The 57,671-nt window shown below is 46.2% G+C and carries 48 protein-coding genes (2 of these 48 cut by a window edge); 26 read left to right on the plus strand and 22 right to left on the minus strand.

The window, feature by feature from the left end:
* Nucleotides 1-1,323: the 5' portion of a diguanylate cyclase gene (locus NC994_RS13965; RefSeq protein ID WP_190435659.1), read on the minus strand. The gene continues 1,188 nt to the left of window position 1, outside the view; the window shows 1,323 of its 2,511 coding nt (coding positions 1-1,323); it begins with the start codon at nucleotides 1,321-1,323; its stop codon lies off the left edge, out of view.
* 118 nt (nucleotides 1,324-1,441) lie between these two features.
* Nucleotides 1,442-1,606: a hypothetical protein gene (locus NC994_RS13970; RefSeq protein WP_190435662.1), complete on the minus strand. Its 165-nt coding sequence runs from the start codon at nucleotides 1,604-1,606 to the stop codon at nucleotides 1,442-1,444.
* A 325-nt stretch (nucleotides 1,607-1,931) separates the two neighbouring features.
* Between NC994_RS13970 and NC994_RS13975 the strand changes: the two genes are divergently transcribed.
* From NC994_RS13975 to NC994_RS13985, 3 genes are all read left to right on the plus strand, one after another.
* A complete protein-coding gene (locus NC994_RS13975; protein ID WP_190435665.1) occupies nucleotides 1,932-3,344 on the plus strand; it encodes an adenylate/guanylate cyclase domain-containing protein in 1,413 nt (470 codons plus the stop codon).
* 15 nt (nucleotides 3,345-3,359) lie between these two features.
* A complete protein-coding gene (locus NC994_RS13980) occupies nucleotides 3,360-3,746 on the plus strand; it encodes a response regulator (protein WP_190435667.1) in 387 nt (128 codons plus the stop codon).
* A 289-nt stretch (nucleotides 3,747-4,035) separates the two neighbouring features.
* A complete protein-coding gene (locus NC994_RS13985) occupies nucleotides 4,036-6,849 on the plus strand; it encodes a response regulator (protein ID WP_190435670.1) in 2,814 nt (937 codons plus the stop codon).
* A gap of 3 nt (nucleotides 6,850-6,852) precedes the next feature.
* On the opposite strand, the gene NC994_RS13990 is transcribed toward NC994_RS13985, so the two are convergent.
* Nucleotides 6,853-7,332 (minus strand): GNAT family N-acetyltransferase, encoded by a 480-nt coding sequence (locus NC994_RS13990; RefSeq protein ID WP_190435673.1) that lies wholly within the window; start codon nucleotides 7,330-7,332, stop codon nucleotides 6,853-6,855.
* A gap of 13 nt (nucleotides 7,333-7,345) precedes the next feature.
* Nucleotides 7,346-7,945, minus strand: coding sequence for a tRNA isopentenyl-2-thiomethyl-A-37 hydroxylase MiaE (gene miaE / locus NC994_RS13995; protein WP_190413764.1), 600 nt, complete (start codon nucleotides 7,943-7,945; stop codon nucleotides 7,346-7,348).
* A gap of 672 nt (nucleotides 7,946-8,617) precedes the next feature.
* On the opposite strand from miaE, the gene NC994_RS14000 reads away from it, so the two are divergent.
* A complete protein-coding gene (locus NC994_RS14000; protein WP_190428811.1) occupies nucleotides 8,618-9,379 on the plus strand; it encodes a metallophosphoesterase in 762 nt (253 codons plus the stop codon).
* Here the strand turns inward: NC994_RS14000 and NC994_RS14005 are convergent.
* The gene (locus NC994_RS14005) at nucleotides 9,376-10,227 is read right to left on the minus strand and encodes a M48 family metallopeptidase (protein ID WP_190428812.1); all 852 of its coding nucleotides are present in this window, start codon (nucleotides 10,225-10,227) and stop codon (nucleotides 9,376-9,378) included. The genes NC994_RS14000 and NC994_RS14005 overlap by 4 nt on opposite strands.
* Nucleotides 10,228-10,681: 454 nt before the next feature.
* Between NC994_RS14005 and NC994_RS14010 the strand changes: the two genes are divergently transcribed.
* Nucleotides 10,682-10,879 (plus strand): hypothetical protein, encoded by a 198-nt coding sequence (locus NC994_RS14010; RefSeq protein WP_190413431.1) that lies wholly within the window; start codon nucleotides 10,682-10,684, stop codon nucleotides 10,877-10,879.
* A gap of 176 nt (nucleotides 10,880-11,055) precedes the next feature.
* A complete protein-coding gene (locus NC994_RS14015) occupies nucleotides 11,056-11,583 on the plus strand; it encodes a DUF4330 domain-containing protein (protein WP_190435676.1) in 528 nt (175 codons plus the stop codon).
* Nucleotides 11,584-11,648: 65 nt separating this feature from the next.
* Here NC994_RS14015 and NC994_RS14020 read toward each other — a convergent pair whose 3' ends face one another.
* A complete protein-coding gene (locus NC994_RS14020) occupies nucleotides 11,649-12,548 on the minus strand; it encodes an alpha/beta hydrolase (protein WP_190435678.1) in 900 nt (299 codons plus the stop codon).
* A gap of 354 nt (nucleotides 12,549-12,902) precedes the next feature.
* A complete protein-coding gene (locus NC994_RS14025) occupies nucleotides 12,903-13,109 on the minus strand; it encodes a hypothetical protein (RefSeq protein WP_190413438.1) in 207 nt (68 codons plus the stop codon).
* A 242-nt stretch (nucleotides 13,110-13,351) separates the two neighbouring features.
* On the opposite strand from NC994_RS14025, the gene NC994_RS14030 reads away from it, so the two are divergent.
* Both NC994_RS14030 and NC994_RS14035 read left to right on the plus strand, forming a co-directional pair.
* Nucleotides 13,352-13,936, plus strand: coding sequence for a hypothetical protein (locus NC994_RS14030; RefSeq protein ID WP_190426457.1), 585 nt, complete (start codon nucleotides 13,352-13,354; stop codon nucleotides 13,934-13,936).
* 145 nt (nucleotides 13,937-14,081) lie between these two features.
* Nucleotides 14,082-14,861: a hypothetical protein gene (locus tag NC994_RS14035; RefSeq protein ID WP_190413442.1), complete on the plus strand. Its 780-nt coding sequence runs from the start codon at nucleotides 14,082-14,084 to the stop codon at nucleotides 14,859-14,861.
* A gap of 76 nt (nucleotides 14,862-14,937) precedes the next feature.
* On the opposite strand, the gene NC994_RS14040 is transcribed toward NC994_RS14035, so the two are convergent.
* Nucleotides 14,938-15,426: a hypothetical protein gene (locus tag NC994_RS14040; protein WP_190435768.1), complete on the minus strand. Its 489-nt coding sequence runs from the start codon at nucleotides 15,424-15,426 to the stop codon at nucleotides 14,938-14,940.
* A gap of 89 nt (nucleotides 15,427-15,515) precedes the next feature.
* Between NC994_RS14040 and NC994_RS14045 the strand changes: the two genes are divergently transcribed.
* Together NC994_RS14045 and rpoD are read left to right on the plus strand one after the other, a co-directional pair.
* On the plus strand, nucleotides 15,516-16,202 hold the full coding sequence (locus NC994_RS14045) for a polysaccharide deacetylase family protein (protein WP_190426459.1): 687 nt from the start codon (nucleotides 15,516-15,518) through the stop codon (nucleotides 16,200-16,202).
* A 658-nt stretch (nucleotides 16,203-16,860) separates the two neighbouring features.
* Nucleotides 16,861-18,063, plus strand: coding sequence for an RNA polymerase sigma factor RpoD (rpoD, locus tag NC994_RS14050; protein WP_190413446.1), 1,203 nt, complete (start codon nucleotides 16,861-16,863; stop codon nucleotides 18,061-18,063).
* 146 nt (nucleotides 18,064-18,209) lie between these two features.
* On the opposite strand, the gene NC994_RS14055 is transcribed toward rpoD, so the two are convergent.
* Nucleotides 18,210-18,365, minus strand: a complete 156-nt coding sequence (locus NC994_RS14055) for a chlorophyll A-B binding protein (RefSeq protein ID WP_190435681.1) — start codon at nucleotides 18,363-18,365, stop codon at nucleotides 18,210-18,212.
* Nucleotides 18,366-18,567: 202 nt separating this feature from the next.
* On the opposite strand from NC994_RS14055, the gene NC994_RS14060 reads away from it, so the two are divergent.
* The 4 genes from NC994_RS14060 (at nucleotide 18,568) to NC994_RS14075 (ending at nucleotide 25,676) form a co-directional block, all read left to right on the plus strand.
* Nucleotides 18,568-21,795 (plus strand): glycoside hydrolase family 15 protein, encoded by a 3,228-nt coding sequence (locus NC994_RS14060; protein WP_190435684.1) that lies wholly within the window; start codon nucleotides 18,568-18,570, stop codon nucleotides 21,793-21,795.
* A gap of 282 nt (nucleotides 21,796-22,077) precedes the next feature.
* On the plus strand, nucleotides 22,078-23,556 hold the full coding sequence (locus NC994_RS14065; RefSeq protein ID WP_190435687.1) for an ATP-binding protein: 1,479 nt from the start codon (nucleotides 22,078-22,080) through the stop codon (nucleotides 23,554-23,556).
* 278 nt (nucleotides 23,557-23,834) lie between these two features.
* Nucleotides 23,835-24,689 carry a DUF2267 domain-containing protein gene (locus tag NC994_RS14070; RefSeq protein WP_190413454.1) on the plus strand — a complete coding sequence of 285 codons (855 nt, stop codon included), beginning with the start codon at nucleotides 23,835-23,837 and terminating at the stop codon, nucleotides 24,687-24,689.
* 156 nt (nucleotides 24,690-24,845) lie between these two features.
* Complete coding sequence (locus tag NC994_RS14075) at nucleotides 24,846-25,676, plus strand: hypothetical protein (RefSeq protein WP_190435689.1); 831 nt, start codon at nucleotides 24,846-24,848, stop codon at nucleotides 25,674-25,676.
* 79 nt (nucleotides 25,677-25,755) lie between these two features.
* Here the strand turns inward: NC994_RS14075 and NC994_RS14080 are convergent, their stop codons facing one another.
* Nucleotides 25,756-26,865 (minus strand): tetratricopeptide repeat protein, encoded by a 1,110-nt coding sequence (locus NC994_RS14080; RefSeq protein WP_190435692.1) that lies wholly within the window; start codon nucleotides 26,863-26,865, stop codon nucleotides 25,756-25,758.
* Nucleotides 26,855-27,526: a sigma-70 family RNA polymerase sigma factor gene (locus tag NC994_RS14085; RefSeq protein WP_190413460.1), complete on the minus strand. Its 672-nt coding sequence runs from the start codon at nucleotides 27,524-27,526 to the stop codon at nucleotides 26,855-26,857. The genes NC994_RS14080 and NC994_RS14085 overlap by 11 nt, the downstream gene beginning before the upstream one ends.
* A gap of 462 nt (nucleotides 27,527-27,988) precedes the next feature.
* Between NC994_RS14085 and NC994_RS14090 the strand changes: the two genes are divergently transcribed.
* Nucleotides 27,989-28,591, plus strand: a complete 603-nt coding sequence (locus NC994_RS14090; protein ID WP_190413462.1) for a glyoxalase-like domain protein — start codon at nucleotides 27,989-27,991, stop codon at nucleotides 28,589-28,591.
* A 162-nt stretch (nucleotides 28,592-28,753) separates the two neighbouring features.
* On the opposite strand, the gene lysS is transcribed toward NC994_RS14090, so the two are convergent.
* From lysS to NC994_RS14125, 7 genes are all read right to left on the minus strand, one after another.
* Nucleotides 28,754-30,274 (minus strand): lysine--tRNA ligase, encoded by a 1,521-nt coding sequence (gene lysS, locus NC994_RS14095; RefSeq protein WP_190435694.1) that lies wholly within the window; start codon nucleotides 30,272-30,274, stop codon nucleotides 28,754-28,756.
* Between the two features lie 141 nt (nucleotides 30,275-30,415).
* Entirely contained in the window at nucleotides 30,416-33,439 is a 3,024-nt protein-coding gene (locus tag NC994_RS14100) for a DUF4365 domain-containing protein (RefSeq protein ID WP_190435696.1), read from the minus strand.
* A gap of 378 nt (nucleotides 33,440-33,817) precedes the next feature.
* Nucleotides 33,818-34,690: an alpha/beta hydrolase gene (locus NC994_RS14105; protein ID WP_190435699.1), complete on the minus strand. Its 873-nt coding sequence runs from the start codon at nucleotides 34,688-34,690 to the stop codon at nucleotides 33,818-33,820.
* Between the two features lie 58 nt (nucleotides 34,691-34,748).
* Nucleotides 34,749-36,230 (minus strand): FAD-dependent monooxygenase, encoded by a 1,482-nt coding sequence (locus tag NC994_RS14110; protein ID WP_190435702.1) that lies wholly within the window; start codon nucleotides 36,228-36,230, stop codon nucleotides 34,749-34,751.
* Nucleotides 36,231-36,266: 36 nt separating this feature from the next.
* Nucleotides 36,267-36,887, minus strand: coding sequence for a cytochrome b N-terminal domain-containing protein (locus tag NC994_RS14115; protein ID WP_190429372.1), 621 nt, complete (start codon nucleotides 36,885-36,887; stop codon nucleotides 36,267-36,269).
* 218 nt (nucleotides 36,888-37,105) lie between these two features.
* Complete coding sequence (locus NC994_RS14120; RefSeq protein WP_190667765.1) at nucleotides 37,106-40,480, minus strand: EAL domain-containing protein; 3,375 nt, start codon at nucleotides 40,478-40,480, stop codon at nucleotides 37,106-37,108.
* Between the two features lie 349 nt (nucleotides 40,481-40,829).
* Nucleotides 40,830-42,713, minus strand: coding sequence for a PAS domain S-box protein (locus NC994_RS14125; protein WP_347276944.1), 1,884 nt, complete (start codon nucleotides 42,711-42,713; stop codon nucleotides 40,830-40,832).
* Nucleotides 42,714-43,194: 481 nt separating this feature from the next.
* Here NC994_RS14125 and NC994_RS14130 point away from each other — a divergent pair, with 481 nt between their 5' ends.
* Nucleotides 43,195-43,617: a DUF2358 domain-containing protein gene (locus tag NC994_RS14130; RefSeq protein WP_190435774.1), complete on the plus strand. Its 423-nt coding sequence runs from the start codon at nucleotides 43,195-43,197 to the stop codon at nucleotides 43,615-43,617.
* Between the two features lie 74 nt (nucleotides 43,618-43,691).
* On the opposite strand, the gene NC994_RS14135 is transcribed toward NC994_RS14130, so the two are convergent.
* The gene (locus tag NC994_RS14135) at nucleotides 43,692-45,770 is read right to left on the minus strand and encodes a PAS domain-containing sensor histidine kinase (RefSeq protein ID WP_190435707.1); all 2,079 of its coding nucleotides are present in this window, start codon (nucleotides 45,768-45,770) and stop codon (nucleotides 43,692-43,694) included.
* 395 nt (nucleotides 45,771-46,165) lie between these two features.
* Between NC994_RS14135 and NC994_RS14140 the strand changes: the two genes are divergently transcribed.
* Nucleotides 46,166-46,420 (plus strand): DUF4212 domain-containing protein, encoded by a 255-nt coding sequence (locus tag NC994_RS14140; RefSeq protein ID WP_190413482.1) that lies wholly within the window; start codon nucleotides 46,166-46,168, stop codon nucleotides 46,418-46,420.
* 8 nt (nucleotides 46,421-46,428) lie between these two features.
* The gene (locus NC994_RS14145; RefSeq protein ID WP_190435710.1) at nucleotides 46,429-48,102 is read left to right on the plus strand and encodes a sodium:solute symporter family protein; all 1,674 of its coding nucleotides are present in this window, start codon (nucleotides 46,429-46,431) and stop codon (nucleotides 48,100-48,102) included.
* Nucleotides 48,103-48,507: 405 nt separating this feature from the next.
* On the opposite strand, the gene NC994_RS14150 is transcribed toward NC994_RS14145, so the two are convergent.
* The gene (locus tag NC994_RS14150) at nucleotides 48,508-49,866 is read right to left on the minus strand and encodes a hypothetical protein (protein ID WP_190435712.1); all 1,359 of its coding nucleotides are present in this window, start codon (nucleotides 49,864-49,866) and stop codon (nucleotides 48,508-48,510) included.
* Nucleotides 49,867-50,758: 892 nt separating this feature from the next.
* Between NC994_RS14150 and NC994_RS14155 the strand changes: the two genes are divergently transcribed.
* On the plus strand, nucleotides 50,759-51,256 hold the full coding sequence (locus tag NC994_RS14155) for an HNH endonuclease (protein ID WP_190413489.1): 498 nt from the start codon (nucleotides 50,759-50,761) through the stop codon (nucleotides 51,254-51,256).
* 220 nt (nucleotides 51,257-51,476) lie between these two features.
* Here the strand turns inward: NC994_RS14155 and NC994_RS14160 are convergent, their stop codons facing one another.
* A complete protein-coding gene (locus tag NC994_RS14160; RefSeq protein ID WP_190435715.1) occupies nucleotides 51,477-51,719 on the minus strand; it encodes a hypothetical protein in 243 nt (80 codons plus the stop codon).
* A gap of 3 nt (nucleotides 51,720-51,722) precedes the next feature.
* On the opposite strand from NC994_RS14160, the gene NC994_RS14165 reads away from it, so the two are divergent.
* The 3 genes from NC994_RS14165 (at nucleotide 51,723) to NC994_RS14175 (ending at nucleotide 54,795) form a co-directional block, all read left to right on the plus strand.
* Nucleotides 51,723-53,015: a bifunctional oligoribonuclease/PAP phosphatase NrnA gene (locus NC994_RS14165; RefSeq protein ID WP_190413491.1), complete on the plus strand. Its 1,293-nt coding sequence runs from the start codon at nucleotides 51,723-51,725 to the stop codon at nucleotides 53,013-53,015.
* 57 nt (nucleotides 53,016-53,072) lie between these two features.
* Complete coding sequence (sixA, locus tag NC994_RS14170) at nucleotides 53,073-53,564, plus strand: phosphohistidine phosphatase SixA (protein ID WP_190435718.1); 492 nt, start codon at nucleotides 53,073-53,075, stop codon at nucleotides 53,562-53,564.
* A gap of 94 nt (nucleotides 53,565-53,658) precedes the next feature.
* Nucleotides 53,659-54,795 carry a citrate synthase gene (locus NC994_RS14175; RefSeq protein ID WP_190435721.1) on the plus strand — a complete coding sequence of 379 codons (1,137 nt, stop codon included), beginning with the start codon at nucleotides 53,659-53,661 and terminating at the stop codon, nucleotides 54,793-54,795.
* Here the strand turns inward: NC994_RS14175 and NC994_RS14180 are convergent.
* Nucleotides 54,771-55,013, minus strand: a complete 243-nt coding sequence (locus NC994_RS14180; protein WP_190435786.1) for a hypothetical protein — start codon at nucleotides 55,011-55,013, stop codon at nucleotides 54,771-54,773. The two genes, NC994_RS14175 and NC994_RS14180, sit on opposite strands and share 25 nt — an antisense overlap.
* On the opposite strand from NC994_RS14180, the gene NC994_RS14185 reads away from it, so the two are divergent.
* From NC994_RS14185 to NC994_RS14200, 4 genes are all read left to right on the plus strand, one after another.
* Entirely contained in the window at nucleotides 54,966-55,091 is a 126-nt protein-coding gene (locus tag NC994_RS14185) for a DUF4351 domain-containing protein (RefSeq protein WP_199292304.1), read from the plus strand. The genes NC994_RS14180 and NC994_RS14185 overlap by 48 nt on opposite strands.
* A gap of 240 nt (nucleotides 55,092-55,331) precedes the next feature.
* Entirely contained in the window at nucleotides 55,332-56,450 is a 1,119-nt protein-coding gene (gene nuoH, locus NC994_RS14190) for an NADH-quinone oxidoreductase subunit NuoH (RefSeq protein WP_190430307.1), read from the plus strand.
* A 95-nt stretch (nucleotides 56,451-56,545) separates the two neighbouring features.
* Nucleotides 56,546-57,130 (plus strand): NAD(P)H-quinone oxidoreductase subunit I, encoded by a 585-nt coding sequence (ndhI, locus tag NC994_RS14195; RefSeq protein ID WP_190435723.1) that lies wholly within the window; start codon nucleotides 56,546-56,548, stop codon nucleotides 57,128-57,130.
* 93 nt (nucleotides 57,131-57,223) lie between these two features.
* Nucleotides 57,224-57,671, plus strand: the 5' portion of a protein-coding gene (locus NC994_RS14200; protein ID WP_190413503.1) for an NADH-quinone oxidoreductase subunit J. Its footprint extends 185 nt past the window's final position; only the first 448 of its 633 coding nucleotides appear in the window; it begins with the start codon at nucleotides 57,224-57,226; the stop codon falls past the right edge of the window.

The following is a 57,671-nucleotide window of genomic DNA, read 5'->3' on the forward strand; positions in this document are numbered from 1 at the left end:
AAAGTCATGTTGTTCTTTAATTCCTTGGCGGCGACGTTCTATTAAAGCTTCTGCGATCGCGCAACCTTCGTCATCCATAAAAGCAAACAAAGGCTTGCCTAACATTTGAGCGGCTGTTAGTCCTAGCATTTGTGCCATCTGGTTATTCACAAAAGCTGTATTCCCCTCTGGATCGAGAACCCAGATCCCTTCAACGGTGGTTTCGACAATTCGACGATACCTCGCTTCGTTTTCCCGTAGTGCTTGCTCTGCCTGCTTGCGCTCGGTTAGGGAAGCAATAGAATTAGCCAAACTTCCAATCCATTTCAGGAATGAATCATTGCATTGAACGATTTCCCAATGGGCTAAACTTAAAACTCCGATCGACCGTTGGTTGACGCTCATCGGCATACAAATGAAAGTTTTAATCTCTGACTGCGAGAATATTTTATTAAAGTTACTATTCTTGGCTGACTGCGAAAGCTCCGTCTTCACGACAGGTTGACCCGTGCGAACCACACTCCCCGAAAGTGTCTGGTCTACCGGCACCTCAAGAACAGTTGTGTCCGCAGGCAAGGGAACTCCTTTTAGCCCTGCAAATACCATCATTTGCCTTGCTTCGTCATAAAGTTCGATGGTGATAATCGGAAAACCAGTATCAATGCTAATTTCTTCAACAATCTCTTGAAATGCAGTGTAAAGAGATTGAGTCCCCTGCGCGATTTCTGAAATTTTGTATAGCGTTAGCCGTTCTAGATTACACAGGGTGAGCTGATTTTCTGAGTGCTTGCAATCGGTAATATTCTGAGCTTCGGCAATCAATAAAGGTAGCGTATGCTGTGCCTCAACAAACTCTGTTTCTACCTTCAAAATCTTCAACGAAAAGTCAAAGGTAGCGACAGTATTTCCAACACCTCGCACCTCAACTTCGTAACTCACGATTTCTCCGGCTGCTGCTTGAGCGACCGCGCATTTTAAACGTTCCTGGATCTCTGGCGAAACGCTCCACCACGGCGCTTCCCAAAAAAAACAACCTATTACATCACTTGCAGTGATTCCACCAAAGTTTAGCGCCGTCTGATTGGCTTCTAGGACAATCCCGTCTGATTGCAGTAGCGCGATAAATTGGGATGTTTGATTAAAAATAGCGTGGAATCGTCTCTCACTTTCGCTTAACGCTGTTTCAAACCTTTGTCGTGAGAGAATCTCTTTTTGGAGTTGTTCCTTCGTCTGGATCGGTTGATCTATTAATGCTGCAACTAGCTCTTCAAAATGCTCTAACTGTCCGCGAGGAGTTGTTGCCTGAGAACTGTCATCCCAGGGTACTAATTGATGAGGGTTCATTTCCTACACTCCTAATACCATTGGCGCAAAAATACCCCTCTCCACAAGAACAGTAGCCAAGCGATCCCCTGAGCAAATGATGCCATACCATAGGTTTACACATCCGCCCCAAGGATCGTTAAAGAAAACATAAAATGTTATTAATCTTTCGCTGAGCGGCGGCTGAAATTTGAAGTTGAGGCGGCTTGATGGATGCGATCGCTTGGGTTAGCCATTGGATGCAGATTTTTTTCCTAGCGCTGCTGGCTTCCTCGTAGCGGCGTTCTTGAAGAAGCGATCCCATAGGCGATCGTGATTCAACGGTTAGTGCAAACGGCGGATGTATCAAGGGAGGCACTTTTCTGAACACGAATGTAAAAAAATACTCTTTTGAATTTTCATAGTCTTGATGGGTATTCTAAGCTTAGGGTGACAAATCGGCATTAGAAACACTAGCTATGTTTCTTAAAACCTTGTGATTTAAATTTTTTTCGCTAGGGAATGGCAATGTTATTTTATTCTTAAATCAGGGATTCAGCTCTCCGATTCTTCGCTAAATCGAGAATTTAGCCCTCATAAATCATTTAATGTTGCTATATTATTCCTAGCATTGGCAGACAAAAAATCTTATGACTCTAATTAGTTTAAAAAAACTGATTTCCAAAAAAGAAATTTCTTCGCTCATCGCTAACTTAATCGAGACAGTGGATAGCTCTGTAAGTATTATAGATGTCAACGGTAGTCTACTAATCGGTGATGGTATTTTCTCTTCACCAAATAAATTTCCTATACAGCTTTCAGAGGAAGTAATTGGATGGGTATTTGGCGGAGACAAAGCATCCAGTCTTGCATCGTTGCTTACCTATATAGCTGGAAAGGAGGTTGAAAAAAAGACGCTTGCCCGCGAAGTACTGGATAGATATAAAGAAATAAACCTTCTCTATAATATTTCCGGAAAACTATCAGCTTGCCTGGATCTTAAAGAGATTGCCAAATTAGTGATTGATGAAGCTAGGAGACTTATAAAAACAACCAATGCTTCAGCAATGCTACTGAATGAAAAGACAGGAAAGCTTGAAATCATTGCTGCTTTTGGTCAAGAATATCAGCATAAAACCACCCTGTTTCCAGGTGAAGGTATCGCTGGCAGCGTGTTTCATCTAGGAAACGCAGAGATAGTCAATGATGTAGAGTCGGATTCTAGATTTATTACAGGTAATAATAAGATAAAATCTCTAATTTGCGCCCCACTTAAGACACAAAACGTAGTTCTTGGCGTGCTTAATTTGAGTAGCGATGAATTAGTCAATTATACAGCACAAGATTTAAAACTTTTCACTGCTTTAGCATCCCAAGCCGCAGCAGCTATCGAAAACGCTCTGCTCCATGAAAATAAACTTAGAGAAGCGCGGATTAAAAGTAACTTGGAAAGATATGTCCCTGCACAAGTTGTTGAAGCTATTTTAGATCCTCAAGAAGATATTTCCTTAGTTCCTGCTAAAAAAGACATTTCCATTCTCTTTTCTGATATTAGAAACTTTACCACTAAATGCGAGGAGTTAGCACCAGAAGCAATTGTAGAATATCTGAATGAGTATTTTACTCACATGGTAGAGGTGATATTTAGCCACGGCGGTACTGTAAACAAGTTTGTTGGAGATATGATTGTTGCCATGTTTGGCGCACCTTCAACTCTTGTTGATAGCGAACGACGAGCTATTGAAACAGCTATTGAGATGCAAAAACGCATAAAAACAATCCCCGTTGCTTGGATTAGGGATAATTTTCTTACCGGAATTGGAATAAGTTCGGGAGAGGTAGTTGTTGGCAACGTTGGATCTCCACAACACATGGACTATACAGCAATAGGAGATAAAGTTAATATAGCGTCTAGGCTGCAATCTATGGCGAAGGGTGAGCAGATCCTAGTTAGTCGTTCTATCTATGAGAGTACAAAACATCTATTTGAATTTAAGGAGATTGGGAGCGTTCAAGTAAAAGGAAAAAAAGAAGCTGTAGAAGTTTTTGAAGTTCTTTATTAAATAGCAAGAAAAAGAATGAATCAGAAGATATTAATTGTTGATGATGAGCCTCACATTCGACTTTTGTTAGAACAAACCCTTGAGGATCTTGAAGATGAGGGCGTGGAATTACTAACGGCAACCAATGGTGAAGAAGCATTGGAGACAATTAAAACAGAAAAGCCAGCTCTTGTTTTTCTCGACGTAATGATGCCTAAAATGAATGGATTTGATGTATGTAATGCGGTTAAAAATGAACTAGAGATTAAGGACGTTTACATTATCATGCTGACTGCTAAGGGGCAAGAATTTGATAAGCAGAAGGGAAATGAAGTAGGGGCGGATATGTATATGACAAAGCCTTTCGATCCAGATGAGGTAGTGGCAAAAGCATCGAATATTCTAGAAATGGAGAAAGCTTAATTTTGTGAATAGATGTGATTGAACTATGTAAGTGTAGGTAGGTGTAGCCTGGGCGTTAGCGATCGCGCTATCGTATCGCCTCGATGTAGCCCGTACTTTGGGCTTAGGAAAAGAAAAAGATGTAGGATTGCTATAGCACAGTAGTAACTGTAATCAAGATTTTTGCAAAAATCAAAACGGCGTTGAATGCCTACAGAGCTAGCTCAAGCGCCTGTAAGATCAATCGTAAAAATATTTAGCAATATTAATTTTTTAATCAATTTTTGTCACCAAACGTTGAGGGTAAAATATGCAGTCAGAACCGAAAGCAAACATCCTTTTGGTTGACGACCATCCAGAAAATCTGCTGGCGTTAGAGGCAGTATTGAGTAGCTTAGAGCAGAATCTAGTAAAAGCAAATTCGGGGATGGAAGCCTTAAGATGTTTGCTAAATGAGGATTTTGCTGTGATTTTGCTCGATGTCCAGATGCCAGAACTGGATGGATTTGAGACAGCAAGGCTGATTCGAGCTAGAGAGCGATCGCGCCAGACTCCGATTATTTTCCAAACCGCATACGGCACAAGCGACACGAATATATTCACAGGTTATTCCTTAGGCGCGATAGATTACCTGGTTAAGCCGATTGAACCGGAAATATTACTCTCAAAAGTATCGATGTTTGTTGACCTGTTTAAGAATACAGCACAGGTAAAACAACAAGCATTGGACTTGGAAGCCATCAATGCAGAACTTAAGAAAAACGAACAGCAATTTCGTTCTTTCAGTGCTTGTTTGCCAGTCGGCATTTTTATGACAGATATTGAAGGTAAATGCACTTATACAAACCCGCGCTGTCAAGCAATTTGTGGCTTTACACTTGAGGAAAGCTTGGGAGATGGTTGGTTGCGGTCAGTTTATCCCGAAGATAGCGATCGCGTCATCGCACAATGGTATACCTACACTCGTCAGCGGAAGGAATATTCGCACGAATGTCGCTTTCAAACACGAGAGGGAATTGTACGTTGGGCTTACATTCGGTCATCTCCTTTGCTTTCCAATAAAGGCGAACTCATCGGTTTTGTGGGAACAGTAGAAGACATTACTCCTACTAAAGAGGCAGAGGCATCACTACGAGAGAGTAAGCAAATGTTACAGCTAGTGATGAACAACATCCCGCAGTTAATTTTTTGGAAAGATAGAAAGTCTGTTTATCTGGGTTGCAATTACAACTTTGCGCGAGTAGCAGGGGTTAATACGCCAGAAGGCATTGTTGGCAAAACAGACTACGACTTGGCTTGGAATAAGGAGGAGGCGGACTGGTACCGCGAGTGTGACAATCGCATCATGGAGGCAGATACGCCCCAATATCATATCGTTGAAACTCAATTTCAAGCAGATGGCAAACAGTCTTGGGCAGAAACGAATAAGATTCCACTCCATGATGATGCAGGGAATGTTGTAGGTATTCTAGGTACCTATGAAGACATCACTGATAAAAAGTTGGTAGAAGAAACCCTGAAAAAGTCTGAGGAAGAGTTAAAAATTCGAGTAGAGGAACGTACTCTTGAATTGAATCATACTATTCAGAATTTGCAAAGCGAGATTGCCGAGCGCCAGCGGACGCAACAAGAGTTACAACAAGCTAAAGAAGCCGCTGAAGTTGCTAATTGTGCCAAGTCAGATTTCTTATCTCTTGTTTCCCATGAGTTAAGAACACCTCTTACCTCCGTCTTGGGATTCGCAAAAATTATCAAGAAAAAACTAGATTCCGTTATATTTCCTGAAGTTCAAAGTGAAGATAAGAAAGTTCGGAAAACCATCAAGCAAGTAGAAGAAAACCTGGACATCATTGTGTCTGAAGGGGAAAGACTAACAAATTTAATCAATAGTGTCCTTGATTTGGCAAAGTTAGAAGCAGGAAAGATTGAGTGGAAAACAGAACCAATTTATATATCTGAAATAATTGAACAGGCAACAGCGGCTACATCCGCCTTATTTGAAACGAAGCCGCTAAAGTTAATTAAGGATATCGAAAATGAACTACCTGAGCTAGTGGGTGATAAGGATAGACTCGTTCAGGTTGTGATTAATTTAATTTCCAATGCTGTCAAATTCACGCCAGAAGGCTGCATAACTTGCAGAGCAAAAAAAATCAACAACGAGGTTATTATCAGCGTTATTGATAGTGGTATAGGCATCGCCGAGGCTGACCAAGAGCAAGTATTTGAAAAATTTAAGCAGGTAGGTGATACATTAACAGACAAACCTAAAGGAACTGGTTTAGGACTGCCCATTTGCAAGCAAATCGTAGAACATCATCAGGGTAGAATCTGGGTAGAAAGTAAATTGGGTAAAGAAAGCAACTTTTCATTCACCTTACCTATCAGTACAGGCGGAAATTTTGAGTTTGAAAAAGTTGATTTGGACACCCTTTTAAAACAACTAAAAGGTCATGTAATCACTTCTAAAGCCTCTTCCAATAAACAAAAGAAAACAATTCTGGTAGTAGATGATGAAGCATCTATTAGAGAACTTCTCACACAGCAATTAGAAGCAGAAGGTTATATTGTTAGGCAAGCTAAAGACGGTATGGATGCCATTACACAGGTTAAAAAAGAACATCCTGATTTGATTATTCTGGATGTGATGATGCCTGCCATGAATGGATTTGATGTGGCAGCAGTACTGAAAAATGACCCTGGAACTACAACCATACCGATAATCATTTTATCAATTATAGAAGACAAAGATAGAGGCTATTGTTTAGGAATTGACAGGTATTTGGCAAAGCCAATTAACCAGGAAGAACTTCTAAATGCTATCGAATCGCTTCTGGCTCAAGAAACCTCAAAGAAAAAAGTTTTGGTAGTAGATGAAGATGAATCAACAATCAAGATACTTACTGATGTGTTACAGGCAAAAGGCTACAGCGTTGTTGAAGCTTCTAACGGTCAGGAATGTATCGAAAAGGCAATCTCAGCCAAGCCCGATATGATTATCATCGATTCAATCCTTTCAAAGCGAGACAATCTTGCCAAAACATTGCGATTTGAGAAAGGGCTGGAGAATGTTTTGTTTTTTTTAGTAGCAAACGGAAATGTAAATGGTCTAAATCAGTCGTGAGGGTTACAGGAATTTAACGTAGACGCGATCGCATCTTGCCGTCTCTACACCTGTTGCTGGTTCATACCCACTCCTTTCATACAATTTGACTGCTTCTTTGAGAACGCTGGCGGTTTCAATCCAAATTTCCTGAAAACCACGAGAAGCGATCGCATTTTCGAGTTGTTCTAACAAATACTTACCTAGTCCTTGCCCTCTCACAGCTGGCAATAGATACATTTTGCGTAATTCTACCGCTCTGTCCCCGCGCTTCACTGGATAATACGCGCCAGTCCCTACTACTTGCCCTTGTTTTTCAATTACCCAAAACTCACCCCCAGTATCCTGATAAAATTTTTCTACCTCTAGAACATCCCGATCTGCCTCCTCTGGTTGCCAAGGCAAGCCATACTCGGTTAACACCGAATGGATGACATCAGCTGCAAAAGTGCGATCGCGCTTTTCCCAGCCACGAATCACAAAATCCCGATATTGAGCTTTCATCTGCTTCTTGCCTTTAGCTGTGAATTCGCGGTTCTGGATGCAGCGTTTCCAGCAACTGACTCTCAACGACGGCTAATTCCTCCAGCCGTTGGTTGACAACAGCACGCTCAAAGTAAGTATCGGCAAGCACCCAATAAACGCCATAGTGACGTGCTTCAGATGCCATCAAGCTGCCATAAAATTGGGCTAACTCTGGATCGGGTAAATGGGTGGCGAGTAATCCCAGCCGTTCGTGACTTCGAGCCTCAATCAACCCAGAAACTAGCAAAGAATCCAATAACCGCTCTGGCTCCTTGGCGCGGATTTGCGCCTTCATCCCGGCACCGTAGGGAGGCGCAGAGAGGGCAGCAAGGGGGATGCCACAACGTTCCAGCCACTGATTAACCAGCTCAAAGTGTTCCAGTTCTTCGCAGGCGATCCTGGTAAGCTGCCGCACTAACTGAGTATAAGAAGGGTAGCGAAACATCAAATTCAAGGCAACTCCGGCTGCTTTCCGTTCGCAGTGGGAATGATCGAGCAGAATAGTATCCACGTTAGCGATCGCCTGATTTACCCAAGCGATACTACTAGCTTGTTTCAGGGCAATAATAACTGGCAGCGTAGCAGAAGACACAGTAGAAGACACAGGAGGCAAGGAACTTTAAGGGAAAAAATCCTGACATTTAACGATAGCGAGAGAATTTTCCGGTTGATTGTCTCGCTCTGTTTTACCCAACACTCGACTGCCTTCAGAGAGATTCCCGATCCCAGAAGGTTCTACTCAAGCTAGGCGAGATATGATTAATAATGTAGTCTACCATACTTACAATTTGATACATCCCGCCACTTAGAAGAGAATTTAGAACTTAAAAGTCAGCTTTAAAAATATACCTTTGACTTTTAACTTCCCATTTCTAGTTGGTTTTCCCAGTGCTTTTTTGGTGTTCCCTATTCAGGCTGTGCATCCGCTCCGTGAAACTCTTAATACAAGGACATTCCCTTTTTTGACATTCTCCTACTTGATTGACTTACTAATCAACCCAGTTTTAGCGTGGTTATCAGTTTTAACGGGCTATAAGTTGCATCTAGCTGTAACGGAGCAGACGCAACAAACATATTACCAATGGTTTATTGGTAAGACATGGAATTTGATGATACTGTGCCGCGTTTGAAAGTCACTTCCCCACCCGCGCTATAACCTGGGCGACATGACTAGGGATGTCCATGAGTGTATAAGTTTTGATCGACAGTGATTCGGTGTCTTACTTTGAGGCGCTATCTAAGGTTGTGAGTAATCGGATTGAGGATGAGCAAAATGACCCCCCGTCGCATTGTGATTGGTGATGTACATGGCCACTACGAAGGCCTGATGACCTTATTGGAAGCGATCGCTCCTTCCTCAAATGACTCGGTTTATTTTTTGGGGGATTTAATCGATCGAGGGCCTCACAGCGCTCAGGTTGTTAAATTTGTTAAGCAAAATTCCTACCATTGTTTGTTGGGCAACCACGAGCAAATGTTATTAGACGTGTTGGGCGATGGACAAATTTACGGCCCAGCGCTGCAAGGATGGCTCTACAGTGGCGGTCATGCAACCGTGAACAGTTATGGGGAAGCGGGTATTCCAACAGAGGATATCGAGTGGATGCGATCGCTACCCACATATTTAGACTTAGGCGATGTCTGGTTGGTTCATGCAGGCGTCCATCCGCAAATTCCCTTCGAGAAGCAAACCGCTGAGGAATTTTGCTGGATTCGCGAAGAATTTCACAGCATTCCCCAGCCGTACTTCCCAGATAAACTGATCGTTACAGGTCACACCATCACTTTTACCCTGCCTGGAGTAGCACCAGGGAAACTTGCCCAAGGCAACGGCTGGCTTGACATCGATACGGGTGCCTATCACCAGAAAAGTGGCTGGTTGACAGGCTTGGATCTCACGAACAACTTGGTTTATCAAGTCAATGTGGCGCGGCGTCGCGTTCGTAAACTACCCCTGAAAGAAGCAGTGACGCAAATCGATCCATCCCAGGTAAGTCGGATGCGCCGCCAAATGCTCAAACCTTAAGTCAGGGCGCGAATTTTCGCTTTATAAGCCTGCTTATCCAACCCATCACCGACGTTGGCATCTTCCGGGTCAATGGCACGTTCCAAAGCCTTAATCCTATCCGAGGTTGCCGGATGGGTACTTAAGAAAGTAGGCACCGAATTTGCCCTGAGCAGCTTTTCCATGAAAGCCACCATTCCAGAGGGAGCATAGCCTGCCCTAATCATGGTTTGCAGTCCCTTTTGATCCGCCTCGAATTCATCTTGCCGACTGTTCGGACGCCGTAGAGCCAAATCCACGCCAATTTGAACGGCTAGGTTACGATCCAACCCCGCTGCTGCCGCTACGCCGCGAGCTAGCGCACTTTTTCGCATCTGCTCAATTGCATGACGACCGGCAATATGACCGATTTCGTGACTCATGACACTCGCTAGCTGAGCTTCATTATCTGCTGCTGTGAGCAAGCCAGTGTTGACGTAGACAAAGCCTCCCATTGTCGCAAAGGCATTGAGACCCTTATCGTTAACGACTTGAAACGTATAAGGAATATCAGGGCGATCGCTCTTCGCCACCAACCGCTGACCAATCTCTTCAACGTAGCGAACAATTTGGGGATTGCGATACAGCCGAATCTCCCGACTGACTAGCTGGTTATTAATTGCCCGACCAATTTGGACTTCCTGTTTATCAGAAATACTCGACAGCTGAATTACCTGAACGCCGCGCAAAATCAAGTCAAACAACGAGATTGCTTGCCCAGACTGAGGCAAACCGACACAAATAAACAGCGCCACCACAGATGAGAGGAACGGATAGAACCAGCGGCGGGAGGAACGACGGGAAAAAAATGACAAGGGGTTCAACTTCATAGCGAATACGAGTAATAATCAAATCGACAGTTGCGATCGGCGACCAGTCTTGACAATTTCAACACTCCCTACCCTGAAAGCAGGCGAGGCAACACCACATTTTTTAAGTCACAATTTCGGGTTCTTGTTCTTCTTCCCAAGCATCAGCCCAGAGAAAGAGAATCTTATAGAATGCGATCGCATCTCCCCGTAAATGTGACAACAACTTTCATTAGTCTGAAACAAACAGACGTGATTTGAGAATTCTAAGTTGCAGCTTCAACCGTAATCGAGATATTTTGCGATCGCTCAAGCCTGGGCAGAGCCTCCAACTAAGATCGCTCCCCCGTACAATACTGATTCGGTACTCCTGAAAATTTAGCCATTTTTCATCACCAGATTCGGTGAATGTCCTGATGAACTGGAGGGCAAGTTTACCGAAAATTTAAATAGAATCCTGTGCCCCGATAACCAGATGCAAGCTCAAAGCCTCTCCCTAACGATCGCTCAATTAGTCGAGCAATTATTAACTACGCGCAGAATTACTCGCCATGACCAACAACGGCTGATGGCGGCGCTGTTATCGAAGACGGCTCTCAGCTCCGAAGAGCAGATCCAAGTCAACCGAGTATTTGACAGCCTGAAACAAGGCTACATCCGTGTCGTAGACTAAGTTAGGCAGTCTTTTCAGGAAGGCTTTACAACCAGCCATCTGCCAGCACTCTCTAGGCGACACTCATGGTACTCTGACAAAAGACTGCCGGATTAAGTATCATCTACCTTGTGATTTGTAGAGTTAGAGGTTACTGAATCTCCCCAGTTTTTTAGCTAGAGCCAGGACAATTCTACATGAAGATTTTGGATTCTCAAGGTCGCTTATTCGGCAAGGTGAGCATCTTAGATGTGGGTGCTGCCTTAGTGATTCTCTCCGTTATTGTGGGAATCTTCTTTTTTCCCGGCACTTCCGGTTCGGTTGCCCAAGTCGGCGTTACCACAAAACCCGTAGAAATGGATTTGATTGTCCGGGGTTTAAATGTGCGAGATCCCCAGGCTTTAATCGACCAGTTCCAGAAGGACAAAAAAACGAATATTATTATCCGCAATCAACCTGCCGGACAGATGGAGATTAAATCCATCAAGATCCTGCCCCGAAGCGTGACCGTCCCGCAACCGGATGGTTCTGTCAAAGCGCTCCCCGATCCTAGACCTGATTCTTTCAGCACCGATATGCTGATGACTTTCGGTACTAAAGCCCAAATCACAAAAGATGGGCCGGTTGTGGGCGGTACCAAACTCAAAATTGGCATTCCAGTAGAACTAGACGGCTCAGGTTATAACTTCAATTCCACAGTCATTGATATCCGGTTACAAGGCTAATCTTGCGCTAGAGAAACCCGCTATCTTTTAAAATAATGGGTTTCTCTGACATTTCTACTTCAGTTCTACTTCAGTAAGTCTAAAAATCGCCGGATGAAGCCGATTGTCACCGCAGGCAGTTCCAGTTGGGGCGTCAATCCCACATCATCAAGCGCCTGAAAAACTCGGACAGCTTGCGGATTTAAAGCTGCTAGCCGCCTGCCAACTTCCGGACCCGTAAACTCGGACTTTTCCCCCCACATTATGGCAGTAGGCACGTTTAGCTGAGTGATGTACAGGGATAGATCGAAGCATAAATCTCCCCGAACAAAAGAGAGCGCTGCATATTCCGCATTGGGTTGTTGGGCAGATTGCAGATAAGCGTCTACGATTTCCTGGTAGACGCGGCGGCTACGAGCAAATTGTCGCTGTTCTAGGAAACTACGGATGCCACCCTCCGTAGCAACGCCCGTGCTATAGAGCAAGCGATCCAGAATGGGCGTAGCAACGAGTTGGGCAAAAAAGCTACGGGTGTAATTTTCCCCAAAGTCAGACAGACCCGCCGGTGTGGTGAGAATCAGGGACTTAAAGAGATCGGGGCGAGCGATCGCAGCTCGAATTGTAAAAGCAGCCGTGAGAGAAGATGCCACGACGGGTACTGGCTCGTTACAAGTCTGCTCGATGAACTCAATAATTGTGTTGATGTAGTCATCTATCTGGTAATTGCGTGCGGGGTGGTCAGACCGACCCCAACCAATTAGGTCGGGTGCAATCACTCGATAATCGGTTGCAAAAGCTGGATAGACTTTCGACCATTCGTAGGCGGATGACCCACCACCAAAGCCATGTAGGAAAACCAACGTGGGCAGATTCTCTGACATGGCTGCATCCGCCGAGCGCCAAGGTGCCCCCTTGGGGGTGTAGTACACCACTCTTCCCAAGGAAGTGACAATCGATTGCATCTCAAAGCCGGGTGGCTGAATCATGAATAAACCTCATTGTTATCGCCACGAGCGCTCATTGTCGCGAATTGTTGAGTGTTAGAACGTCTGACTACTGGTTGATTCCTAACACCCAGTTTCAATCGGCGATGCTCAGTTGAGCTGGTGACTGATACTATTTTAGATTTTTGCTTTAGACTTTGAACGATGAAACGCTTGCATATAGGTGGTTTCAGAATTTCTCATCGGGTAGCGTCAGACCAAACGATCTAGCAGCAAATGCGCCCAGCCTACCTGGAGCAACGATCCTGTAATTTATCCGCAATTTAAAGGAACGATAAAACAACCGTCTTGAAATTAAAGATTTTGCAAATAGTTATCCCTAAAGGCAGATGTAAATTAAGGTAAAAATACATCAGCCGGTTGATAAGACTTTCCGCTATGCCAATCCAGCCGCTGGTTTTTTTCCGCCAAATTAGAAAAAATCAGAGATAATCCAAACGGTAGGGGGTGAAACCCCTCACCGGGTTTTTGCGTATTTAAGTAACAGGGTGTGTGCGATCGCGATGGCAATCGGTCATCAGCCAATGTTGATGACTGGAACATTTCTTCTAAAACTTCCCTCACAAGAAATTAAAAATGCGGAATTTTTTGCCTGAGGGAAGAAGCATTACTCGGAATCAGATCGTAAAAGACGCCCCATAAGTCAAGGAGGCTGAATGAACAGAGGGGGGATTAGTAGCTTCAGGTCGTCACTCCCAAGTGATAGCTCCGTCAAGTCTGGAGATATCTGCGTCGGAGTAATAAACGGCGATCCAGTTCTTGAAAAAGTACATTCACAGAATGTTATGGCAAAGCAATGCAGTCTTCCGTGGGATGAAATCAGCGACTTTAACGCATCCGCATCCGCACCAACAATTGAGTCGCTCAGTGGGTCCACCGTTGTCGCTTCTCCTAGCGAGGAGCCGGCTAGCGCTGACTCCGGCTTCCCCTTACATAAGGGAACCTGCGTTCGCCTCAACATGGAAGACTTGAAATGCTTTGACGTGGTGGAGCGCCAGTTTCAGCAATGGGGTCTCACGTTTAGAAATGCGATCGCTCTCCATCCCTCCAACCCCGCTTTCCCCCCTCGATCTGGCACCACCGTCCTCATGGGTGCCCCTAAAAACGGCTTGATAGAAATTTCCTTTGAGTTTCCGGTTCGCTTTGTCAGCGGCTTTGTCACCAGTTCTCAGCGAACAATTTTATCTGCCTACGACCAGCAAAACCAACTCCTGGGACGCTCGGAGTTAACAGAGCCAAATCTAGCCGGAACGAATTCCAATATTCCTCCGAACAGTCAGCTGAGCGTCGCAGTACCAAATATCTATCGGATCACCTTCTACGCTTTTGATGGCTGTCTGACCGTCGATGACTTGAGCTTTGGTTTGTGAGCGGTCATCGGTCATTGGTTCGTAGTCATTGGTCAACTTGGTAAAACAAAGGACGAATGACTACGGGCTACGAGCTTAGGACTAAAAGGTATTACGATAGTTAACTCGTTAGGTATAATCTATCTGACTTAAGCAGGAAACTTTCGTGGCACAGGCGTCGTCTTGGCGACAACAACTCGTAAACCAGATCCAATTGGCTCTGTCGCAGAAACAATTAAAAATGCCAGTCCTCAAGCTGTTTCCCCGGCACCCAGATCAGGGATCGGGCAGCTGGCTGGTGGTGAGCGCCGTTGTGGTGGTGATGCTGTTCTGGAACTGGAAGCTCCTACTGGCTACCGGCGCTGGTGTGTTGGTAATGTTGCTGGTTTACCTGATGCAGGAGTGGGACTGGCAAGTACACTGGTCGAGCCTGCAACGGTTTTTTAGTGGTTCCAACCGGCAATTAACGCTTGCCGTTGGCAGTGGCGGCATTGCCAGCCTCAGCACCTATATGGCAGTTTCCATCTGGGTAGACTCTGACAGTCCCTGGATTGCTGCTGGTGCAATTCTTCAAGGTCTGGGCACTCTGGCAACCCTAATCCTGTTGGTCTGGCAAATTATTAGCCGTCAACTGAATCGGGATGAAGCTAACCTGAACCATTGGTTAACGGAGCTGACGCAGGTAGACCCCCTGAAGCGTCTGATTGCGGTTCGCCGACTTTGTGCCTTAGTCACAGAGGCTCGGTTAGAGCGGGAGCATCGACGTAGTGTTGCCGAATACTTTCGGCTGATGCTGAATCAAGAACCGGAAGCAGCGATCCGAGATGCGGTTCTCGATGGTCTGCAAGCATTGGAGAGTAACCAGCCGTTAATTAAGGGTAGTCAACCGTTAAAGACGCCTGTTGTTTTGAAGCGCTCTGTGGCTAAAGTCCGCAGGAAGAATTAAGCAGGGGGGCAGAGGAGCCGAGAGACAGGGAAGAAGCGATCGCCCCCGCTTAATTTTTGCTTTTTAATATCTCTTTTTAATTCTCAAACTTGGGTTCCGCTTTCTCCACAGAGGAATCATTGACTCCTAGCGTCAGCTCTAAAGGCGTTTGGGAAGGATATGCCTTGACAACCTCTCGATAAACATCGTAATTCGTCGGCAAGGCAACACTCTGCCCGTTGCTGCGATAAGTAATTTGGTAATTCACATCTCGCAAAATCTCTGGCTGGCTTGCCTTTTCGGCAGGTTGCAGCCGCTGTTCAATTTCATCAAGCGTGGGTCGTGGTGGCAGTGCAGACCACCAAAGTTCCCATTCGTCGGGGCCAATTACCGCGCCTTCTGGCTTCTCCCCATTGCGGTTGAGTAAGGAAGTAGAGCCAAAAGTTTCGATTCGCTCTTGATTGCGACCCGGATTAGTCGAGTAACCGACTTTCCAGGTTAAAGTTGTCCGGGCGGTTGCTTCATACTGGTTAGTGGTTACGGTGCTGCACCCAGAGAGAGCAAATAAAAGAGAAGCTCCCGCCAGTATGGCAAAACATGGTCTTTGTTGTTTAAATTGACCTTTGAGACTCACCGTCTGTTGACACCCATTAGAAAAACGACATCAAAGAGCAAATGCAGCTAGCTCCGCTATTTCCTATTGTGTACCGAATTCTTCAGCCTGCCTTTCCCCGTTGTCTGTGGTCGGGTACTGGAAATTCACGAGCGATCGCTCTCACGTTTGATGATGGCCCCCATCCCCAATACACTCCCGAACTCTTGAAAGTGCTAGACCACTACGGCATACCCGCCAGTTTTTTTTGGCTGGGTGTTTGCGTTAACCGCGCACCAGCGACTGCCAAAGAAGTCTACCGGCGGGGTCACTGGCTTGGGCTACATGGGTACGATCATCGCGCTTTTCCCAAGCTGAGTCCAGCTGACCTCAAACAAAGTATGGAACAGACACAGCAGGCGATCCAACACGCCTGTCAACTCGATCCACGATTTATTCGTGACGTTCGACCTCCCAATGGTTTGTTTACACCCCAGACCTTAGATTTATTGCAGCAGTGGAACTATCGACCTGTCATGTGGAGCGTGGTGCCGGAAGACTGGGTACAGCCTGGGGTTAGCGTCGTCGTACAGCGAGTTTTGCGGCAAGTCCAAAATGGTTCGGTCATTGTTTTGCATGATGGCTATTATGGAGGTCAAGATGTGGCTGAAACGACCGCCCAGTTAGTGCCTAAACTATTGCAGCAAGGATATCAATTTGTTACCATCGATGCGCTGTGGCAGCAAAGTCAGTTGACCTCTTTAACCTAAATACGAAATATATTGATGTTTTCTCTGTCACATTTTGGCTCTTGTTGATTAGAATGACGGAATAGAATTCAGCCATTTGTCGCAACCCATCGCCCATCAAGCGTCAGTAGGATAGAGTTGCATTTAAGCAAAATGCGAAATCAAGCAATATTTTCTCTAGTTTTGCCTAAACGTTCATTACTGCTTAGTGCTACTCTCCCCAAACCTTTGACGCTTAACTATAGGCTATTTATAGAAAGACAGCGCTCAACTGGCTGGAGGCATCACCAAATCAACCAGCGAGTGTTGCTGGTAAATCCTGTACAAGCTAGTTGAAGGAGATGAGATCGGAGTGGGTGTATCAATTCCAATCGGATTATCCATTGGGAAAAGCCGCCTTGACATTAACTTCATATTTGAAGGTTTAAATAAACCAAAAGCGTGCAAGTTTTGTGAGAAAGGCTACAATCGGAAAGGTTTTGAACACTACCAGCATTAACACCTATTTCAACGCGGTTATCGAACGCTGGCGTTGCACGCAAGCGCATTCTCTCTTTTCTCTCATTGAGCCAGTCAGCAAGCGTTGAAAGCTGGCAAGGTAAACGACTGGCTAACTTGTTTTGTAGATTAACTAACACCATCTTCTGGTCTTTAACTGAAGGAGCATGAGGAATTCGGCATGACCCAGGCCAACGACGTACTCGAAATCATCACTCCGCCTGAGAGCGAGTTGGATCTCTTAATTGATGAAGACGCGGATCAAGACGACTTTGTAGACGTAACGCCCGATGAAGACGAAGGTAAGCCTGGTAAGGTCAGTAGATCCCGTCGTCGGGTGCAAACGAAAAAGAAACACTACACTGAGGATTCGATTCGTCTCTATTTACAAGAAATTGGTCGGATTCGTCTCTTAAGAGCCGATGAAGAAATTGAACTCGCACGCAAGATAGCCGACTTACTAGAATTAGAGCGTTTGCGCGAGCAACTGATCGAAAATCTGGAGCGGGAACCGCAGGATATAGAGTGGGCTGAGGGAGTGCTGAAATCTGAGCGAGTCTGGGAACAACTCGCTACTCAGCTAGGGCGAGAACCCCAACAAGAAGAGTGGTCTAAAGAGGTGAAGAAGCGCCTACCAGCGTTCCGACATCGCCTCTATGTAGGTCGCCGCGCTAAAGACAAAATGGTGCAGTCAAACCTGCGTTTGGTGGTTTCGATTGCCAAAAAATATATGAATCGCGGCTTATCCTTCCAAGACTTGATTCAGGAAGGCAGTCTAGGCTTGATTCGAGCCGCTGAAAAATTTGACCACGAAAAAGGTTACAAATTCTCCACCTATGCAACGTGGTGGATTCGTCAGGCAATTACGAGAGCGATCGCAGATCAATCTCGCACCATTCGACTACCCGTTCACCTGTACGAAACCATTTCTCGGATCAAGAAAACAACGAAGCTTCTATCTCAAGAAATGGGTCGCAAACCCACTGAAGAAGAAATCGCTACTCGTATGGAAATGACCATCGAGAAACTGCGATTCATTGCTAAATCAGCTCAGTTACCCATTTCTCTAGAAACTCCCATCGGTAAAGAAGAAGACTCCCGTCTGGGTGACTTCATCGAAGCAGATGGTGAAACCCCCGAAGATCAAGTTTCTAAAAACCTCCTCCGGGAAGATCTAGAAAGCGTCCTCGACACCCTCAGCCCCCGCGAACGGGATGTGCTGCGTCTGCGCTACGGTTTGGATGATGGACGCATGAAAACTCTTGAAGAAATCGGTCAAATCTTCAACGTTACCCGCGAACGGATTCGTCAAATTGAAGCGAAAGCTCTCCGCAAGTTGCGGCATCCCAATCGCAACAGTATTCTCAAAGAATACATTCGCTAGACAATCCTTTTTAGCGAGATAAATAATAGTAGGGGCGGGTTTCTTTACCTGCCCCTACTATTATTTGGGAAACAAAAAACTGGGAGTTCCTAGATAAACTCCCAGCGAGCTTTTGAAATTGACCAAATTTATAAAATTGAAATATATTACATCAGACCCCAGAAGTGAAGCACGCCTTGACCTGTGGTGAGTTCAATCATCATGGCAATGAAAAAGCCGATCGTGGCAAAACGCCCATTCCAATTTTCAGCTTGGGGCGTAAAGCCAATCTTGGTTGCATCGTTGCGGTCTTGAGTTTGCATAGTCTTAACTCCATAAAATAAACTTTTGTTACCATCTGTACAAGAATGTAACTAAAGAATTGTAAACGCGCAGCAATCTGCTTCGCGAGGCAGATGAATTTTAGCTTTGGTGCGAAAATAAAAAGCACTTGGGCTGGATTTCTGACACTCTCTTCGTTTTGCCGGGGACGACCCCCAGCACCCCTCTCTTTAGGAGAATGATATGTTGCTAAACGCCTCACAACCGCTAAGCGATCGCCTAGACGATTACTACCACCAGATCAAGGCTGTCATTCTCAACCGTCAAAATCCGATTACGGGTCTGTTGCCCGCCAGTACTGCAATTAACGCCCACGGCGACTACACCGATGCCTGGGTACGCGACAACGTTTACAGCATTCTCGCCGTTTGGGGATTGGCGCTAGCTTACCGCAAAGTCGATGAAGACAAAGGGCGCACCTACGAGCTAGAACAAAGCGTCGTCAAGCTGATGCGGGGGCTGTTGTTCTGTATGATGCGACAAAGCCACAAAGTCGAGGGTTTCAAACAAAGCCAATCCCTCCTAGACTGCCTGCACGCCAAGTACAACACCAGCACGGGTGATGTCGTAGTCGGCGATGATGCTTGGGGACACTTGCAGTTAGATGCCACCTCGCTATTTCTGCTGATGCTGGCTCAGATGACGGCATCGGGGTTACATATCATCTACGCCATTGACGAAGTCAACTTTGTCCAAAATCTGGTCTATTACATTGGCAGAACTTACAGAACCCCCGATTATGGCATTTGGGAGCGAGGAAATAAGATAAACCGGGGGAATCCAGAACTAAATGCCAGTTCGGTCGGGATGGCAAAAGCCGCTTTAGAAGCAATTAGCGGACTGGATTTATTCGGAGTGCGCGGTTCTCAGGCTTCTGTAATTCATGTGCTGCCGGATGAAATTGCTCGCGCTCGTATGACCCTGAAATCCCTGCTACCAAGGGAATCTAGCTCCAAAGAAGTGGATGCGGCTAGCTTGAGCGTCATTAGTTTCCCAGCCTTTGCGGTGGAAAATATGGAGCTGATGGAACGCACTCGACAGAAAATCATCGACAAATTGGAGGGACGCTACGGCTGCAAACGCTTTTTGCGAGATGGACACCAAACTGTTTTGGAAGATACCAGCCGCTTGCACTACGAACCTTGGGAGTTGCAGCAATTTGAGCATATTGAGTGCGAATGGCCTTTATTTTTTACCTACCTGGTTCTGGATGGCTTGTTTCGAGGAGATGTCGAACAAGTTAAGGACTACCAAGAGTGTCTGGAGTTTCTGCTGATTGAGCAGGACGGTTTGCGGCTGCTACCGGAGCTTTATTATGTCCCGGCGGAAAAGATTGAGGCGGAGAGACTGAACCCCCACACCCAAACGCGCCTGCCGAATGAAAATATCCCCTTGGTGTGGGCGCAAAGCTTGTACCTGCTAGGAGAAATGCTGAGTGAAAAGTTAATCGCGGTGGGAGATATTGACCCGCTGGGACGGCACCTTAGTGTCGGTCGGGAAGGAAACCCGATGGTACAAATTGCGCTGCTGGCAGAAGATGAAAAGTTACAGGCTGAATTAGCAGTTCACGGCATTGCAACGCAGACGCCGCAACAACTGGAGCCGATTCAGGTGCGTCAAGCAACAGAACTTTCGGCGGTTTATACCCAAATTGGGCGGAACGATAAGCTGGGACTCACGGGCAGACCCGTGCGCCGGTTGCGGACTTTAACAACATCGAGGATTTTTCGCATCCGGAGCGAGACGATTGTCTTCTTACCGTCATTTTTGGATCAACAGCAGTTTTACCTGACCCTTGACTACCATTTCTTAGTTGCTGAAATTCAGAGCGAACTCGCTTATATTCAGCGCAATTGGTTTGAGCTAGGACGTCCTACCATGACGTTGTTGCTGACCCACGCAATGCTGGAAACCGGCTCAGAGGCGCTTCTGGAACTGATGCAGGAGCTAAAAGATGGTTTATGCAATGGGGTTCGAGTGAAATTGGGGCGGCTGAATCAGCTGATGCTGACATCTGGGACACAACGAATTGATTTTCTACACGACTTTGAGTTTACCCAATCGCCGGTTCAAGATGCCGCGACGCGGCGGTACTACCTGACCAGCCATCCCGATAAAAATTGGCCGCTGGGTAATACTCAAGAATTTATGCTGGAGTGCGAAACCAATTTGGGGTTATTGCTCTCTAGCCTGCGGGAGTCGGAAAACATCTACGAACAAATCGAGTTGTTGCATACCTTAGTGCGGTTGCAGGGATTGGATTTTGATACCGGCTTTGGAGGGCCGGAACAGCGAGTGACAGTGGCGGATTTGCTGGATGAAGTTTACACCAAGGCAGGCACCAGCGAAGCGTCCCCCCACTGGACGGTGGTACGTCATGCGGCTGGGTTACTGAATAAGGTTGATATTGGCTTGTCGGATGCGGTGACGGATATCCTGGTGCGGGGCAAGCAGATTACGGTGGGCAAGGCGTATACTGAGGCGTCGCTGATGGCACGCCCGATGTCTTATACAGAAATTATGGACAAGATCCGCGAGTTCTGTGGGGAGGATATTCGCGATCGCGTCTTCACTCAAGAAATCCTAATTTACCTGGGTCTGCTGATCAAGGGGGAACCTCAGCTATTTGACGGTTTGCTGACGCTGCGGGTGGGATATTTGATCCTGCTATTGACTAGCGAATTAGCGCACGAGTTGCGGCTGACTCAGGATGAAGCTTATGAACACTTGATGCAGTTAAGTCCTTTTGAAGTGAGAATGCGACTGCGCCAAGTATTGGCTGGGTATGAGGGGATGAACCAAGTGCTGCGCCAGCAAGAATCTTTACACGTCAAACAACAGGAACAGGAGATTGAGTGGGTGGTGCCAGTGGAACCCGATGAGGAAGAGGCACCCACTGCTGGGGGTTGGTTGCGACAGCGACAACTAGATGGGGCACTCAATCGAGTCCCGAAAGATTTTTATCCCAGCGTTTGGAGATTGCTGAAACACTGCAAAGGTGTAGTGATTGGGGATAAGCTAGAGCGTCGCAATCGTTTGGATAGCCATTTGATTTTGTCAGAAATGACGCCAGGGGAAAAGAATTTTGCCCTGCGAATCGAGCATTTACTCAATAAAATACAGGCACCGGAATACCGAAAGGTAAATATTGAGGCATTAATGGAATTGGCAGCGATCGCTCAAGCGAATCCAGAGTTACAAGTAGAAGAATATATTGTGCTAGATGTGCTAATTGGTCATGCCGTGCGCTTGGCTTGGTTGGACAAATTTCCAGAAAGAGCAGACCGCTATGACGAGTATAAAGCCGCCGCATGGCGTGCCTTTTACGGCACTTCTCCCAGAGATTGTGCGGCTTCTATTGTCAAGGCGTTCCGCTTCCTGACTCAATTTGGGCAACGCAGTGCTGCTTAAAGTTGCTTAGATTGAATATTTGAAACGCAAAGGTACGCTAAGGAAAACGCAAAGGTACGCGAAGTTAGATTGATTTCTCTCCGTATCTTTGTGTAAAAAGTAGATATTAGCGTTGAAGTTATATGCTTAATTTTTTCGCTAATTTAATATCATCGAAGTTGGGAAAGGCAGGCGCTTAAGAGGATAGCGATTATAGTAAAATTTTCCCCCTAGCTACGCTTACCGACTAGCAACGTTTGGGTGAGTTGCCAGAATAGCATTGGCAAAAGATTGAGTTAATTTATGTTTCAAGCTACTCGTCGGCGATTAGCTATTTGGTACACGGCTGTTACAGCGGTACTGCTACTGCTATTTGCCACTGGGGTTTATTTGTATGTCCGCAACACGCTGATTGAGCGCGTGGATGACACCCTCAATCATGTAGTGGAAGTGGTGCAGCGATCGCTCGTGATTGAAACCGCCCCGAATGGCAGTTCATCCGTCAATGTTGAAGCCAGTTTTCGCAACGATGCAGAAGCCGCTGAAGACGACCACATCGACCTAGAGTGGTTTAGCCCCACAGGTGAATTACTCTGGTCAACTCTCTCCGAACCTTTAGATATTCCCATTCATCTCAACCGCACTGGTGAAACCGTGCCGGTCGTTCGGGCTTCCTGGCAAGGGATATTAGACTCGGAATTTTGGTCTTCGACCAGGGAGGCAACGAAGGACTCCAAGCTGCTTTTGCGACAGGTAACACAACGAGTGCAAATGGGGCGTCAGGTGCTGGGATATCTGCGCGTCAGCCATCCTTGGTTTGAGGTTGCCAAACCGACTCGTTTGTTGATGGTCGATTTGATTTTTGGCACCGGACTAATGTTGATTTCTGTGGCGACTAGCGGCTGGTGGCTTTCCGGGTTGGCGATGGAACCCGTGCGAGAGTCTTACCAACGGCTTAAACAATTCACCGCTGACGCCTCCCACGAACTGCGGAACCCGATTGCCATGATTCAAACGAATGTGCAGGTGGCGCTGGACGATCCCGATCTTGTAGAAGCATCTGGGGAGGCACCCATCCATTACCGACAACAGCTGAAGGTTGTAGAACGGCTTACTAGGCGTTTAGGGCGTTTGGTGGACGATCTGCTATTTCTGGCGCGGCAGGATAGTGGCATGAAACAACGCACTTGGGTTCAAGTTCACCTTGATGCCTTGTTGATGGAGGTGATTGAAGAACAACAGCTAGTCGCTGCGGAGAAAGGTGTCAAGCTATCTCTCGATTTTGGATTGCCAATTTTAAATATGGGAATGATTGAGCAAGAAAATCTCCCCTCCCAAATCCCAAATCCCAAATTTGAAGAGGATGCCTTTGCGATTGAGGGAGATTGGGATCAACTGGCGCGTCTATTCACAAATCTGGTTAGTAACGCCCTGCAATACACTCCAGCAGGGGGTAAAGTTGATGTGATATTGCAATGGGTCGATACCATGAATCGCCTCGCCACGAAACGCCACGGGATGCCCCATCTGCAAGTCGGAGTCAGCGACACTGGCATCGGCATTCCAGAGTCGGCACTGCCCCACATTTTCGACCGATTCTATCGAGTCGATCCAGCTAGAACTCATATCGCAGGAAATACAACGGTAACGGGATCTGGATTAGGGTTAGCGATCGCGCAGGCAATTGTTGAAACTCACCAAGGTCATATCCAGATTGAAAGTATTCTCCATCAAGGTACAACCGTTACCGTCACTTTACCGGCAGCCACAGAAGAATATTAGGAAGGACAAATTCATTCATCTTTCATCCCCTTCCTCATCCTTCCGAAGACTCTACTTTAGAAATGCTTCCCCTGGCAGATGCAGGGATCAAGCTTGACCTACTAATTTCTTGAATAGCGGCTAAGGCAATTTAGCCAAATTTAGACCCAAAAGTGGTTTTGAGACTCTCTTTGAGTTTCAATTGCTCTACTCGTTATATACGAGCGCTTTCTTATGGAAAGTTTAGGGCAAAGCGCCGCGTTTACTAAATCCGACATTCAAAATATAAGGAGATTCTGATGACAATACCCTTAAGAGAAGATGTTGCTTACATTTTACTCAAAAAAATTCACGAAGGTGACAGCGAACCGGGTAAGCATGAAGTAGCCTTCACGGCGGCAGACTTCGCTGGTAGACAAGTCACAGAAACCGACCTGATGGGGCACTTAGATTATTTAAATCAAAAGCAGTATATCGATGCTGAATTTACTGGCAATGCTTACGCTAATCAGGAAGATACCACGGATGTCGTTAATCCGAAAGAGTTCGACTTCCGCATTGCCAATTCCTACGATCCCTCTGATGGTTTAGCACCTCATCTAATTAAATTTAAAAGTGCCAGACTGACCGAAAAAGGGCAACGCCTGTTGGAAAAAATGGAGGAAAACCCGCCAGCAGCCCTTAAGGAAGGTCCTGTGGTTCCCATTGCCACAAAAGATATGCCCTTCCTAGAGAAAGTGATGTTCAGGGGCGAACTGGAAGATATCTTTGATGCTAGAGATATTAGTGAGGTTGTGTTCCGTACCATGCGGGATATGATGACGAATGAAGCCGCCGATCGGGTGACTTCTGAACTGCATGAACCAGTAGAACCGACAGAAGATAAGGCGCTGCAAAACGAAATTGCTGACTTGTGGCAGGATACCAATCCAATTGTCCATTTCCTTAGCCGGATTCGTCCTCCCCTGATCATTAAGGCTGATACTTTTCTATTCCGGATTCGCCAAGAAGCAGGTTTGCCGCAAGGGGTAGAACCAGAAATGGCAATTAAGGCTGTGTTCTCGGCGACAAAAGATGAATTGTCCGAAGAACGGATTCAGGAAATTGCTGGCTTCTTACCCGACAAAATTAGAGAACTCTGGGAGCAAGCCTAACTTTTTGAAAAAGGCAAAAGTAAAAAGAGCAAATTCTTTACTTTCGCCTTTTACTGACTAGAATTTAAATTTTTTTTTGCTGCCCGACGAGTACCAAATTGCTGAAGTCGGGCAGTATAAATGCTTTTAAAAAACTGAATTAAAGGAGAATCAATAATGATTCACAAACATCAGCCAATCAAAAAAACACTAGCGTTAGCAGGCGCGATTTGTGGGAGTTTGCTCTTTGGCTTACCAGCGCTGGCTCAGATGAACTCGGCTCCAGGGGAGATCGACCAACCGCGCGATACTCGCGATCGCCTGATGCAACCACCGGCAAGTGGCGAGCAGATGATGCAACCACCGGCAAGTGGTGAGCAGATGATGCAATCACCCGCGAGTGGCGATCGCATCATGCAAAATAACTCCACTCCTAACAATGTCAACCAATTGCAGAATAACGCTCAGGGTGCTTCGCCGCTAAATCCTTGTCCTAGCATTTTCTACGAATCTAGATACATTCAAGCGGGCATTCGTCCTCCCGCAGGTTGCCCAGCCGCTCCGCCACTCCAGCCAGGTTCTGCGACTGAGACAACATCCCCAGCGCCGCCAAGACCGGGCGCTGAGACGGCACCGCCGACACAACCGGGTGCTGTGATTCAAGCACCAGCCCCGGAACAGCTACAATCTCCCGCTTCTAACGTGATGCCCATGAATGGGATGGTGAATGTCAGGCTGATCAACCAAACCGGCGATCCCATTACTTACCAGGTGCTGGGCGATACCAATCAGCGAAGACTACCGGGTAGAGATAATATTACGCTCCAAGGCTTGAAAACCCCTGTAAATCTGACCTTTCAACGTCCGAATGGGGCACTGTTGAGAGTCGTTCCCCAAACATCAGGCGAACAAGGAATGTTAGAGGTGGTTTTGGAAGAAACAACGGATCTCAGTGTTGACAAAAATGCCATGACTATCCAGGAAAACGGGAATGTCTTGCTGAACTAACCGTTTTAATATTTCCATAATTAGAAATGTAGGGATGCAAAGCTTTGCATCCCTACATTTCTCTTTTGATTCAAACGCTTTATCTAATCCGAATTTGAGCCAAATTGTTGAGCAAAAGTGCTTCTTCCTGCTCATCCCCAAGGGTACGCGCCAAAACGATCGCTCTTTGGTAGAAAGTACGTGCCGTTACTGGGTTGCCGCTCACCTGATAAAGTTGAGCAAATAACCTGAGTGATTCTAGTTCTTGCCGCAAGTTTTGCGATTCCTGAGCCAAGGTTAAGCGGCGATCGAGCAGTTCAAAACCCTCCTGATACTGCCTAAGCTTGCTGTAGACGACCAGCAGACCATCAATTGCTCGATATTGAGTTGAGCGATCGCGTGTTTGCCGACCCAATCTCAGTGCCCCACGGTATGAAATCTGGGCATCCCGATATTGATTGAGTGCCAGATAAGCATCTCCCAAATTATTCACTGTATTCGCCTCGCCCAGCGGGTCTTTCCCCCGACGCCGAAAAATCAAGGCTTCTTCGTAACGTTTAATCGCTTGCAAATAATCGCCGCTATTTGCCGCCGCCAATCCTAGATTACTTAGCGACAGTCCTTCCCCGGCTTGGCTGTTGATGCTTTGGGCAATTGCCAGTGCTTCAGAAAAGCTTGCTGAAGCCGCCTGCATGGCACCTCGTTGCAGCAAAACGGTGCCGACGTTATTTAAGCCATAAATCTGCCCCTGGAAGTCTGGTTCGTCGCGGGCAACCGCCAACCGGCGTCGCAGGGCATCTTCCGCCTCAAAGTAGCGTCCCAAGCGGGCGTAAGTAAGGCCTAAATAATCGTATGTCTGACCGATTGCCCGCCGATCGCCTATTTGTTGGTAAATATCCAGTGCTTGTATCCAGTAAGGAATTGCTTTTGCTAGGTTTCCTCTCTGTTCCTCCTGTGCGCCCAATCGCAGCAGTCGGTCAGCATCTTCCCTCGCATATCCTTGGGTGCCATTGTTCAAGGGGATACTGAGTTGTTGGTCAATACTAACGGCTTTGGCACTGCTCGGCAAGTAAAAAGTAAACAGTAAAAAGATAAAAGAAACAGAAAAGAATCTCAATTTATTAGCATTGTTCTCTTTTATTTTTTGTGCCCTATTTTTGCCTAGTTTAGCGAATGCTGCAAACAACCACCCTCGCTCCTCATAACTCATAGCTAATCGCTCCACTTGCCTCTTGCTTCTCACCTTTTTGTTGCTTAGCTGCTCCTACCAGATAAATTGTGCGAATATCCTCTGGTAAAGAAGCTTCTAACAGTTGATACCCTTCTTGGAGCTTGACTTGAACCTGTGCGGGAGAAATTGTTTCTCCCTCTGCCTGGAGATAAGCGGCAATCCGCGTATGACTCCAGTTAAAGGTCTGCGCCATCAGCACCATCAATCGCAGCATCGGCGGGAATCGCTCCAACGCTTGTTCGACATAACACCACAGGGGCGGGGAAGCCGCTTGTAGGTTGTAATGAATTGACTCCACGGGTGGCAATTCTGCCTGGTTGATACATACAGCAGTAATGTTGATCAGCCAGTTCTGGAACGTTAGCATCCCAGTCCCGCTAACATCGCGCAAATCCAGTCCGCCTAGCTCAAAGTAGATGTGCCGCCAGGTGAGGGCGAAGAGGTAGTCTGCTTGTACAGGCGATCGCGCCAAATGCTGAATCAGGGTATAAACAATCGGACTATAGCGACTGAAAAGCGCTACGAAGAAGCGCCCCTGCTCCGGATGGCGCTGAAACAAAGTCAGTAATTCCTGATCGCTGTAATGAAACAGCGATTTGACAATCGGATGATTGCTTTCAGGGAAATGAGGAATTTGCACGATTTTGAATCACTTACTGGAGTCATTCTATCCAGGAACGATCCCTAATATATCTAGTGTTTTCAGGAATGGAAATGATACTTGTATTTTTAGCCCGTGGGAAGAGTGCCAATCGCCCTTTATTTTTTTAGCTGCTTTGATCGCTTCAGTGCGATGAATGGAGTAGCGATCGCGCTCAACAAACTCCCATCCTTCTGATTATCTTTCTCATTTTGTAAAGGCAAGATACCCGACTTCATAGAGAAATCGGGTATCTGAAATCGTAGCGATCGCCTTGTCTCAGCATCGAGCTAGATGACTTGCTGCGTCAGTTTTATTTAACTTCGGCAGACTTGCGGAGTATTTTAGAGACTCGTTTAAGCTTGATAGAATTAAATAGCACTCTTGACTGCTTTACAGTCAAAGTGTTATGTGCAACCGTAAGTTTAGTTTTCAATAGAGTTCTTCAAGCCTTGTAGGTTCATGGTTCTAGCAGCAATTGATACGATTTCTCTTCTGCCTCAGCTCGTTCATTTAGGTGCTTTTTTCCCTGAATTACCTCTAGATGGTCTCTTGTCTACTCAAGGCATCATGGTGATGCTCTTGGCAGCCTACGCTGGTGCTATGTGGATGTTTCTCACCAGCGCCCCAAAAGTCCATACCGTCATGGTGTCCGATTTAGACACGGCGCGACAGTTTTATGAAGGCTTGCTAGATTTGCCAGTCGCAGAAGTGCCGCTGCACTACTACTACAACTACGAGCAAACGTTGGGAGCTACTGCCATCGATCCGCTTTATCTCTCACCCACGTTGGGAGGAAGCACTGCTACCCAAAAGCTGAATGGTACGGAAGGTTTATGGTATCAGCTCAAGAAGAACACCCAACTGCACGTAATTTCTGGAGCCAGTTTGGGGAAGAAAAACCAGCAGCGCCACGTTTGTTTTGACCACGATTGCCTAGAGATGGTGCTGATGCGGGTGCAAATGCGGGGCGTCAAGCACAAAATTCGCCGCGACAAACCATTGAATTTTTTGGTAAAAGATTTGGATGGTCGCGTGATTGAAATGGCAGAAGTATCGAATTAGCGATCTTGACCTTTCCTTAACTCCTCCCTATTTCTCCCGAACCCTCCCCTTGTAGAGGAGGGTTCGGGAGAAATGTTTGTTAGTGGAAAAGAACAGGAAGAAATTTTTGGATTTTTTGGTTCTTTTTAATTCTCCCCTTCCATAGTCGGGAAGGGGCAGGGGTTAGGTTGATTCTGGGATAGCGTCGGATTTTTCGGGTTTGAGGAGAGGGAAAGCGATCGCATCCCGAATGCTGGCACAATCGGTTAGCAGCATCACTAAGCGGTCAATTCCAATCCCTAAACCACCTGTCGGCGGCATTCCATACTCCAGCGCTGTCAGGAAATCTTCATCCACGCCTTGCGCTTCCAAATCTCCCGCCGCCTTTCGCGCCGCTTGCGCTTCCAGTCGTTGCCGCTGATCGATAGGATCGGTTAATTCTGAGAAACTATTTGCCGTCTCCCGTCCGACGATAAATAGCTCAAATCGCTCTACCAATCCTGGTTTCGAGCGGTGCGGCTTAGCCAGGGGAGAAATTTCCACCGGATAATCCAGCACAAACGTCGGCTGAATCAGATTCGGTTCGCATTTTTGCTCAAAGGCTTCGTTAAGAATTTTGCCAATCGATTCGCATTCTTCTGCGCCTCCGATACCTGCCTCACTTGCTGCTGCGATTGCAGCTTCCAGCGTTGGGAAAGCGGCAAAATCTAAGCCAGTTTGCTCCTTCACTAAGTCGTGCATGGTAACGCGACGCCAAGGCGGTGTTAAGTTAATCGGTTCGCCTTGATAAGTAATTTCCAGCGTCGCCAGCACCTCTTGCGCCACAGTGGTAATAATTCCCTCCGTCAGCGCCATCATGTCCTGATAGTCGGCGTAGGCTTGATAAACCTCAATCGTGGTGAATTCGGGGTTGTGGCGGGTAGAAATCCCCTCATTCCGGAAAATCCGCCCCAGTTCAAACACCTTCTCAAATCCACCTACAATTAGCCGCTTTAGATGGAGTTCTGTGGCAATCCGCAGATACAACTCCATATCCAGCGTGTTGTGATAGGTGATGAAGGGACGCGCATCCGCACCGCCAGCTTCTCCTTGTAACACTGGCGTTTCAATTTCAATAAAGCCCAGTTTATCCAAATAGCGGCGAATTCCGGCGGTAATGAGAGCGCGGCGGCGGAAGGTTTCCCGCACTTCCGGATTAACAATCAAATCCACGTAACGCTGACGATAGCGCTTGGCGACATCCGTCAATCCATGCCACTTATCCGGTAAAGGCAGCAGCGACTTGGTGAGAATCGCGTACTGCTTGACGTAAACCGATAGCTCACCCTTTTCCGTGCGTTTAACTGTCCCCTTGGCTCCCAGAATATCCCCGGCATCCGTTAGATCCTTTAGGTGTTTAAAGGCATCCGGGACATCCGCCATCCCTTCATCGATTCTTTTCTTCTCCAGATACAGCTGAATCGAGCCAGTTTCGTCTTGCAAGGTAAAGAAGGCAAGTTTGCCGAAGACGCGACGCGCCATAATGCGTCCAGCAATGGCGACTTCTACTTCAACTTCTTCACCGCTTGGCAAATCTGCGTATTTTTCCTGCAATTGCGCCGCATGGTGGCTGGATTCCCACTGGTAAGCGTAGGGATTCATTCCCAGTTGCTTTAGCTGTTCGACTTTCTCTAACCGCGTGGCGCGGATATCATCTGAGGACATGGTAAGGAACTTTTAGGGGCAATCTTTGATTTTAGGATGCTCTGGGCGAGTCTGTTAACTATTGTGTCTTGTTTTTGCGGTGGTGACGGGAAGAGAGGCGCTTGAGGAGGATGGCACTTAGAAAAGCTCATGGTGAATTAGCTACTTGTCTATTTTGTTAGTGCTTTCGGCTGAGTTTTCTGCCGTCTCTTCCTGCCTCATAGTAGCTGGTTTCAATGCCTTGGGAGCTTGAGCAAGTTTAGCTCCTCTGAGGTCTCTGAGCGCGTTCACTGTTAGTTCCTCTCGATTGAAGACGATAGTGCGTGTTTTTTTATCTTCCATTTTTTTGAGATATTGTGTAACGTTCATCCAATAAAGCTTTTCGTCACTATCGCGAACTATAAGGTATACGTCATATCGATGTGACTGCCAATACTCTATATGTCGCTCCTTTTCAATTTGAAAAGTATATACTCCATCTTTTTTGCGTTTCTTCAAGTAAGAATTGCCGGATTTTAGCTGTATATAAATTTTTTCGCCGGAAGCCTCACCTTTGTGATTCCTAAATTCTATTTCTCCATCAATACCGTTATCATCGTTGGTTATTAAGCGAGGAATTTGATTAGCTTTACCGACAAGAGACATAAATTCGCCCTCAAGGATGATTCTCTTGCTGGCGTTATCGAGGTTAGCATCAATCTGCCTATCCATTTGGCGAACTTCGGTGATGAATCTGTCATCCTTGGCGAAGGTTTCTTCGATTAAATCAGACAGAGTGATCGCTGCATCGCAGTAGCTACAAGTTATCGTCGTAAGTCCCCTATCGAGACGAACCTTAACTGCTTTCCTGTCTAAAACTTCTTCTTGGCACTTTGGGCAGCGATAGATTCGTTCTCTTTTAACACTGCCATCGAGCGCTCTGCGGCGTAGATGTTCGTGGACGTACTTAAGAAACAAAATTTTGGTAGCATCGGGCACATCTACCCCAAAGAACACTGTAATCTGTCCAGTTCCTTCAGCAAGTTCCTTCAGGATAAAACCACACCTATTCACCTCGCCTTCTAAACCGTAAGGCAAAAATATTGCTGCATTCTTCCATAGTGATTCCTTCTTGAAGGCTTCACTGTAGTACAGGCGTACAACCAGTGTTGCATAGACATTCAATAGTGCGCCCTCAAATTGGTAAGTAACAGTGGAACCTTCCACATCGGGATATTTAGGCAGCTCTCGGTTAAACTGAGACGGAAATACCAACTTTCCTTCATCTAGAATGGCAAGTTCCTTTGTGATAAAAAGTTCGACAACTGATTGAAGGATAATACGTTCTTCGTTCTCTGCCTCTCGTTGTAGCGAACCAAAATTGAATTTTCCTTCTCGTGCTGCCTGCTCCTCTAGGCATCCGAGACCATCAGGTTGTTTCCGGGCAGCAATTGCCATTGCCGAAGCATAATTATCTAACAGTTCAGGTTGTAGTAAAACATAGTCGCCAAATGATAGTATCTTCACCAAGTCGTGGGCTTCTACTCGTTCAATGGCATTCCGAAAGTCTTTACCTTCAAAGTTTGCTTTGGAGACTATCCGAAACTGTTGCATAATATCCGTAGCTGTTTTTAAAATATGACCATTCTGTTTCTGATTAACAATAAAATCTTTCATCTGCTTGAGCAGATGTCCACAAAGAGTGAATGGCAAATTATCCCAATCAATAGCCTTATTAATCTGTTGCCGTAGTTCCTTAACTCCCTCGCCAGTTTTAGCAGATGTACGAAAGGCTCCTTGAAAACCTTTTTCCAATGCATCAGCATTCATCCGCTCATCAGTGACAGTGAGTATGCAGGTGTCGGTTCGTGCTGCTACAAGGTATTTCACTAAATGCTCACTGCCTTTAGCTTGTCGTAGTGCTTTGTTCCAAAAGTCAACTCGATGGTAGGGGTCAGTACGACTAGAACCATTAAAGAGGACGAACGCCACGTTAGTTTGGTCAAGAGATAACTGATGAATAAGATGAAATTCTTCCTGCCCAGCTAAATCCCAAAGTAAGATTTCACGAGTTTCCTCAATACCTTCTTTCGACTTGTGACGGGTAACCCCCAAGCTCCATACATGACGACCGTGAGTTGAGTCAGTCGCCTTGTATTCTTCTCCTGCCAAGACCATCCCCAGCGCAGTTTTCCCAACTGTCTGATCTCCAACCAAAACAACCTTGGCATTGCGATAGCGGATTGATTCAAAGCCCAGAGAAATGTTAAGCAGTCGGTTGATGTTGAGGTTCCAGACGCGGAGCTTTGCTCCCGATTCGCTGATAGTTGCTAAGACAGGTGCTGTAGGATAAAAGGCTACACCACGAGCATAAATAGAATCAGCCTGATTAGGGAAAACTTCTACCTTTTCCCAGATGTCACAACGCCAGAGCCGAATAGTCCCATCAATAGACTTTGATGAGAGAAGACAACCATCGCAGGAAAAGGAAATGCAATTGATCTGGTCAGCGTGACCTTCAAGGATACCTATTAGTTTTCCAGTTCTAAGCTCCCAAATTTGGACGATGCTGTTAGATGCTATGGCAAGATGTTGCTTGTCTGGAGACAATGCCATGCTATAAACTAAACCAATTTCGCCTTTAAGTATTCCGCGCAGTTCTCCCGTGACTGAGTCCCAAAATGAGACGATTCCACAGGATGCTGATACAAGGCTACGTCCGTCTGGTGACCACACCATACTATGGCGTAGTGCTCCCAAATCAGTTTCAAGTTTTTGGCGAAGCTTTCCAGTGTTTGTATCCCAGATCCGAATGGTTGAATCGCGAGAATTTGAAGCAAGGAATCGTCCATCTGGGGACCATTCCACCTTCCAGACTTGATCGGAGTGTCCTCTAAGTATCCGACGACGAAATTTCCCACTCTTCGTGTTCAAAAGCCGAATAGTTGTATCGCCGCAGCCCACTGCAAGAGTCTGCGCATCTGGTGACCAAGCCATACTACTTATGCTGGAATCTCGGTTCAGCTTCCAGATCGTGTTCCCATTATCTGCATCACAGATTCGGACAGTGTTGTTACTGTCAGCAATGGCAAGCATCCAACCGTCTGGAGACCACGCAATGTCAGTGATTAAGCCCTGTTGCTGCGTAAGTTGATAGCGGAGTGTGAAACCAGCGGGGATTTTTTCTTGGGTGATCTGGTTGGACATGGGCTAGTATTCCCTCGTGAGCTGTCAGAGGAGCTAGGTTGTGTTAGGACAGAGCTTTTTCAAAGCTAGAATAGCCGTCGCTACTGTACTATGGCGGTAATGATATGTTAGCTTTTGTCTTTTAAAGGTTTCGGCAAAAAGAGCAAGATAAGTGAAGTGGAAACAGATGCGATCGCATTTTCCCCACATCGCCAGGAAAGCGCGATCGCTGTTAGATGAAGACTAAGGTAATATTATTAATAGATTGGCAATCTGTCGCTTTGAGGCTGGAGCTGCTTAGATATTTAAAAAGCAGCTTCAGCCTCTTGATTGGCAGCTTGAAAGTTAATCTCAACAACAAAGTGAGCCAATCTGAAAAGTTACAAAATAAGCTATCGCTCAGATGCTCGTAGCTCCAAGAAACTCCCGCATATATTGAGTGACCAGTTGCGGTTTCTCTTGCTGCACCCAATGGCTAGAATCGGGGATGTATTTAATCGTAAAGTCTTTGACATAGGCTTCAGTTCCGTAAGTCAGTTCTTTACCAAGTGCAGTATCTTGCTCTCCCCAAATCATTAGCGTAGGAACCTGGAGAATACTCCAATCTTGACTGAGCATTCTCTGCTGAAAAAGATTGCGATAATAGTTCAGGCTGGCGGTCAGGGCACCGGGTTTTGCAGCAGCTTGTTTATAGGCATCCAGATCGGCTTTGGTGAAGGCATTCTTATCAACAGCCATACCCGTGATAGCCGTTTCAATCGATTGGTAATCGAAGGATTGTAAGAGAAATTCTGGTAGCCACGGTAGCTGAAAAAAGAAGATATAGGAACTGCGTAACAGTTGTTGGGGATTACGCATATTTTCGGCAAATTTGGCAGGGTGAGGCAGATTTAGCACAATCAACTTGTCCACCATCGTGGGGTATGAGTAGGCAAAATTCCAAGCGATCGCGCCCCCCCAGTCATGACCCACCAGCACGCAGCTAGAGTATCCGAGTCCCTGAATTACCCCTTCAACATCTTTAATAAATTCATCCATCACATAAGCCGATTGAGCTGCTGGCTTATCGCTGTCGTTATAGCCGCGCAAGTCAAGGGCGACGACTTTATAATCTTTGGCAAATTCGGGGATTAGATGCCGCCAGGAGTACCAAAATTCCGGGAACCCATGCAGCATTAGCATTAAAGGGCCTTCTCCCTGAGTGACGTAGTGCAGCTTAATTCTGTTGCTGGTGATATATTCGTGCTTCCAAGAACCCTCTAGCACAGACATAGATACCTCCTTTGCTGTTGTAGTCATGGCGGCAATTCATCGCCGATGCGGACACTATTCAGATTAACGAATCAACAGCAGAAGACGGCAGCTTCGGAAGAGATAGTTCATCAGCATTCGGTTGATCTTGCTGACGCCGATTGATGAACTGCTTTAGCACTTGCACTAAGATACGAGGCTGAAACAACGCCGTGGGTGGTTTCAGCAGGTGCAAAACTTCTATGAAAACTTGGAACGCTACGGGACTCTCAATCGTGATTAACCTCACACGATCCAGATACCGTTGCATCAATCGGGTCTTCAGATCGGGTTGACCGCCCTCGGTCGTAGGCCAGCGGAAATCCTCGCCTGTCGCCATCAGCCAAGGGATATGATTCACTTTTGCCAGTTGCTTTTGAAAGCGCCGCGTTAAACCTGTTAAATCGTCCTGAGAGTGACGCTGAAATTGCTCTTTTAAGCACTCCTCCAGGGTTAATGCAGCCATCGCCGCCGCGGTCATACCTTGACCATAGATAGGATTGAAGGAACAGACGGCATCACCTAAGACGACAAAGTTTTCTGGCAATCTGGATTGTTCGTAGTGACGCAGGCGGTTTTCTGTGCCGCGATGACAGTAGATGGGTGAAATCGGTTGGGCTTGTTTGACCACTTCGTAGAGAATGGGCGATCGCAAGCTGCGGGCAAATTCCAAAAAGCCAGCTTCGTCGCTGGGTGGATAGTCTCGACCCAAACCAGCCAGGGTGATCACAAAAGCGTCACCCTCACAGGGATAAAGCAGCCCACCGCGAGAGTTTTCCCCTGGTTTAGACCACACCACGATGGATTTCCAATCGCTTTGGAAATCCGCTGGACGTTGATACCAACGGCTGGCGTAGCCTAAAAAGGAGTTAATGACTGTCTCTTGAGGCGGTGTGTAACCTAATGCCTTTATCCACTCAGGGGTTTTGGAATTCCGTCCAGTTGCATCCACGACCAGATCGGCTGGTAGAGACGCGGAATTTTGCGTCTCTACATCTGCGGCGCTAGTGTTTTGCCCGTGGTTGTGAAATTGCACCTGTACGCCCGTTACCTTAGTTTTGCTGGTGTCGGACAACAACTCGGTTGCTTGGCTTTCTTCCAGAATGCGTACATTGCTGTAAGCAGCCAGTCGGCGGCGAATCATCCACTCCAGCAGGTTCCGACTACAGGCACGAGTCACCAGACCGGAGGGAAAGCGGGGTGCCCAGCCGCCAAAATCTAGCATGGGACAGTCTAACGTCCAGTCCAAAGCAGTAGCGCCAGCAGCCGCTAATTCAGTACCTAACCCAGGAAACAGTTGCTCTAAAATCTGCTGCCCCCGCAACAGCAGAACGTGAGCTTGGTGGGCTTGGAGTACGCCTCGGCGCGTCTCCGGTTTGTCTGCGATGCGATCGCGTTCAATAATCGTCACTTGGTTAAAGCGTTCGGCAAGCACTCGCGCTGCCAGTAGCCCAGCCATACTGCCACCGATGACAATGGCTTGTCTATTGCTGCCAACCGCCAGTTGGTGAGGGACGGACATAGACGTTTGAGTTTTTTTGGGTGATTTAGATGTATGTCAGCTTAATTTTGCTTCTGATTCTATCAGCGTCTGCTTCTCTTCTTTTTCTTGTAGCAATAGTCCTCCGAGATGAATCACTGCCAGAATCAGCGCCCCAATGGAAAGAATGTAACTATGCAACGTGTACAAATGGGCAACTGTTACCGTATTGATGGCTCCACCCCCCGTGAGGATTTCTCGGAGTAGGGAACCAATTCCAGGGACGGCTTCTACTGTGCCTAATTCGATGGTGAAACGCCAGTACCCTAACTGTGTCCAATCGAGAAGCATGGCAGTCCAACCAAGCGCGATCGCTACCAAAGTTAATAAAATTCCGCTAATCCAAGCGGTCAGCCAGCTTCGGCGAAATTTTTCACCGAGAAACATCACAACAATCGCTATCAGAGAAGCCCCAATTAATCCATTTCCAGCAATCTCATGGAGACGCTGAATTAGCCAACCATTGGGAATCTCTGATTTGATTTCCCTCAAGGAATTATAGGCTCCACCTGCGGTCGGTTCGTAATAGAAAGATAGAAGAATTCCGGTGACGGCTGCTGTCAGGCTCAAAGACAAAATTGCTACAGCCAAAATAGTAGCCAGTCGTCGAAGTACAAAAGCGTACTGCACATTGTTCATGGCTAACTCCAACCTTTTTCGGTTGAATATGTATTTATACTTATTGTATTTATTTTTTCTGATTTGAACCCAAAAAATTATTAAATTTGTGAGCAAAACGAGCAGCAAAGAGAACGCCAACGCCAAGACCCGGAACGCAATTCAGGGGATGCTCCCGTTACTGTCTCTGTAGGGTGTTAGGAAAATCCACATTCTCAGAACAAAACAGCCGATTTTCCTCACCACTGATGCTCTGCCGCCATGAATGTCTCGACAGATGCAACATCCAGAGGTCGGGAGAAAAAGTAACCTTGTCCATACTCGCATTGCAGGGTTCTGAGTTGGGCAAGTTGCTCTGCTGTTTCTACTCCTTCTGCCACCACATCCAAACCCAAGTTGTGAGCCAGTGTGATAATGGTACGGACAATCTCCCAATTCTCGCTATCACTGCTCATTCTACCGACGAAAGAGCGGTCAATTTTCAACGTATCAATCGGAAATCGGTGCAGATAACTTAAAGATGAATAACCCGTGCCGAAGTCATCAATATAGAGTTGGACGCCTAGTTTTTTCAATTGTAAGAGGGTCGCGATCGCAGATTCAGCATTTTCCATCACGGCGCTTTCAGTGATTTCTAACCGCAAACAGCCAGGATCTAAACCTGTTTCTTCTAAAATCTGATGGATTGCTTGAGCGAGATGAGGTTGCGTAAACTGTTTGCTCGATAGATTTACGCTAATAGTTAATGGTTGATGGTTGATGGTTAATGGTTTGTTGCCAGGAACACCGGATGATGAATCATTAACAAGTTGTTTTTGCCATACATACATCTGACGGCACGCTTCCTGTAATACCCACCAACCGATAGGAACGATTAGTCCAGTTTCTTCTGCTACTGGAATAAACTCAGCTGGAGAAATCAAACCGCGTTCTGGATGCTGCCAGCGCGCTAGAGCTTCAAATCCAGTAATTTGACCTGTGGAGAGCGAAACAATGGGCTGGTAGTGAAGTAGAAACTCTTGGCGATTAACAGCCTGCCTCAAGTCAGTTACTAACTGCAAAAGTTCCACAGCGCGAGTGTGCATCGTCATGTCGAAGACCTCATGACGCGCTCTACCCAATGCCTTAGCACGATACATGGCAATGTCGGCATCGCGTAAGAGGTCTTGCGGCTGGTGAGAATCTGTAGTGTTAAAGGCAATGCCAATACTGGCACTGGTAAAGACTTCCTGCCCGTTTAGGTTAAAAGGTAAAGCGAGTTCATTTTGAATTTGGTTCGCAACGCGGGTGGCGTCACTCACATCTTGAATATCTTCTAGAAGAATCGTGAACTCATCTCCCCCAAGACGGGCAACCATATCTCCAGGACGCAGACACCTCTGGAGCCTGTAAGCGATTTCGACAAGTAGTTGATCGCCGGTTGTATGTCCAAGGCTGTCATTGATCACCTTAAAGCGATCGAGATCCAGAAACAGTACAGCAAACAAGTAATCTTGACGCCGTTTTGTCAGCTCAACCAAATGTCCGAGTCGCTCCATGAATAGAGCGCGGTTGGCTAAACCTGTCAGCTTATCGTGAAAGGCATCGTGGATTAATAGATCCTCTACCAGTTTGCGATCGCTAATATCTGTGGCAACACCCAGCACTTGTCGGGCTTTCCCATCTGGTGAGACTAGAGATTTCTTGGTGGTTTGAAACCAACGCACGTTGCCTGTAGAGTCGGTGAGGGTCTCCTCAGAAATGATTTTTTCCGTTTCTCCTATTATCACTTCTCTGTCATCAGAGAGAAACCGTTCTACTTCCTCAAAATTCGGATTGAAATCTGCATCGGTTTTGCCAAGCAAATTTTCAACGGTTGTTCCATAAATACTTGCTAATGCTTTGTTAACCAGAGTAAATTTTCCGTCCCAGTCTTTGACAAAAATTAAATTTGGGGTGGAGTCAATCACATTGCGAAGAAACTCTTGTTGTACTCTAAGTGCTTCTTCCGCTTGCTTGCGGCTGGTAATATCTCGGCTCACAGCGAGGAGACATTGCTGATTGTCAAAGTCAATAATCTCTGCTGATAGTAATGCCACACGCGCCTCACCTGATTTTGTAAGGAAGGTAAATTCTATGTTGCGAACAGACCCTTCCTCCAGCAATATCTGCTTCATGCGATCGCGCTGCTCCTGATTTGCCCAAATCTTCAGCTCAACTGTGGTGCGACCGATGATTTCTTCGCGGGTATAACCAGTAATGTTTAGCAAGCTATCGTTGACTTCAACAAGGCGTCCCTCTGCCAGCGTACTGATAGTGATTGCGTCAGGAGTGGAACGGAAGGCTTTAAAGAATCTCTCTTCTGATGCCCGCCGTGCCGCTTCTGCTCGCTGGCGCTCTTCCATTTCGGCTTGTAATGTCCGATTCGCTTTTTCTAGCTCTTGGGTTCGTTCCCAAACCCGATTTTCTAGCTTTTCGTGCGCTTTCTGGAGTGCGGTTTCTGTCCGCTGGCGCTCAATGGCAATTCCTGCTAAGTTTGTCGCTATTTCAATCAGTTGTAAATCATAGGAATTAGGGGTGCAAGGCTGGGAGTCGTACATGGCAAAAGTACCCAACACCTTGCCATCCGAATTAAGAATTGGTGTAGACCAACAAGCTCGCAGTTCGTTGCTCAACGCTAACTCGCGGTAATCTTGCCACAACGGATCGATGGCAATATCTGAAACAATCACGGGTTCCTTCCAATAGGCAGCTGTCCCGCAAGAAACAACACGCGACCCAATGGCGATTCCGTCAAGGGCACGATTATAGCTTTCTGGAAGACTAGGTGCTGCGGCGTGGCGGAGATTGCGCCCATTTTCATCCAGAAGTAGAACGGAACATCGCATTTTACTGGAATGTTTCTCAATATTGCGGCATAAGACGTTCAGGACGCTATTGAGAGAGTCTCCTCTAGCAATCATTTCCAGTACACGCTTCTGACTAGCTAAGAGACTTTCTGCTTGCAAGCGCTCAGCGATCGCTTGTCGCATATTTACTAAATTACGTCTTAGTTCTAGTTGCGCTACGACCTGACGACTCAGTGATAAGAGGGCTTCTTGCTGCTCAGGCTTGAGTTGACGCGGCACAAAGTCGATCGCGCACAGCGTTCCCAGCGCATAACCGGCGGGTGTGATTAAAGGCGCACCTGCATAAAAGCGGATATTGGGGTCAGTCGTTACCAAAGGGTTCGTGGCAAACCGTTGGTCGGCTAATGCATCTGAGATGATAAACAAATCGGTTTGCAGAATAGCATGGGAGCAAAAGGCGATATCTCGCGGTGTTTCTGATACTTCCACACCGACTTTTGACTTGAACCACTGCCGATTCGCATCGACGAGGCTGATCAGCGCAATCGGTGTTCCGCAAATATGTGCAGCCACACGAGCTAGATCGTCGAAAGCCTGTTCGGGAGCCGTATCAAGAATCTCATACTGCTGGAGGGCTTTCAGCCTTCCTGCTTCATGGCTAGGCATAGGCGCTTTCACGCAGGATATTTCTCCAGATTCGATGCTTGCGACATTTTTGCTGGCACTAGCTTTGGTTATTTTTTGGGATATAGCTTCAAATATACCTATCCGGCTCAGATTTACCATATTCTGTTTTTCCTCAGCTAGGTTAGTTATATTTATATTCGTAACTTTTACTTTTACCTTAATTTACATAGGTTCTTTAGGGATCTAAGTCACAAACAATTCGTTTGTCTGTCACAAATTACCTTAAGAAGTTTTTAATCTTATTAATTTTTAGACGTAGAAAGTTAGTCTGTATATGAGATTACAGAGATTCTGGATGAAATTAATTTATTTACAATTTTATCGATATAAAAAATGCCCATCATTTAAGTTTTTTCATTACATCTGGAGCAATTACAAAATTTGGGAACCGGGAAAATACGGGTGTTCTCTTGTTTCCAGCAGAGAGTTTCCTATTTCTTCAGGATTTCTACGGATCTAAACACAGGGCAGATGGCTTCACAAAAGCAGGCTGCCGACTGGTCTGGTGAATTGGAATTTCGATGGTAAATTCTACCCCTTGTCCCGCTGCGGAAATACATTTTAATTGACCACCGTGTTTTTCTACAATCTGATAACTAATGGATAACCCCAACCCCGTGCCTTTGCCGATGCTTTTTGTGGTAAAGAACGGATCGAACACTCGTTGCTGCACCTCTTGACTCATACCAGGGCCGTTATCAGCGATGTAGATTGCTACCTGATTGGTGTTTAGCATTTGAGTATGAATCCGAATCGTAGGTAATTGTTCATGGGTACTTTCTTCCCCATGATTCACAACCCATGACCCATTCCCGATTGCCTCTTCGAGGGCATCAATTGCATTGCTGAGAATATTCATAAACACTTGGTTGAGCTGACCTGGGTAGCACTCGACTAGCGGCAACTTGCCATACTCTTTGACCAGTTGAATGCCTAAAGTGCCTCCGACTTGTTTCAAGCGATGCTGCAAAATCAGCAAAGTGTTTTCAATTCCCTCATGAATATCAACGCTTTTCATTTCCGCTTCATCCAGTCGAGAGAAGTTTCGCAGCGACAAGACAATTTGACGGATGCGTTCTGCCCCCACCTTGATCGATGCCAGCAGCTTTGGGAGGTCGTTCTTCATAAATTGGAAATCGCTCATCTCTAGAAGGGCTTGAATTTCAGGAACCGGATGAGGATAGTGTTTCTCGTAGAGGGACAGCAGGTTGAGCAGTTCCTGAGTATAGTCGCTGATGTGGGTGATATTACCGTAGATGAAGTTGACTGGGTTATTAATTTCGTGAGCAACTCCGGCGACTAACTGCCCCAAACTGGACATTTTTTCGCTCTGAACGAGCTTCGCTTGGGTTTGTTGAAGTTCTCGAAAAGCTTGTTCTAGCTGGTTTGTTTGTTGTCTCAATTGCGCTTCCGATTGCCGTAAGGCTTCCTCGGCGGCTTTACGTTCGGTAATGTCGGTAATCATTCCTAAGACACCGATGTATTGTCCTGTTTGATCGAAGATGGGATTTGTAGCAACAATCGCCCACAAGTTACAGCCATCTTTACGGGTGAATTTAAAGTCATGTTGTTCTTTAATTCCTTGGCGGCGACGTTCCATCTGAGCGATCGCGATCGCCTGACCTTCTTCATCCATGAATGCAAATAAAGTCTGACCTAGCATCTCAGGGATGGTATAGCCTAGCATTTGGGCCATCTGATTGTTCGCAAAAGATGTATTGCCTGCGGTGTCGAGAACCCAGATTCCCTCAGTCGTGGTTTCGACAATGCGACGATATTGCGCTTCGCTTTCCCGTAACGCCGCTTCTGTCTGCTGGCGTTCGACAATTTCCTGTTGTAACAAGATGTTGGCAGATTGTAGCGCCGCAGTCCTTTCTTCAACTCGTCTTTCTAACTCTAATGTGAGTTTTCGTAGTTCTTCTTCAGTGGCTTGGCGCTCGGCAATTTCCTTTTCTAGTGTGTTGTTGGCAGTTTCCAATAGCGCTGGACTAGGAAATGCAAGTGCTTGAGGAATTAAGGGCATTAGCATCAACGCCGTATACACAGAAACCCCAGCCGTAAAGGCTTTCAAGAATCCTGATAACCAATAATACGGATGCCACAGCGTCGCCACCTCTGCTAGATGCGTCGTACCGCACGCAACAATGAACGTTCCAAACAACAGGAATATCCCATAAAAGGGCATATCTCGCCTTTTGGAGACAAAATATACCAGCATGATTGGAATCGAATAATAAGCGACTGCGATCAAAATATCAGATGTAATGTGCAGCCACACTAATCCAGGCTTCCACAGGTAACAATGCCCGTGGGGAATAAAATCTTTTGACAAAAAATTTTGCACAAATTTTAGCATCAAGATTTATGGCTGTAATAGTTTTTACATTTAATATTCAATTTGTATCTTATCTTGGAATATTTCATATATTTGTTGATTTTCATGAATAAGGTAACAATTTGCTTACAATTTGTGCAAACAATCGACTTTGACTATTTATGTGTTAATCGACAGATTTCAGAGAAATTACGGATAGCTAGCAGGTCATCTAGACAGCAACTATCAGTTTATTTTTAGGCAGAAGACTTTTGACTAGAAATCTTTGTCGCTAACCCCCTGACACAGCATTAGCTGGAGATACCGTCTACTGTAAAATTTCGGATCTTTTATTACTTTGTAAGCGATCGCATCCATAGACAAGAAGCAATCGATGAAAATCGATGTAAAATCGCAGATGGTCTAGAATCCGGTTTTCTGCAAAAAAAGAAGTTAAAAAGCCGCTAAAATCATCACTGTGCCGCTGGTTGAGGAGAGAATGCGGGTGGAATATCAATTACAAGTAGAACAAGTGGTGGAAACGCTTAAAAATGATCTACCCATGCTTTTTGAAAGAGATATTTCCTACGACATTTATACACAGGATATCTATTTTGAAGATCCAGTGAATAAATTTAAATGGAAATTCAACTATCGGATTATCTTTTGGACGCTGCGATTTCACGCACAGCTATTTTTTACAGAAATATTTTTCGATCTTCATGATGTAGCGCAGATAGACGAAGAGACGATTAGGGCGAATTGGACTGTACGCGGTGTTTTGCGCCTTCCGTGGAAACCTCGCCTATTTTTTAATGGCTACTCTACGTATAAACTTAATAAAGATGGTTTAATTTACAATCACATAGATACATGGGATCGCAAACCCAGCGAGATTTTGAAGCAGTTCCTAGAAAAGTGAGGAAATATCTAAGCTCAAATTTAAATGAATGCCTTGATTTTATAAATTATTTTGATAAAAATAATTTATAGATTTTATGAAGCTTGAACGAGAGAATTAATTGCCTCTACTTTAGAGCCACAATTACTTGAATAAAGCGTAACAGCAAAGGTTGTTCCCACTCCAATTTCACTGTTTACTGAAATTTTTCCACCGTGTAAATCTACACAATTTTTTACGATAGAAAGTCCTAATCCAGTACCCGGAATCGTCCCCACATTATCAGCTCGATGAAAAGATTCAAATAACCGTGTTCTGGCTTCGGGAGGAATGCCGATTCCTTTATCTCGGATGGAAAAAAGTGCTGTTCCTTGTTCGCAAACTAAGTCGAACTGAATATTGCCGCCTTTCGGGGAATACTTGATGGCATTTGAAAGCAAATTCGTAAAAATTTGCCGAAGCAACTTTTCATCCATACAAAAATGGGTACTTTGACCTTGACAAGCGAAAGCGATCGCGTGTTGCTTGCTAATTGTCACTTGGATATCTTCCACGAGGTCGTGACAGAACTTTTCTAAATCTAAAGGTGCTGGATTAAAGGCAAGCTTCTTGGCTTCGGCTTTACCAATAAACAACACATCATCTAATAGATGGGTCATATTCTTGGCAGCTGCTTGAATGCGAGCAAAATACTCGCGTTTTTTTTCTTCACTTGCTTGATGTGGGAAACGTTCTAGTAATCTGGCAGATAGAATGATGATGCTCAACGGGGTGCGAAATTCGTGGGATACGGTGGTAACAAAGCGAGAACGCAGTTCGCAGAGTTCCCGTTCTTTTTCCATCGCATTCCGTATTTCAGCATCAGCTCGTTTCCGCTCGGTGATGTCTTCAACCATGCCTAATTCATAGAGGATTTCTCCAATTTCATTCCGGATTACCGTTACCGTTAACTTCACCCAGCAAATTTCTTGGTTTTTCTTGATATAACGTTTCTCAAGCTGATAGCTGTCTATGTCTCCCTGAATGATTTGCTTGAGATAAGGCGTTTCTATTTCCAAATCTTCAGGATGGTTAATATCAAAAAGGTCAAGGTTTGTCAGTTCTGACTCCGTGTAACCCAAAATTTCACAAAAGGCTCGATTTACCATGAAAAACCGATAGTCAGGTTTTCTGACTAAGGTGATACCGATAGGAGCATCATCAAAAACTCGACGAAATCTTTCTTCGCTCTCGCGCCGTGCTGCTTCTGCACGCTGGCTTAGCGCAGCGTGTCGCAGGCTTTGGCTAATTTCGTCCCGGAGTTGCTCGTTGACCTGTTGTAATTCTGCTGTACGCTCTTCTACTCTCTTTTCTAGTTCTTCGTTGGCTTCTTTTAGGGCGGCGGCTGCCCACTTTTGACTGGTAATATCTCTGACAGTGCTGAGGATTGCATCCACACTGGCATCTGGATTATGGATGGGGGTGATATTGTACTCGTAGTGCCTGAAACCCTCGATGGCGGGAAGGTAAGCTTCGCCAGTCATCGGTTGCCCAGTAGAAAATACTGTCTGATGGTGCGCTTCAATTGACCCCATATTTTCCGGTTGCAAGCCGAGTTCTTGCCATGTCTTCCCCACTATGTCACTACGCTGGAACCCCAGTGCCTTGGCACCTGCAACGCTAGTATCGGCATATTTTCCCGCTCTATCGATCAGATAAATCTGATCTGGAGAAGCTGAGAGAATTTGGTCGAGGTTTGTGGATTGTTGCTTAACTTGGGCGGTGAGTTGTTGTAGTTCTAACTCAACGGCTTTATGCTCGGTGATATCTTTGGCAACTGCATAGAAGCATCCATTTTGATGCGGTAACGTTCTCCAAGACAGCCATCGATAGCTGCCATCCTGGCAGAGATAGCGATTTTCAAAATGAGCGATCGCATTGTCAGCAGATTCTCCGGATGCGGTTAGCGTTGCATTAACATCATCTGGATGGACAAATTCAATCCAAGGGCGCGACATCAATTCTTCCAGCGTCCAGCCCAAAACGCTCTCCCAGGCGGGGTTGAGTTTCTGGAAGTACCTATCTTGCCCGCAAATGCCTAAGAGATCGAGGGACAGGTTAAAAAATGCATTGAGTTCGGACTCTGCTTTCGCCAGCGGCTCAGTCGGTTCGCTTGGATGCTTGGGATTGTTCACAGTAGCCCTCTTGGATGTTTACTCCCCGTTATCTTTTATTAGTATTCCCATCGCTTCCGACAAATAATGCAGAGTATTCATCCCAATTCTTACAAAATTTTGCATTTTGTTTTTAGAATCCCAATTTATGTATTTACTCGGAAGCGATCGCGGATTTTCTGCCACTTCCTAAGTTTAAGAAGCTGAAGCATTGCGGTATACGCTGAGCATGTAAGTGTAAATCTTCAAAAACCCGGATTTTGTAGGAACTGAAGTTATCTCCCTCCGGGATTTTACGTTTAGTTTTACGAGATGTTTCGCTGCTAGGTGGCTGCATCAAAAGAGCGCGATCGCGTCCACTCCTGATAATCTAATCAAGTTATTCTCTTTTGAGGTTCTGGCAACCGCAAAAATCTATGCATCAAGATAAACGTCAGGCTTACTGGCGAGCCAATACTGCTTTAATTCGGAATCTTTTGATCGTTTGGGCGCTAGTATCCCTCGTTTTTAGCATTCTGTTAGTTGAGCCATTGAATGCGGTGCGTTTTGGTAACGTTCCTCTCGGCTTTTGGATGGCACAGCAGGGTTCTATTTTTGTCTTTGTAGGGCTGATTTTCATCTACGCCGTGCAGATGGACAAGCTCGATCGCAAATACGATATCGATGAGTGAGGGAAAGAATGTCAGTTGAAATCTGGACTATTTTATTGGTTAGTCTTTCTTTCATTGGGTACCTCTACATCGGTTGGCAGTCACGCGTTAAAGAAAGTGCAGGCTTTTTCGTGGCGGGACGTGGAGTCCCACCCATCGCCAACGGTGCAGCAACAGCAGCAGATTGGATGTCGGCGGCGTCGTTTATCTCAATGGCAGGGTTGATTTCCTTCTTGGGTTACGACGGCTCGATCTATCTGATGGGTTGGACGGGTGGCTATGTTCTGCTAGCGTTGTTGCTGGCTCCCTATTTGCGAAAGTTCGGTAAATATACGGTGCCGGACTTTGTGGGCGATCGCTATTACTCCAATGTCGCCCGTTTAGTGGCAGTTGTGGCGGCAGTTTTTGTTTCCATGACCTACGTCGCTGGACAGATGCGGGGAGTGGGAATTGTGTTCAGCCGCTTCTTGCAGGTGGATGTAAGCACTGGCGTGATCATTGGGATGGTGATTGTCGGCTTTTTCTCCGTTTTAGGGGGAATGAAGGGGATTACCTGGACTCAGGTGGCACAGTACGGCGTGTTGATTATTGCCTACTTGATTCCCGCGATCGCGATCGCCATGCTGCTCACCGGCAACCCGATCCCCCAACTGGCGTTCCCTTTTAGCGATATTGTCCCGAAATTAAACCAAATCCAGGTTGACCTCGGTTTTCAGGAATACACCAAACCGTTTGTCAACAAGTCGATGCTGGATGTTTTGTTTACTACCATTGCTTTGATGGTGGGAACGGCGGGACTGCCTCATGTCATCGTGCGCTTTTACACAGTTCCTGATGTCCGTGCGGCGCGTTACTCAGCGGGTTGGGCGCTGCTATTTATCGCGATACTCTACACGAGCGCTCCTGCACTTGCAACGTTTGCCCGTTATAACCTGATCGACAGTTTGCACAACCAGACGATTCAGGAAATTCATCAACTCGACTGGGTGAACAAGTGGGAAAATACCAAGCTGCTTACCTTTGAAGATAAGAACGGGGATGGGCGGATTCAGCTAACGCCCGATAAAGCCACCAGCGAGATCGGCATCGATCCGGATATTATCGTTCTCTCAACACCGGAGGTGGCAAAACTCGCTCCTTGGGTGATCGGCTTGGTGGCGACGGGAGGATTAGCGGCGGCGCTATCTACGGCATCCGGCTTGCTTTTGGTAATCTCCAGTGCGGTTGCTCACGATATCTACTACCGCATCATTAATCCCGGTGCGTCAGAATCGCTACGGGTAATGGTGGGTCGAATTATGGTCGGGTTTGCGATCGCAATTGCCGGATACTTCGGCATCAATCCCCCCGGTTTTGTGGCGCAGGTGGTGGCTTTTGCCTTTGGTTTAGCCGCAGCCAGCTTTTTCCCAGTCATCATTTTAGGTATCTTCGACAAACGGACAAATCGGGAAGGCGCGATCGCCGGGATGTTAGTCGGTCTTATCTTTACCATTTCCTACATTGCGGGTGTCAAATTTTATGGGATGCCACCCTGGTTTTTCGGCGTTTCTGCTGAGGGAATTGGCACCTTGGGCATGGCGATCAATTTTGTTGTCACCTGGGTTGTTTCGCGTCTAACTCCGCCACCGCCGCTGGAAATACAGGAAATGGTGGAAGAGTTACGCACGCCAGGTGGGGAACCAGTCGCTTCGTCAAGCCATTAATCCTCGTTTGGATTTTAGATTTAGGGGTTGGGACGACCAAACAAGCGCCGCAACATAACTTCAAAATTGGCACAAGCGGCAGATCTACAACAAAATGGTATAAATCAACACACAGGTAGGGGTGATTCATCAATCGCCCCTTTTTTGTAGGCTGGTGGAGTAATTTTTTGAGACCCGCTACATAGATGCGATCGCTCTACAGGTCTACTAACGCTAGCTCTACAGGTTTACCAACTTATACCCATTCATTTTACTGGCGCTACACTTACGATTTTCTTTTTGCTCCCTTGTGAAGAAGGTTGGGATTTCTGATGGCTAGCATCACAAGGAAAAATTAGTATTGAAGTAAGTTCCACCATCCCGCTTTAAACAGGTAGCCCTCTAGAGCCACTACCAAGTTTCCGTTTATTTCCGATACTTCCGAGAGAAAACTCGATAACCCTTCCCATCCATACTATCCGACGGAGAGAGGCTATCCTCCTCCATATTTACTAAATCGAATTGAACATTTTCTGTATAAATTGTTAAAGTAATTCTGATTACTTCTAAAAAGTTAATCACCCAAGAGCATTCTTCTTGCGAATATTCTTCATAGTATTGAATCAATTTAGCCAAACAAACTTCTAAATGAGTCCGAGTGGGAGGACAAATTAGAATAATTTTCAGCAGTAGGATTGCTAGAGTAACCGATTTTCCTTCAGAAGCTAATGAAACGAACAGAGAAGAAGGTTCTCCATTATTCTTGATCGTTAAACATTCAATTACCCGTTTACAGGTTTTAATCAGCAGAAGGCTATTGATCTCTTCTTCATCAGCCTCTTTATAGATAAATTCTAATATTTTCCACAAATTAGTTTTTAAAGTCTCTACCTGACCTTGACTTTCAGTCGAATAAAATAAATATTTTAGCAAGCCTTGTTTAAAATGCTTGTATTTCAATTCTTTGGTTTGTTTTAAAAAAATATTTGCAATGTTTTCATAGCTAAACATTCCGCGTCTGGCGATAACTTTTTTAACTAAACGGAGTGCTTGATCGCCCAAAGCCGTAGGATTTTGGTTTTTCTTATTGTTAAATCCCCTAGACTCAGAATGAGCTGTATACATTGCCAGATCAAACTTAAACTGGTCTTTCAACTGCTTTGATAAGCCTTTAGCAGCTTGGCGTTGTTCTTCAGAATTTTTCTTATTAACATACTGAGGCGCTAACAAATAAGATGTATAACGGCTCTTCCAATGGTCTTGCTCTCGATTTTCATATCTAGAAACAAATAGCTTAAGTTCCTCATAATCTTGGCTATTAACGAAATCTGCAAGCCAAGCCTTTAGACATTTTACACTTGGAGATGAGATGCTATCACAGTTAGCAGAATTAGAAATTAATTGAATTAAATCTTTTAAGGCTTGGTAGTGGCGAGCCAATATCCAGTTATTGAGAAGAATATAACAAGAACGCTTTAATGTATTTTTAAATTCTTCTTCACTTTTAGAATCAACAATTGTTTTAAGTGCTTGCAGATGTGCTGAACCAATCGCCTTGACTGGATTAATAAATAAAGTTTTAAACTCATACAGAACTAAATCTGGTGCCCATTGTTTAACAATGTCCAAAAAAAACTGACAAATTATTTCCTGAGGATCTGGAATCTTCGGCACCAGCTTGTTTGAATTAATGAGTGGTTCAGTCTGATGAGTATCTAATAAGACATCCTTAAGTGTGGATGTCTTAAGAACTCTTGAGTGCTTACTGGTTGCTTGAACTTGCATTGCGCTATCGAGAATTCTTTATTCTAAATGTAAACTTTTTCTTTAGAGGATTTGGTGATTGAAAACCTTGATAGCGTATGATAGTCGCCTCATGACTTAGTGAGGCTGGATACTGCATGAATGTGACGCCTGTCACGCAGACGTCACATTCATGCGGGTAGCAAGTTTGTACACAGCGCGCTTTTTAGCATGATTGCCGCCCGTACAGGACTTCTCAGCCTACATCAAGAAGCGGGTGAATGCTGAGTAGTATGCTCTTTCATCTGATTAAGGCGCGGGGTATCATCTATGTCAAAGTATGTCAAAGGCAATGACCATAGAACTACCAATCTCTTTACCCCTAGAAACCGTACTATCTTAACAGGGTGCCCGAAAAGTATGGCAGGTAGGCATTGCTCGCCTAATTTCATGCAACGTCAAAGCAAAAAAAATCCCGACTTCCTATAGCAGCCGGAGTTCTGAAAGGCTGGCATCTTCCAACTGAAATTAGGATTGCGATAAGAGAACGCTTGAAAAATCTATTGATACAGTTATTAGTTTTTATATTTTTAAATTGATTTTTTATCTTTAAAAAAAATTAATTTAAAGGATAAGTCACGTTTATAGCAACGATTAGAAAAAGTTAATGTAAAGACGGAATGTTGAAGAAGCATTTTCGGGACTCAAAGACAAAATTTAAGTGTTATTCAACTATAGTTTTCTCTTAAGAGAACTGTTAGAAGCTGTCGTATAGCAGTGTTGAGGTCTGAAATCGGCAGGCTGAGGAGTGAGGTCTGAGGTTTGAATGAAAACAGGAATGCTCTCCTACTCCCTCTCTATCTCTTGACCCTGACAGCGTTTGGGTTAACTGTGTTACCATCTGGAAAAATCTTCTCAATATCTCAATCACCCTATGGGCAAGGTTCTGGTGTTAAACGCCTCTTATGAACCGCTCAACATCACCAGCTGGCGGCGGGCTGCTGTCTTGTTGATCAAAGGGAAAGCAGAGCGGGTTGAACACAACGGCAAATACGTCTACTCAGAGTTTCCACTCCCGACGGTTATTCGGCTGCGCTACTATGTCCGGGTTCCTTATAAGGAAATTCCCCTGACTCGTCGAAATATCCTCCACCGCGATAGTCATTCTTGTCAATATTGCGGTTATACCGGGGACGATTTAACGCTCGATCATGTAATTCCCCGCTCTCGTGGCGGCGGCGATACCTGGGAAAACATTGTCACCGCTTGCGTGCGCTGCAATGTCAATAAAGGCAGCCGCACCCCCAAGGAAGCCAACATGATTTTGCGGCAGCCGCCTCGCAAGCCTTACAGTAGTCTGCACTTTGAAGTTGCGAAACACCTCAAAAGTGGTACGCATCAGGAGTGGAAAAAATATGTGATCGGCCTTTAGCCCCCTGCATTTAAATCAACTGCGGGGGGTTTTAAAATTTGGCTAGTTAAGGGACTGGCGAACACGGGTAGTGCCCCTACGACTGGGGGCTGAGGAATATTGCACTCTTCCTGAACCCCTCATTGCCAATCGGTAGCCATGAAAGAGCAAGAGCGCAACTGTAAAAGGTCAAGACCGGAAAACGCGACCGCAGGGGGAGTGTCGTTTGCCAGTTTTTTTGTCAAGATCTATGAATAGGTAGCTCTATATCAAGACAAGCGTAATCACGGCGTCTCTGGAAACCTGTTTTCGCAGTAAAGAGGCGAGCTTTCGCGGCATTTACAAGGGTTTCTGTACTGCGCTTTTTTCTGCCCTTTGGGCGATTGAGTGAATCTGTCAAATACTTGGCAGGAAGCGTGAGGAGAGAGACTGTTGCAGCAACTGGAATACTAATTTTATAGCTTTGCACACCTGCATTATCCATAATATGCGATCTAATTTGCTCAAGCCTCTCAATGGTTCTCCAATCGCCGCCGAGTCAAAGCCTATAGACACCAAGCCAGATTCGGAATCTGTGGTTGAAATTCAACTAACAGAGGCGGCTCCCACACAGACAGTGAATGGATCTGGTAATTATTCAGCTAGAGGGTCTAGCGAACCCCCACTGGAAAGAATCGTGGAATCGCTACGACAGACTTTAGAGCGTCACCGGGGCGATCGCCATCTGGTAATTTTGCAAGATTTCCCCGACCCGGATGCCCTTTCGGGTGCTTGGGCGTATCAACTGATTGCCAAGCAGTACAACATCCAATGCGAAATTGTGTACGCTGGCACTCTCAGCCACCAAGAAAATATTGCTTTGGTTAAACTTACAGGCTTACCCGCAAAACGCTTGGGCGTCCAGTGCCTGAAGGAGAAGGAGAAGGACTTGTCGGTGTATCAGGGTTGTGTTCTGATTGATAACCAGGGCACGACCTGTCAATTGCTGCCTTGGGTACAAAAGGCAGGAATCCCGATTACGGTTGTGATTGACCATCACAGTATACAGACGGAACTTCATGCTGAATTTACGGATATTCGCCCTTCTACACGAGCTACAGCGACGATTTTAACCCAGTACCTCCAAGGAGGGCTACTCAAGCTGGATAGCGGTATTGGCGAACACGTAAAATGTGCGACAGCACTGATGCATGGTCTGAGGTCAGACACGAACCGGCTGATGCAAGCTCAGGAAGAGGATTTTCTAGCTGCGGGGTATCTCAGCCGTTTTTATGACGCCCAGCTGCTGAATGCAGTCTTGCAGGCGTATCGCTCAAAACGGGTGATGGATGTAATCGAGCGATCGCTAACCAACCGCACTGTCCAAAATAACTTCTCTATCGCTGGTGTTGGTTATCTTCGCTATGAAGATCGGGATGCCATCCCCCAAGCGGCAGACTTTCTCGTGACAGAAGAAAACGTCCACACGGCTGTCGTCTACGGAATCGTCCACGACGAAGACGAAGAATTGGAAGTCGTAATTGGCTCCCTGAGAACCAGCAAGCTGACTCTCGACCCTGACGAGTTTATCAAAGAAGCCTTTGGGCAAGACAATCAAGGACGCTTTTTTGGCGGCGGACGACTTTCCGCAGGTGGCTTTGAAATTCCGATGGGGTTCTTGGGCGGCTTCAATGAAAATTCTGAGTACGCCAAGATGAAATGGGAAGTTTTTGACACCCAAATCAAGCAAAAGCTGCTTCGGTTGGTCAACCCAAAAGACCATCTGCTTCATGGGGAGTAAAAGCGAGTGGAAGAATGGAAATTGCGACTCTTCCATTCTTCCATCAGCAATTAACCTATGAAACTTTATTTGATCCGCCACGGAATCGCCGCCGAGCCATCTGAGGACGTCAAAGATGAAGCGCGATCGCTGACCCATGAGGGACGCAAGAAAACCGCTAAAGTAGCAAAACGACTGGATGAAATCGGTGTGCGCTTCGACCTGATCCTCACCAGTCCCTTGGTGAGGGCACGCCAAACCGCCAAAATTCTCGTCGCCGCCGGTTTGTGTCCCCATCTAGAAGAATCAATCGACCTAGCTCCTGGGGGTGGCATCCAAGCTTGGCTGAGATGGTTAGAGGAATGGCGGCGAGCGGGTGGATCTCAATTAGCCCTAGTAGGTCATCAACCTAACTTGGGAAATTGGGCAGAAATTTTGGTGTGGGGCGATACCCAAGAAGCGCTAATTTTGAAAAAAGCAGGCATGATTGGATTAAGCCTTCCAGAAACTCAGTCTCCCGTGGGTCATAGCCAGATGTTTTTGCTTTCCTCACCCAAGTGGCTGTTGTAATCCCCGTTTAGAAATTCTGGTAAAACTAGCGACTACAAAAACGGTTTCTGGTAAGGTAACTTGAGTATGTTCCCCTCACCCAATCCGTAGCAACATGACTGTCTGCGAGTATAAACCAGGTTTAGAAGGCATTCCCGCTGCCCAATCCAGTATCAGCTATGTCGATGGAAAACAGGGAATACTAGAATATCGCGGCATTCGCATCGAAGACCTCGCAGAAAAGAGTACCTTCCTGGAAACGTCGTATTTATTAATTTGGGGTACGCTCCCCACGAAGGAAGAACTTGAGGCCTTTGAAAGTGAAATTCGCTATCATCGGCGGATCAAATATCGCATCCGGGACATGATGAAGTGTTTTCCGGAAACCGGGCATCCAATGGATGCGCTGCAAGCTTCTGCCGCTGCTTTGGGTTTGTTTTACTCCCGTCGCGCTTTAGATAACCCTGCTTACATTCGGGAAGCGGTGGTGCGTCTCTTAGCCAAAATTCCCACAATGGTGGCAGCTTTCCAACTGATGCGGAAAGGCAACGACCCCGTGCGCCCTCGCGATGATTTGGACTATTCTGCCAACTTCTTGTATATGCTGAACGAGCGGGAACCCGACCCCCTCGCGGCGCGGATTTTCGATGTCTGCTTGACGCTTCATGCAGAACATACGATGAACGCTTCTACCTTCTCGGCACGGGTGACGGCTTCAACCCTGACCGACCCCTACGCAGTCGTTGCCTCAGCGGTGGGAACTTTGGCAGGGCCATTGCATGGAGGGGCGAATGAAGAAGTCATCACCATGTTAGAAGAAATTGGCTCAGTGGCAAATGTTACTGCGTGGCTAGAGGATGCCTTACAGCGCAAAGCGAAAATTATGGGCTTTGGTCATCGCGTCTACAAAGTGAAAGACCCGCGAGCGACAATTCTCCAAAACTTGGCAGAACAACTGTTTGAGAAATTTGGTCACGATAAGTATTACGACATTGCTGTGGAGTTGGAACGGGCGGTAGAGGAAAAATTAGGCGAAAAAGGAATTTATCCAAACGTGGATTTCTATTCGGGTCTGGTTTACCGAAAGATGGGCATTCCTACAGATTTGTTTACACCCGTGTTTGCGATCGCTCGTGTTGCTGGTTGGCTGGCTCACTGGAAGGAACAGCTAGGAGAAAACCGCATCTATCGTCCGACTCAAATTTATAAAGGTTCTCGCGAAGCTGGCTACATTTCTATAGAACAACGATAGTCATCTAGAACCCGAAAAAACGCGATCGCTTCCGACAAAAATTGTATAGAGAAGCGATCGCGCTTTTTTGTGGCGGAGACGGGAGGAGCGATCGCTGGTTCCGAAAATTGGGGGTAGATGGGGAAGCTTACTGTTAATTGGTTGACCTTCGTAGGGATTAGTTGCCTCAGTTGACCAACAGATGCAAGAGCCGGATTCAACAGATACCCATCGCTCAATTAGAGGAGTTGGGTGAGGCGCTGTTGGATTTTACGGCACCGACGGATTTAGCCGTCTGGTTCGAGCAGTATCAGTGATAATTACACAGGCGATCGCACTTTCACCCGCCACAACAAGCGATCGCGCCTCCCTTCTTCCTGACCACAGAAAACTTTAACTTAAGGATAAGTAGAATTTCTTATTTGCTGCGCTGGGCTGGATGCGCTCCAACGATATACTAGGCTGTGTAGCTGAAAAAAATCTTCACAAAAGAACAGATAGATTGATTCGATACATCTTGTCTCGAATTGTCCTAGTAATTACTTCGTTCGGGAAACATGAACCCAGGTATTGACCTACAAGGAACTTTTATCCAATCCCTCAGGGATCTGGGCATCCCAGCAGGTGCCGCCAAAGCCATTTGGATGCCGCTGCCGATGTTTCTGATGATTATTGGTGCTACCGTAGGGGTGCTAGTGGTCGTCTGGCTGGAGCGGAAGATTTCTGCTGCGGCTCAGCAGCGAATTGGGCCAGAATTCGCAGGACCACTGGGTGTTTTGCAGCCGGTCGCCGATGGTCTAAAGCTGGTTTTCAAAGAAGATATTGTCCCAGCCAAGACCGACCGCTTGCTATTCACGCTAGGCCCAATCATCGTCGTCATCCCAGTGTTTTTGTCCTTCCTGATTGTGCCGTTTGGGCAAAACCTGGTAATCTCTAACGTCGGAATGGGCGTCTTTTTGTGGATTGCCCTCTCCAGCATTCAGCCGATTGGCTTGCTGATGTCCGGTTATTCTTCAAACAACAAGTATTCCCTACTAGGGGGTTTAAGGGCGGCAGCGCAGTCGATTAGTTACGAAATTCCCCTAGCGCTTTCCGTACTTGCGATCGCGATGATGTCCAACAGTCTTAGCACCATCGACATCGTAGAACAGCAATCTGGCTACGGCGTCCTCAGCTGGAACGTCTGGCGGCAACCCGTAGGTTTCCTCATCTTTTGGATTGCCGCTTTGGCAGAGTGCGAAAGACTCCCTTTTGACCTGCCAGAAGCAGAAGAAGAACTGGTTGCCGGTTATCAGACCGAATACGCCGGGATGAAATTCGGTCTATTTTATATCGGCTCTTACGTCAACCTCGTCCTCTCTGCCCTGCTAGTTGCAATCTTGTATCTAGGCGGATGGGAATTTCCGATTCCCCTCTCAATGTTAGGCGGCTGGCTAGGAGTTAATGAAACCAGTCCCTGGTTGCAGGTGATTGATGCATCACTGGGGATCACCATGACCCTCCTAAAAGCCTACTTCCTCGTTTTCATAGCGATTCTGCTGCGCTGGACTGTACCACGGGTTCGCATTGACCAACTGCTCGATCTAGGGTGGAAGTTTCTGCTCCCAGTGTCTTTAGTCAACCTGCTACTGACCGCAGCCCTAAAATTAGCATTTCCCGTTGCTTTTGGCGGGTAATTGGTAATCGGTAATCGGTAATAAGTCGTGGGAAAAATTACCTTTTTCTACAATCACCAATAACCGATTCTCTAATCAGAGAGAGACACAGAACAATGCTTAAGTTCCTCAAACAAGTTGGCGATTACGCCAAAGAAACCGTCCAAGCGGCTCGATATATTGGTCAAGGGTTGTCTGTAACCTTCGACCATATGCGGCGGCGTCCGATTACCGTGCAGTACCCCTACGAAAAACTCATTCCTTCCGAGCGTTTCCGGGGTCGAATTCACTTTGAATTTGATAAGTGCATTTCCTGCGAAGTCTGCGTGCGGGTTTGTCCCATCAACCTGCCAGTAGTGGATTGGGAGTTTGACAAAGCAAGCAAAAAGAAACTCCTCAAGCACTACAGCATCGACTTCGGAGTTTGTATCTTTTGCGGCAACTGCGTGGAATACTGCCCGACCAATTGCCTGTCAATGACCGAAGAGTACGAGCTTAGCACCTACGACCGTCACGAATTGAATTTTGACAACGTGGCACTGGGTCGTTTACCGTACAAAGTCACGCAAGACCCAATGGTGACGCCGCTGCGCGAACTTGTCTACCTACCCAAGGGCGTCATGGACCCGCACGACCTGCCAGAAGGTTCCCGTCGCCCCGGTCAGCTTCCAGCGGAAATTCTGGAACAAACGGAAAAATAAAAGTGATTTGTCATTCGTCATTAGTCACTTGTAAAAAACTAATGATGAATGACGAATGACAAATAAACGATTGACTACTGACAAAGGACAAAAATGAATCTAGCTGAAGGCGTTCAGATTGTTTCGTTTGGCCTGCTGTCGCTGATGATGATTGGCTCAGCTTTAGGAGTGGTGCTGTTTACTAATATTGTCTACTCAGCCTTCTTACTGGGTGGAGTTTTTGTCAGCATCGCTGGGCTGTATCTTCTTCTCAATGCAGACTTTGTAGCGGCGGCGCAGGTTCTCATTTATGTTGGAGCGATTAACGTCCTGATTTTGTTTGCCATCATGCTGGTAAACAAGCGGGAAGATTTTGCACCCATTCGCAATCGCTGGATTCGCCAAGCATCAACGGCTTTGGTCTGTATTGGCTTGTTTGGGCTTCTGGGTACGATGGTGATCAGAACTCCCTGGACTTTAGCGGTCTTGACCACTCCCATTGAAAGTAGCATTGTGCAGATTGGTCTGCATTTCTTCAGTGACTTTTTGCTACCTTTTGAGT

The organism is Trichocoleus sp. AS-A1, from assembly GCF_039962015.1.
Lineage (GTDB): Bacteria > Cyanobacteriota > Cyanobacteriia > Cyanobacteriales > FACHB-T130 > FACHB-T130.

Coding starts and splice junctions, on each gene's coding strand:
- NC994_RS13970 (WP_190435662.1), bottom strand. CDS start 1,606: ATGGGATCGCTTCTTCAAGAACGCCGCTACGAGGAAGCCAGCAGCGCT.
- NC994_RS13975 (WP_190435665.1), top strand. CDS start 1,932: ATGACTCTAATTAGTTTAAAAAAACTGATTTCCAAAAAAGAAATTTCT.
- NC994_RS13980 (WP_190435667.1), top strand. CDS start 3,360: ATGAATCAGAAGATATTAATTGTTGATGATGAGCCTCACATTCGACTT.
- NC994_RS13985 (WP_190435670.1), top strand. CDS start 4,036: ATGCAGTCAGAACCGAAAGCAAACATCCTTTTGGTTGACGACCATCCA.
- NC994_RS13990 (WP_190435673.1), bottom strand. CDS start 7,332: ATGAAAGCTCAATATCGGGATTTTGTGATTCGTGGCTGGGAAAAGCGC.
- NC994_RS14000 (WP_190428811.1), top strand. CDS start 8,618: ATGAGCAAAATGACCCCCCGTCGCATTGTGATTGGTGATGTACATGGC.
- NC994_RS14005 (WP_190428812.1), bottom strand. CDS start 10,227: ATGAAGTTGAACCCCTTGTCATTTTTTTCCCGTCGTTCCTCCCGCCGC.
- NC994_RS14010 (WP_190413431.1), top strand. CDS start 10,682: ATGCAAGCTCAAAGCCTCTCCCTAACGATCGCTCAATTAGTCGAGCAA.
- NC994_RS14015 (WP_190435676.1), top strand. CDS start 11,056: ATGAAGATTTTGGATTCTCAAGGTCGCTTATTCGGCAAGGTGAGCATC.
- NC994_RS14020 (WP_190435678.1), bottom strand. CDS start 12,548: ATGATTCAGCCACCCGGCTTTGAGATGCAATCGATTGTCACTTCCTTG.
- NC994_RS14025 (WP_190413438.1), bottom strand. CDS start 13,109: ATGTTCCAGTCATCAACATTGGCTGATGACCGATTGCCATCGCGATCG.
- NC994_RS14030 (WP_190426457.1), top strand. CDS start 13,352: ATGGCAAAGCAATGCAGTCTTCCGTGGGATGAAATCAGCGACTTTAAC.
- NC994_RS14045 (WP_190426459.1), top strand. CDS start 15,516: ATGCAGCTAGCTCCGCTATTTCCTATTGTGTACCGAATTCTTCAGCCT.
- rpoD (WP_190413446.1), top strand. CDS start 16,861: ATGACCCAGGCCAACGACGTACTCGAAATCATCACTCCGCCTGAGAGC.
- NC994_RS14055 (WP_190435681.1), bottom strand. CDS start 18,365: ATGCAAACTCAAGACCGCAACGATGCAACCAAGATTGGCTTTACGCCC.
- NC994_RS14060 (WP_190435684.1), top strand. CDS start 18,568: ATGTTGCTAAACGCCTCACAACCGCTAAGCGATCGCCTAGACGATTAC.
- NC994_RS14065 (WP_190435687.1), top strand. CDS start 22,078: ATGTTTCAAGCTACTCGTCGGCGATTAGCTATTTGGTACACGGCTGTT.
- NC994_RS14070 (WP_190413454.1), top strand. CDS start 23,835: ATGACAATACCCTTAAGAGAAGATGTTGCTTACATTTTACTCAAAAAA.
- NC994_RS14075 (WP_190435689.1), top strand. CDS start 24,846: ATGATTCACAAACATCAGCCAATCAAAAAAACACTAGCGTTAGCAGGC.
- NC994_RS14080 (WP_190435692.1), bottom strand. CDS start 26,865: ATGAGTTATGAGGAGCGAGGGTGGTTGTTTGCAGCATTCGCTAAACTA.
- NC994_RS14090 (WP_190413462.1), top strand. CDS start 27,989: ATGGTTCTAGCAGCAATTGATACGATTTCTCTTCTGCCTCAGCTCGTT.
- lysS (WP_190435694.1), bottom strand. CDS start 30,274: ATGTCCTCAGATGATATCCGCGCCACGCGGTTAGAGAAAGTCGAACAG.
- NC994_RS14100 (WP_190435696.1), bottom strand. CDS start 33,439: ATGTCCAACCAGATCACCCAAGAAAAAATCCCCGCTGGTTTCACACTC.
- NC994_RS14105 (WP_190435699.1), bottom strand. CDS start 34,690: ATGTCTGTGCTAGAGGGTTCTTGGAAGCACGAATATATCACCAGCAAC.
- NC994_RS14110 (WP_190435702.1), bottom strand. CDS start 36,230: ATGTCCGTCCCTCACCAACTGGCGGTTGGCAGCAATAGACAAGCCATT.
- NC994_RS14115 (WP_190429372.1), bottom strand. CDS start 36,887: ATGAACAATGTGCAGTACGCTTTTGTACTTCGACGACTGGCTACTATT.
- NC994_RS14120 (WP_190667765.1), bottom strand. CDS start 40,480: ATGGTAAATCTGAGCCGGATAGGTATATTTGAAGCTATATCCCAAAAA.
- NC994_RS14130 (WP_190435774.1), top strand. CDS start 43,195: ATGCGGGTGGAATATCAATTACAAGTAGAACAAGTGGTGGAAACGCTT.
- NC994_RS14140 (WP_190413482.1), top strand. CDS start 46,166: ATGCATCAAGATAAACGTCAGGCTTACTGGCGAGCCAATACTGCTTTA.
- NC994_RS14145 (WP_190435710.1), top strand. CDS start 46,429: ATGTCAGTTGAAATCTGGACTATTTTATTGGTTAGTCTTTCTTTCATT.
- NC994_RS14150 (WP_190435712.1), bottom strand. CDS start 49,866: ATGCAAGTTCAAGCAACCAGTAAGCACTCAAGAGTTCTTAAGACATCC.
- NC994_RS14155 (WP_190413489.1), top strand. CDS start 50,759: ATGGGCAAGGTTCTGGTGTTAAACGCCTCTTATGAACCGCTCAACATC.
- NC994_RS14160 (WP_190435715.1), bottom strand. CDS start 51,719: ATGGATAATGCAGGTGTGCAAAGCTATAAAATTAGTATTCCAGTTGCT.
- NC994_RS14165 (WP_190413491.1), top strand. CDS start 51,723: ATGCGATCTAATTTGCTCAAGCCTCTCAATGGTTCTCCAATCGCCGCC.
- sixA (WP_190435718.1), top strand. CDS start 53,073: ATGAAACTTTATTTGATCCGCCACGGAATCGCCGCCGAGCCATCTGAG.
- NC994_RS14175 (WP_190435721.1), top strand. CDS start 53,659: ATGACTGTCTGCGAGTATAAACCAGGTTTAGAAGGCATTCCCGCTGCC.
- nuoH (WP_190430307.1), top strand. CDS start 55,332: ATGAACCCAGGTATTGACCTACAAGGAACTTTTATCCAATCCCTCAGG.
- ndhI (WP_190435723.1), top strand. CDS start 56,546: ATGCTTAAGTTCCTCAAACAAGTTGGCGATTACGCCAAAGAAACCGTC.